Source organism: Streptomyces sp. NPDC127092 (assembly GCF_042722475.1).
In the GTDB taxonomy this organism is placed as follows: Bacteria; Actinomycetota; Actinomycetes; order Streptomycetales; family Streptomycetaceae; genus Streptomyces.
In genome coordinates this window covers 56176-111071 of the sequence record NZ_JBHXFE010000016.1, presented here as the reverse complement: position 1 = coordinate 111071, position 54896 = coordinate 56176, and the positions used below count along the sequence as shown (strand labels likewise).

At 72.3% G+C, this 54896-nt stretch carries 55 protein-coding genes, 1 tRNA gene and 2 pseudogenes (2 of these 58 only partly in view); 34 read left to right on the top strand and 24 right to left on the bottom strand.

Annotated elements, in window-relative coordinates:
• Positions 1-492: the 3' portion of a PadR family transcriptional regulator gene (locus tag ACFWJO_RS16085; RefSeq protein ID WP_386865467.1), read on the top strand. 51 nt of this gene lie to the left of the window's left edge; the window shows 492 of its 543 coding nt (coding positions 52-543); its start codon lies off the left edge, out of view; its stop codon occupies positions 490-492.
• A gap of 117 nt (positions 493-609) precedes the next feature.
• Here ACFWJO_RS16085 and ACFWJO_RS16080 read toward each other — a convergent pair whose 3' ends face one another.
• Entirely contained in the window at positions 610-2199 is a 1590-nt protein-coding gene (locus ACFWJO_RS16080) for a hypothetical protein (protein WP_386865465.1), read from the bottom strand.
• Positions 2200-2484: 285 nt separating this feature from the next.
• Between ACFWJO_RS16080 and ACFWJO_RS16075 the strand changes: the two genes are divergently transcribed.
• The 3 genes from ACFWJO_RS16075 (at position 2485) to ACFWJO_RS16065 (ending at position 5440) form a co-directional block, all read left to right on the top strand.
• Entirely contained in the window at positions 2485-3342 is an 858-nt protein-coding gene (locus tag ACFWJO_RS16075) for an N-acetylmuramoyl-L-alanine amidase (RefSeq protein WP_386865463.1), read from the top strand.
• Between the two features lie 103 nt (positions 3343-3445).
• The gene (locus tag ACFWJO_RS16070) at positions 3446-4309 is read left to right on the top strand and encodes a DUF5336 domain-containing protein (protein ID WP_386865461.1); all 864 of its coding nucleotides are present in this window, start codon (positions 3446-3448) and stop codon (positions 4307-4309) included.
• Between the two features lie 120 nt (positions 4310-4429).
• Complete coding sequence (locus ACFWJO_RS16065; RefSeq protein ID WP_386865459.1) at positions 4430-5440, top strand: LLM class F420-dependent oxidoreductase; 1011 nt, start codon at positions 4430-4432, stop codon at positions 5438-5440.
• Between the two features lie 15 nt (positions 5441-5455).
• On the opposite strand, the gene ACFWJO_RS16060 is transcribed toward ACFWJO_RS16065, so the two are convergent.
• From ACFWJO_RS16060 to ACFWJO_RS16045, 4 genes are all read right to left on the bottom strand, one after another.
• Positions 5456-6022 carry a hypothetical protein gene (locus tag ACFWJO_RS16060; protein ID WP_386865457.1) on the bottom strand — a complete coding sequence of 189 codons (567 nt, stop codon included), beginning with the start codon at positions 6020-6022 and terminating at the stop codon, positions 5456-5458.
• 86 nt (positions 6023-6108) lie between these two features.
• Positions 6109-7167, bottom strand: coding sequence for a prenyltransferase (locus ACFWJO_RS16055; RefSeq protein WP_386865526.1), 1059 nt, complete (start codon positions 7165-7167; stop codon positions 6109-6111).
• A 14-nt stretch (positions 7168-7181) separates the two neighbouring features.
• Positions 7182-7967, bottom strand: coding sequence for a class I SAM-dependent methyltransferase (locus tag ACFWJO_RS16050; protein WP_386865455.1), 786 nt, complete (start codon positions 7965-7967; stop codon positions 7182-7184).
• 61 nt (positions 7968-8028) lie between these two features.
• Positions 8029-9354 (bottom strand): glycosyltransferase family 4 protein, encoded by a 1326-nt coding sequence (locus tag ACFWJO_RS16045; protein ID WP_386865453.1) that lies wholly within the window; start codon positions 9352-9354, stop codon positions 8029-8031.
• A gap of 207 nt (positions 9355-9561) precedes the next feature.
• Between ACFWJO_RS16045 and ACFWJO_RS16040 the strand changes: the two genes are divergently transcribed.
• Positions 9562-10188 carry a TetR family transcriptional regulator gene (locus ACFWJO_RS16040; RefSeq protein ID WP_386865451.1) on the top strand — a complete coding sequence of 209 codons (627 nt, stop codon included), beginning with the start codon at positions 9562-9564 and terminating at the stop codon, positions 10186-10188.
• A 35-nt stretch (positions 10189-10223) separates the two neighbouring features.
• Here ACFWJO_RS16040 and ACFWJO_RS16035 read toward each other — a convergent pair whose 3' ends face one another.
• From ACFWJO_RS16035 to ACFWJO_RS16020, 4 genes are read right to left on the bottom strand one after another with little or no spacing between them, the layout of a single operon-like run.
• Positions 10224-10763 carry a hypothetical protein gene (locus ACFWJO_RS16035; protein WP_386865449.1) on the bottom strand — a complete coding sequence of 180 codons (540 nt, stop codon included), beginning with the start codon at positions 10761-10763 and terminating at the stop codon, positions 10224-10226.
• Between the two features lie 44 nt (positions 10764-10807).
• Complete coding sequence (locus ACFWJO_RS16030) at positions 10808-11308, bottom strand: hypothetical protein (RefSeq protein ID WP_386865447.1); 501 nt, start codon at positions 11306-11308, stop codon at positions 10808-10810.
• A gap of 51 nt (positions 11309-11359) precedes the next feature.
• Positions 11360-11593, bottom strand: coding sequence for a ferredoxin (locus ACFWJO_RS16025; protein ID WP_386865446.1), 234 nt, complete (start codon positions 11591-11593; stop codon positions 11360-11362).
• Positions 11593-13119 (bottom strand): aldehyde dehydrogenase, encoded by a 1527-nt coding sequence (locus tag ACFWJO_RS16020; RefSeq protein ID WP_386865444.1) that lies wholly within the window; start codon positions 13117-13119, stop codon positions 11593-11595. Before ACFWJO_RS16020 ends, ACFWJO_RS16025 begins: the two co-directional genes overlap by 1 nt.
• A 239-nt stretch (positions 13120-13358) precedes the next feature.
• Here ACFWJO_RS16020 and ACFWJO_RS16015 point away from each other — a divergent pair, with 239 nt between their 5' ends.
• From ACFWJO_RS16015 to ACFWJO_RS15980, 8 genes are all read left to right on the top strand, one after another.
• A complete protein-coding gene (locus tag ACFWJO_RS16015) occupies positions 13359-13829 on the top strand; it encodes a hypothetical protein (protein ID WP_386865442.1) in 471 nt (156 codons plus the stop codon).
• Between the two features lie 92 nt (positions 13830-13921).
• A complete protein-coding gene (locus ACFWJO_RS16010; protein ID WP_386865440.1) occupies positions 13922-14974 on the top strand; it encodes an MBL fold metallo-hydrolase in 1053 nt (350 codons plus the stop codon).
• A 297-nt stretch (positions 14975-15271) separates the two neighbouring features.
• A complete protein-coding gene (locus ACFWJO_RS16005) occupies positions 15272-16567 on the top strand; it encodes a prenyltransferase/squalene oxidase repeat-containing protein (RefSeq protein WP_386865438.1) in 1296 nt (431 codons plus the stop codon).
• Positions 16564-17325, top strand: coding sequence for an SCO2322 family protein (locus tag ACFWJO_RS16000; RefSeq protein ID WP_386865436.1), 762 nt, complete (start codon positions 16564-16566; stop codon positions 17323-17325). The genes ACFWJO_RS16005 and ACFWJO_RS16000 overlap by 4 nt, the downstream gene beginning before the upstream one ends.
• Positions 17322-18545: an energy-coupling factor transporter transmembrane component T gene (locus ACFWJO_RS15995; protein ID WP_386865434.1), complete on the top strand. Its 1224-nt coding sequence runs from the start codon at positions 17322-17324 to the stop codon at positions 18543-18545. Before ACFWJO_RS16000 ends, ACFWJO_RS15995 begins: the two co-directional genes overlap by 4 nt.
• On the top strand, positions 18542-20374 hold the full coding sequence (locus ACFWJO_RS15990) for an ABC transporter ATP-binding protein (RefSeq protein ID WP_386865432.1): 1833 nt from the start codon (positions 18542-18544) through the stop codon (positions 20372-20374). Before ACFWJO_RS15995 ends, ACFWJO_RS15990 begins: the two co-directional genes overlap by 4 nt.
• Positions 20371-21267 (top strand): ECF transporter S component, encoded by an 897-nt coding sequence (locus ACFWJO_RS15985; protein ID WP_386865430.1) that lies wholly within the window; start codon positions 20371-20373, stop codon positions 21265-21267. Before ACFWJO_RS15990 ends, ACFWJO_RS15985 begins: the two co-directional genes overlap by 4 nt.
• Before the next feature lie 306 nt (positions 21268-21573).
• Positions 21574-21975 (top strand): transglycosylase SLT domain-containing protein, encoded by a 402-nt coding sequence (locus ACFWJO_RS15980; RefSeq protein ID WP_384418528.1) that lies wholly within the window; start codon positions 21574-21576, stop codon positions 21973-21975.
• A 193-nt stretch (positions 21976-22168) separates the two neighbouring features.
• Here the strand turns inward: ACFWJO_RS15980 and ACFWJO_RS15975 are convergent, their stop codons facing one another.
• Positions 22169-22765: a TetR/AcrR family transcriptional regulator gene (locus ACFWJO_RS15975; protein ID WP_386865428.1), complete on the bottom strand. Its 597-nt coding sequence runs from the start codon at positions 22763-22765 to the stop codon at positions 22169-22171.
• A 106-nt stretch (positions 22766-22871) separates the two neighbouring features.
• Here ACFWJO_RS15975 and ACFWJO_RS15970 point away from each other — a divergent pair, with 106 nt between their 5' ends.
• A complete protein-coding gene (locus ACFWJO_RS15970; RefSeq protein WP_386865426.1) occupies positions 22872-23993 on the top strand; it encodes an NAD(P)H-dependent flavin oxidoreductase in 1122 nt (373 codons plus the stop codon).
• A gap of 49 nt (positions 23994-24042) precedes the next feature.
• Here ACFWJO_RS15970 and ACFWJO_RS15965 read toward each other — a convergent pair whose 3' ends face one another.
• Positions 24043-25221, bottom strand: coding sequence for a steroid 3-ketoacyl-CoA thiolase (locus tag ACFWJO_RS15965; protein WP_386865424.1), 1179 nt, complete (start codon positions 25219-25221; stop codon positions 24043-24045).
• Between the two features lie 242 nt (positions 25222-25463).
• Between ACFWJO_RS15965 and ACFWJO_RS15960 the strand changes: the two genes are divergently transcribed.
• The 5 genes from ACFWJO_RS15960 to ACFWJO_RS15940 all read left to right on the top strand — a co-directional run bounded on the left by ACFWJO_RS15960 (position 25464) and on the right by ACFWJO_RS15940 (position 29663).
• Positions 25464-26708, top strand: coding sequence for a cytochrome P450 (locus ACFWJO_RS15960; RefSeq protein ID WP_386865422.1), 1245 nt, complete (start codon positions 25464-25466; stop codon positions 26706-26708).
• A gap of 299 nt (positions 26709-27007) precedes the next feature.
• Positions 27008-28099 carry a DUF2330 domain-containing protein gene (locus tag ACFWJO_RS15955; RefSeq protein ID WP_386865421.1) on the top strand — a complete coding sequence of 364 codons (1092 nt, stop codon included), beginning with the start codon at positions 27008-27010 and terminating at the stop codon, positions 28097-28099.
• The gene (locus tag ACFWJO_RS15950; RefSeq protein WP_386865419.1) at positions 28096-28776 is read left to right on the top strand and encodes an O-methyltransferase; all 681 of its coding nucleotides are present in this window, start codon (positions 28096-28098) and stop codon (positions 28774-28776) included. Before ACFWJO_RS15955 ends, ACFWJO_RS15950 begins: the two co-directional genes overlap by 4 nt.
• A gap of 28 nt (positions 28777-28804) precedes the next feature.
• Positions 28805-29149, top strand: a complete 345-nt coding sequence (locus tag ACFWJO_RS15945) for an antibiotic biosynthesis monooxygenase family protein (RefSeq protein ID WP_386865417.1) — start codon at positions 28805-28807, stop codon at positions 29147-29149.
• Between the two features lie 37 nt (positions 29150-29186).
• The gene (locus tag ACFWJO_RS15940; protein ID WP_386865416.1) at positions 29187-29663 is read left to right on the top strand and encodes a GNAT family N-acetyltransferase; all 477 of its coding nucleotides are present in this window, start codon (positions 29187-29189) and stop codon (positions 29661-29663) included.
• 118 nt (positions 29664-29781) lie between these two features.
• Here the strand turns inward: ACFWJO_RS15940 and ACFWJO_RS15935 are convergent, their stop codons facing one another.
• Positions 29782-31836: a DHA2 family efflux MFS transporter permease subunit gene (locus ACFWJO_RS15935; RefSeq protein WP_386865414.1), complete on the bottom strand. Its 2055-nt coding sequence runs from the start codon at positions 31834-31836 to the stop codon at positions 29782-29784.
• Positions 31837-31995: 159 nt separating this feature from the next.
• On the opposite strand from ACFWJO_RS15935, the gene ACFWJO_RS15930 reads away from it, so the two are divergent.
• The 5 genes from ACFWJO_RS15930 to ACFWJO_RS15910 all read left to right on the top strand — a co-directional run bounded on the left by ACFWJO_RS15930 (position 31996) and on the right by ACFWJO_RS15910 (position 37149).
• Positions 31996-33423, top strand: a complete 1428-nt coding sequence (locus ACFWJO_RS15930) for a peptidoglycan-binding protein (RefSeq protein WP_386865412.1) — start codon at positions 31996-31998, stop codon at positions 33421-33423.
• Between the two features lie 182 nt (positions 33424-33605).
• The gene (locus ACFWJO_RS15925) at positions 33606-34271 is read left to right on the top strand and encodes an HAD-IA family hydrolase (RefSeq protein ID WP_386865410.1); all 666 of its coding nucleotides are present in this window, start codon (positions 33606-33608) and stop codon (positions 34269-34271) included.
• 500 nt (positions 34272-34771) lie between these two features.
• Positions 34772-35422: an HNH endonuclease family protein gene (locus ACFWJO_RS15920; protein ID WP_386865408.1), complete on the top strand. Its 651-nt coding sequence runs from the start codon at positions 34772-34774 to the stop codon at positions 35420-35422.
• Positions 35423-35572: 150 nt separating this feature from the next.
• A complete protein-coding gene (locus tag ACFWJO_RS15915; protein WP_386865406.1) occupies positions 35573-36037 on the top strand; it encodes a DoxX family protein in 465 nt (154 codons plus the stop codon).
• A 461-nt stretch (positions 36038-36498) separates the two neighbouring features.
• Entirely contained in the window at positions 36499-37149 is a 651-nt protein-coding gene (locus ACFWJO_RS15910; protein ID WP_386865404.1) for a DedA family protein, read from the top strand.
• On the opposite strand, the gene ACFWJO_RS15905 is transcribed toward ACFWJO_RS15910, so the two are convergent.
• Together ACFWJO_RS15905 and ACFWJO_RS15900 are read right to left on the bottom strand one after the other, a co-directional pair.
• Complete coding sequence (locus ACFWJO_RS15905) at positions 37109-37366, bottom strand: DUF2277 domain-containing protein (RefSeq protein WP_384417264.1); 258 nt, start codon at positions 37364-37366, stop codon at positions 37109-37111. The two genes, ACFWJO_RS15910 and ACFWJO_RS15905, sit on opposite strands and share 41 nt — an antisense overlap.
• Positions 37367-37519: 153 nt before the next feature.
• Complete coding sequence (locus ACFWJO_RS15900; RefSeq protein ID WP_386865401.1) at positions 37520-37744, bottom strand: hypothetical protein; 225 nt, start codon at positions 37742-37744, stop codon at positions 37520-37522.
• A 262-nt stretch (positions 37745-38006) separates the two neighbouring features.
• On the opposite strand from ACFWJO_RS15900, the gene ACFWJO_RS15895 reads away from it, so the two are divergent.
• Positions 38007-38774 carry a GntR family transcriptional regulator gene (locus tag ACFWJO_RS15895; RefSeq protein WP_385692292.1) on the top strand — a complete coding sequence of 256 codons (768 nt, stop codon included), beginning with the start codon at positions 38007-38009 and terminating at the stop codon, positions 38772-38774.
• Between the two features lie 90 nt (positions 38775-38864).
• Here ACFWJO_RS15895 and ACFWJO_RS15890 read toward each other — a convergent pair whose 3' ends face one another.
• From ACFWJO_RS15890 to ACFWJO_RS15880, 3 genes are all read right to left on the bottom strand, one after another.
• Positions 38865-39359 (bottom strand): DUF4231 domain-containing protein, encoded by a 495-nt coding sequence (locus ACFWJO_RS15890; RefSeq protein WP_386865399.1) that lies wholly within the window; start codon positions 39357-39359, stop codon positions 38865-38867.
• A gap of 131 nt (positions 39360-39490) precedes the next feature.
• Positions 39491-39817 carry a hypothetical protein gene (locus ACFWJO_RS15885; RefSeq protein WP_386865398.1) on the bottom strand — a complete coding sequence of 109 codons (327 nt, stop codon included), beginning with the start codon at positions 39815-39817 and terminating at the stop codon, positions 39491-39493.
• Positions 39814-40875: an HNH endonuclease gene (locus ACFWJO_RS15880; RefSeq protein ID WP_386865396.1), complete on the bottom strand. Its 1062-nt coding sequence runs from the start codon at positions 40873-40875 to the stop codon at positions 39814-39816. Before ACFWJO_RS15880 ends, ACFWJO_RS15885 begins: the two co-directional genes overlap by 4 nt.
• Positions 40876-41170: 295 nt before the next feature.
• Here ACFWJO_RS15880 and ACFWJO_RS15875 point away from each other — a divergent pair, with 295 nt between their 5' ends.
• The gene (locus ACFWJO_RS15875; RefSeq protein ID WP_386865394.1) at positions 41171-41644 is read left to right on the top strand and encodes a hypothetical protein; all 474 of its coding nucleotides are present in this window, start codon (positions 41171-41173) and stop codon (positions 41642-41644) included.
• Between the two features lie 347 nt (positions 41645-41991).
• Here the strand turns inward: ACFWJO_RS15875 and ACFWJO_RS15870 are convergent, their stop codons facing one another.
• Complete coding sequence (locus ACFWJO_RS15870) at positions 41992-42582, bottom strand: hypothetical protein (protein ID WP_386865392.1); 591 nt, start codon at positions 42580-42582, stop codon at positions 41992-41994.
• Positions 42583-43305: 723 nt separating this feature from the next.
• Here ACFWJO_RS15870 and ACFWJO_RS15865 point away from each other — a divergent pair.
• Both ACFWJO_RS15865 and ACFWJO_RS15860 read left to right on the top strand, forming a co-directional pair.
• Entirely contained in the window at positions 43306-43497 is a 192-nt protein-coding gene (locus ACFWJO_RS15865; protein ID WP_386865390.1) for a hypothetical protein, read from the top strand.
• An 800-nt stretch (positions 43498-44297) separates the two neighbouring features.
• Entirely contained in the window at positions 44298-44474 is a 177-nt protein-coding gene (locus ACFWJO_RS15860; protein ID WP_386865388.1) for a hypothetical protein, read from the top strand.
• A 65-nt stretch (positions 44475-44539) separates the two neighbouring features.
• On the opposite strand, the pseudogene ACFWJO_RS15855 reads toward ACFWJO_RS15860, so the two are convergent.
• A pseudogene (locus ACFWJO_RS15855) lies at positions 44540-44671 on the bottom strand (GntR family transcriptional regulator); the annotation flags it as partial.
• A gap of 48 nt (positions 44672-44719) precedes the next feature.
• On the opposite strand from ACFWJO_RS15855, the gene ACFWJO_RS15850 reads away from it, so the two are divergent.
• From ACFWJO_RS15850 to ACFWJO_RS15840, 3 genes and pseudogenes are all read left to right on the top strand, one after another.
• On the top strand, positions 44720-45931 hold the full coding sequence (locus ACFWJO_RS15850; RefSeq protein ID WP_386865387.1) for a Shedu anti-phage system protein SduA domain-containing protein: 1212 nt from the start codon (positions 44720-44722) through the stop codon (positions 45929-45931).
• Complete coding sequence (locus ACFWJO_RS15845) at positions 45928-46251, top strand: hypothetical protein (RefSeq protein ID WP_386865385.1); 324 nt, start codon at positions 45928-45930, stop codon at positions 46249-46251. Before ACFWJO_RS15850 ends, ACFWJO_RS15845 begins: the two co-directional genes overlap by 4 nt.
• A gap of 538 nt (positions 46252-46789) precedes the next feature.
• Positions 46790-47025, top strand: a pseudogene (locus ACFWJO_RS15840) (tyrosine-type recombinase/integrase); the annotation flags it as partial.
• Positions 47026-47097: 72 nt separating this feature from the next.
• On the opposite strand, the gene ACFWJO_RS15835 reads toward ACFWJO_RS15840, so the two are convergent.
• Positions 47098-47172, bottom strand: a tRNA-Val gene (locus tag ACFWJO_RS15835).
• Positions 47173-47372: 200 nt separating this feature from the next.
• Here ACFWJO_RS15835 and ACFWJO_RS15830 point away from each other — a divergent pair.
• On the top strand, positions 47373-48695 hold the full coding sequence (locus tag ACFWJO_RS15830; RefSeq protein ID WP_386865524.1) for a hypothetical protein: 1323 nt from the start codon (positions 47373-47375) through the stop codon (positions 48693-48695).
• 23 nt (positions 48696-48718) lie between these two features.
• Positions 48719-48934 (top strand): zinc ribbon domain-containing protein, encoded by a 216-nt coding sequence (locus ACFWJO_RS15825; RefSeq protein ID WP_386865383.1) that lies wholly within the window; start codon positions 48719-48721, stop codon positions 48932-48934.
• A 166-nt stretch (positions 48935-49100) separates the two neighbouring features.
• Here the strand turns inward: ACFWJO_RS15825 and ACFWJO_RS15820 are convergent, their stop codons facing one another.
• Positions 49101-49757, bottom strand: a complete 657-nt coding sequence (locus tag ACFWJO_RS15820; RefSeq protein ID WP_386865381.1) for a LuxR C-terminal-related transcriptional regulator — start codon at positions 49755-49757, stop codon at positions 49101-49103.
• Positions 49748-50962, bottom strand: coding sequence for a sensor histidine kinase (locus ACFWJO_RS15815; protein ID WP_386865379.1), 1215 nt, complete (start codon positions 50960-50962; stop codon positions 49748-49750). The genes ACFWJO_RS15820 and ACFWJO_RS15815 overlap by 10 nt, the downstream gene beginning before the upstream one ends.
• Positions 50963-51143: 181 nt before the next feature.
• Between ACFWJO_RS15815 and ACFWJO_RS15810 the strand changes: the two genes are divergently transcribed.
• Positions 51144-51776 carry a DedA family protein gene (locus ACFWJO_RS15810; RefSeq protein WP_386865377.1) on the top strand — a complete coding sequence of 211 codons (633 nt, stop codon included), beginning with the start codon at positions 51144-51146 and terminating at the stop codon, positions 51774-51776.
• On the opposite strand, the gene ACFWJO_RS15805 is transcribed toward ACFWJO_RS15810, so the two are convergent.
• Together ACFWJO_RS15805 and ACFWJO_RS15800 are read right to left on the bottom strand one after the other, a co-directional pair.
• A complete protein-coding gene (locus tag ACFWJO_RS15805; RefSeq protein WP_386865375.1) occupies positions 51733-52692 on the bottom strand; it encodes an HAD family hydrolase in 960 nt (319 codons plus the stop codon). The two genes, ACFWJO_RS15810 and ACFWJO_RS15805, sit on opposite strands and share 44 nt — an antisense overlap.
• Positions 52689-54896, bottom strand: the 3' portion of a protein-coding gene (locus ACFWJO_RS15800) for a phosphoribosyltransferase (RefSeq protein WP_386865373.1). The gene runs 282 nt beyond the window's last position; only the last 2208 of its 2490 coding nucleotides appear in the window; its start codon lies off the right edge, out of view; its stop codon occupies positions 52689-52691. The genes ACFWJO_RS15805 and ACFWJO_RS15800 overlap by 4 nt, the downstream gene beginning before the upstream one ends.

The window sequence follows — 54896 nt, the reverse complement described above, 5'->3', positions numbered from 1 at the left end:
TACGAGCTGCGCAAGCGCATCACCGCGCTCACCGGGCACGTCCGCCCGGTCGGCGAGTCCACGCTGTATCCGGCGATCAAGCGCCTGGAGAAGGCCGGGCTCCTGGCCCGCGAGACCCAGCAGGGCCCCGCCGCCGCACCGCGGCACGTCCTCAGCCTCACCGCCGACGGCAGGCGGGAGCTGCGCCGCCGGCTCGCGGAGGCCGAGGGCACCGAGATCACGGACGAGAACCGCTGGTTCACGCTGCTGGCGTTCCTGCGCCACCTGGACGACCCGGCCGCACAGGCGGCCGTCCTGCGGCGCAGGCTGGCGTTCCTCGAGGAGCCCGCGAGCTTCTTCTACGAGGGCGAACGGCCGCTGGCCGCAGAGGAGTTGGATGACCCGTTCCGACGGGGCGTGCTGACCGTGGCCCGGGCCACCAGCACGGCGGAGCTGGCCTGGCTGCGGGCCACGGTCGCCGACCTGGAGGCCCTGGAGGCCGCGCGGCCCTAGGGCGAGAGAGCCCCCAGGGGCCCGTCCGGCACCGGGCGAGCGTGCCGCCGTCCACTATCAGCGGGTCCGGCGGCCCGCGCAAACGCGGGGCGCCGGACCCGTTGCACCGTCGACCTGTCAGCCGAACAGGGAGGTCACGTAGAGGCAGTTGGTGTAGCTGTAGCCCGACTCGATCTTCGCCGTGCTGCCCTTCTTCACCTCCGCCGACGTGCTCGTGCCGTCGCGCTTCTGGAGCATCTGGTAGTTGCCCGGCGGAAGGGTCAGCGTCCGCTTCGGGTACTTCGACGACGGGCCCGAGCAGGCCTTGACCTTGCCGCCCACCGGCAGGATCCCCGGGTACGCCTTGCAGCTGCCGCAGGCCGGGAGGGTGATGCGGCCGGTGACCGGGCCGGTGTAGAGGAGTTCGACCTCGCCCGGGCCGTCGTTGCTCACGACCATGACCATGCCGGAGCCGTCCGACGTGGCGCCCGAGGGGACCTTGTTGCCGGCGGCCGGGGTCTCCTCGGCGATCTCGGCGGCGATCGCGACGTTGCGGGCCTGGGCGGTCTGCGGGCTGTCCGGGTAGGCCTTGACGTAGTCGTTCATCGTCGAGATGGCCTCGGCGTAGTCCTTCTTCTTGAACTGGTCGATGCCGCACGCGAAGTCGCCGCGCTGGATCGACCGGCCGACGTCCCTGCCGAGCGAGGCGAAGGCCGCGCTCGGCAGCGCGTCGACCGTCGTGTCGAAGCGGCGCAGGTCCTCGGTCGCGGCGCAGGGTGCGACGCCGACGGACTTGTCACGGGTGCGCAGGGCCTCGCGGAGGGCCGGCTCGACCTTCTGGGCGAAGGGCGACTGCGGGAAGGTCGTGAGCAGCGCGTTGAGGTGCTCGGCCGAGCTGGTCTCCTGCCCGGCGTTGCCGGCCGTGCCGGTGCCGCACTGGAACCACGACTCCGCCAGCGGCTCGTCGGCCCGGCCGACGACGGTGCCGAGCAGGCCGCGGTCGACCGTCCGCGGCAGGTCGCGCAGGTGCTTGAGGGCCGGGACGGCCTTGCAGTAGTCCTTCTGGCCGTACGGGGCCGAGACCGACGCGTAGTAGGTCTGGAGGCGGTCGGGTACGAGCTTCCCGGCCCGGGACCCGGAGTGCTTCGTGCCGATCCGCTGGTAGGTGTCGAGGGCCGAGCGGTAGCCGGCCTCGGCGCTGGTGAACGCCTGTCCCTCGCCGTCCTTCACCAGCTTGTCGGCCGCGGCGAGCTGCTCCAGGAGCCGCTGCTCCTTCGCCTCGTCGCGGGCCGCGCCGTAGGCGAGGCCGCCGCCGACGGGCACCGCGAACAGCACGAGCGCGAGCGGCACGACCAGGCCCTGGCGGGCCGACGCCCAGGAGGCGAGCGGGGTGCGGCGGGCCCGGCGGGCCGCGTCCAGGGCCGCCAGGATCAGGAAGACGCCGTACGCGACGAGCACGCCGGCCGGGACGCCGTCGGGGTCGGCGGGCAGGGCCGCGACGAGCAGCGCGACCGTGGCCGCCCAGCAGACCACCGCGCCGATCCACTGGCGGAGCAGGACGTATCCGAGGCCGAGACAGGACAGGTTGAGCAGACCCGCGGCCACCGCGCTGGGCCAGGGCTGCGGCGGGAGCGGCGGCGCCGCGGGAGGCACGGCACCGGGCACGGGTCCGGGCATGGCGCCGAGCGCCATCGTCGGCGTGCCGGGCGGCGGCACCGCGTCGTACACCGGCGGGTGCGCGGGCGGCGGTGGCGGGAGCTGGGGCGCCTCAGGCGGCTGAGGTGCCTGGGGCTGCTGAGACGGCTGTGCCGGCTGAGGTGCCTGGCCGCCCGTCCACTCCCAAGGTGATGGGTTTCTTCCGGTGGTGCCGTGGTCGTGATCGTCCCCCGCCACAGGTCCCCCCTAGTGGTCGTCATGGTTTTCCCCACTTACCCTTCACCCACCCCTCACACACGTGAGGGCCGTTCGGTTCCGCTACGGGCATTCCGGCTCCGGACCGCCTACAGTCGCGGGGTGCCGTACGACCACCGGAAGCTCCTCGCGCTCGTCCTGCCCCTCGCCCTGCCGCTCGCCCTGACCGCCTGCGGCGGTGCCGCCGGGCCGGCCGCGCCCCAGCAGTCCCGCAGCGCCGACGCCAAGCCCGGGACCAGCGCCGATGCCAGGCCGTCCGCGAGCGCCACCGCCGGCTCCCCCGCGCTTCCGCTCGCCGGGCGGACCGTCGTCATCGACCCCGGGCACAATCCGGGAAACTTCCGGCATTCCACCGAAATCAACAAGAAGGTGGACATCGGTACCACTCGTAAGGAGTGCGACACCACCGGCACCTCCACGAACGCCGGCTACACCGAGGCCGCCTTCACCCTCGATGTTTCACACCGCCTTCGCGACCTCCTCGAGAAGCAGGGCGCCGAGGTGGTCCTCGTCCACGACGCCGAGCGCCCCTACGGGCCCTGCATCGACGAGCGCGCCCGGATCGGCAACGCCGCCGGGGCCGACGCCGTCGTGTCCGTGCACGCGGACGGCTCGGCCACCGGCAACCGGGGCTTCCATGTGATCCTGCCCGCACGGGTGAGCGGCGGTTCGGCCGATACCGCGAAGATCGTGGGCCCGTCCCGTACCCTCGGCGAGGAACTCGTCACGCACTTCGCCCGCGCCACCGGCTCCTCGCCCGCCAACTACATCGGATCCGGTACCGGGTTGGACGTCCGTGACGATCTCGGGGGCCTCAATCTCTCGACCGTTCCCAAGGTCTTCCTCGAATGCGGCAATATGCGTGATCCGAAGGACGCCGCGCTGCTGACCGACGCCGCGTGGCGTCAGAAGGCGGCGCAGGGGATCGCGAACGGCATCGGCGCCTACCTCGAGGGGTAGGACCGGAGGGCGATCGGGCGAACGATAGATTCGCTCCGTACGATGGGGCGCCCCCCGTGCTTCCGCGCCACCCGACGAGACGAACCGACGAAGGACTTCTTACGTGAATATCCGCTCCCTCACCCGAGGCGATGGCGTGTTGATCGGTGCAGCGGTGGTGCTGTTCATCGCCTCGTTCCTCGACGTCTCCGGCTGTGACGCGCCGGACAACATCTGCTCCCAGGTCGAGTCGGCGTTCTCCTGGGAGATGTCGCCGCTCGGCTGGGGCTCCTTCTTCCTCGGCATCGCCGGCGCCGCGCTCGTGGTCCTCTCGCGTGCGCTGCCGCAGCCGCGCAAGGTGGCGGGTCTGGAGCTGGGCCAGGTGGGCGTCGCGTTCGCGATCGCCTCCGCCTGGACGATGCTGATGTGGGTCTTCGAGTCCTCCAACGCCGGCGCCGGCCTGATCCTCGGTGTCATCGCCGCGCTGGTGCTGGCCGCCGCCGCGGTCGCCGGCCCGCTGGTGCCGGCGCTGCAGGGCCCGCTGCTCGGCGCGCCGAGGCCGCAGACCCCGCAGCCGTACGGCATGCAGCCCGGCCAGGGCGGCGTTCCCGGCGGCTACGGCTACCCGGGCGCCCCACAGCAGCCGTACGGTGCCCAGCCCGACCCGTCGCTCGGCGGCCAGCCCTACGGCGCGCAGCCGCAGGCGCACCAGCCGCAGCCGGTCCCGGGTCCGCAGGACGCCGCCGCCCAGCAGCACCAGCAGCCGCAGGCCGCGGCCGCCCCGGCCGGGGACTTCGCCGCGTTCTGGTTCGCGGTCCCGGCCGCCCGTCCGCTGTACGCGGAGGACGGCTCGGCCGCGCCGATCGCCGAGCTCGCTCCCGGCACCTGGTACCTGGCGGTCGAGCAGCGCGGCCAGGCGCTGGTCGCGCAGACGCAGGACGGCCGCCGCGGTGTCCTCCAGGACACCACCGGCATCCAGCGCGGCTGATCGCGGACACGCGCTCCGCACCGACGGCCCCCCGCCCGGATCCCTTCCGGGCGGGGGGCCGTTGCCGTACAGTCCGAGCCTGCGCAGCGACCTGACGTACCGTCAGAAAGGTTCCGTGGCATGCGACTCGGACTCGCCCTCGGCTACTGGGGCCGCGGCCCCTCCCCCGCCCACCTCGCCCTCGCCCGCGAGGCCGAGGAGCTCGGCTACGACTCGGTGTGGACCGCCGAGGCCTGGGGCTCCGACGCCTTCACCGCGCTCACCTGGATCGCCGCCCACACCTCGCGGATCCGGCTCGGCACCGCCGTCGCGCAGATGGCCGCGCGCACGCCGACCGCCACCGCGATGCACGCGCTCACCCTCGACCACCTCTCCGGCGGGCGGATGATGCTCGGCCTGGGGCTGTCCGGGCCGCAGGTCGTGGAGGGCTGGTACGGGCGGCCCTTCCCGCGCTCGCCGCTCACCGCGACCCGCGAGTACGTGGACGTGGTGCGCCAGGTGCTGCGCCGCGAGGCGCCGGTCACGCTCGACGGGCGCTACCACTCCCACCCGTACACCGGTGAGGACGGCACCGGGCTCGGCAGGCCGCTCAGACCGATCACCCACCCGCTGCGCGCCGACCTGCCGGTCCTGCTGGGCGCCGAGGGCCCCAAGAACGTCGCGCAGACGCTGCGCATCGCCGACGGCTGGCTGCCGCTGTACTGGTCCCCGGGCCGCTGGGCCGAGGTCTACGCCCTGCCGGACGCCCTTTCCGGCGCCTTCATGGTGGCGCCGATGGTGCGGGCCCAGGTCTGCGACGACCTCGCCACCGGACTGCTGCCGGTGAAGTACATGCTCGGCTTCTACATCGGCGGCATGGGCCACACGAGCCGCAACTTCCACGCCGACCTGATGGCCCGCATGGGCTACGAGGCCGAGGCCCGGCAGATCCAGGAGCTGTTCGCGTCCGGCCGGCGCGAGGAGGCGGTACGGGCCGTGCCGGACGCCTTCGCCGACGAGATCTCCCTCGTCGGACCGCGCGGGCGGATCGCCGAACGCCTCGCGGAATGGCGCAAGGGCCCGGTGACCGACCTCCTGGTCACGGCACCGGACCCCGTCACGCTGCGGACGCTCGCCGAACTGGTCCTCTGAGGGGCCGCCCGGGCTTCAGCCGCCGCTCAGCTGGGACGCGCTCGGCACCTTGTCGACGACCTCGGCGCCCGCGCTCTTCCCCGCGTCCTTCACGCTGTTGATGATGTTCTCGAAGGAACCGATGTCGCCCTCGGTGGCCTCGCCCTTGCGCAGCTTCGTCCCGAGGTCCTTCAGGGACTCGATCCCGGCGCTCAGCGGCGCCACCGCCTTCGACAGCAGGGCGTCGCCCTTGGCGTTGTTCACGGCCGCCTTGAGGCGGTTGTACGTGAAGGCGCCCGCGAGGCCCGCCTTGACCAGCGCGAAGGTCCGGCCGTCCGCGCCCTTCTTGAACTTGCCCGCGCGGTACGGCTTGACGATCCACTGGTACGTGGCGCCCGCCGCCAGGCCCGCGTTGGCCACGAACCGGGTCTTCGCCAGCTTCTGCTGCTCGAAGCTCGCCGAGGCCGAGGCCGTCGGCGTGGAGTCGGCGCTCGTCGACATGCTCTGCGTGCTGTCGCCGCCGCACGCGGCGGTCGTGGCGAGGAGCGCGCCGGACAGGAAGAGCGCGACGAGGGCGCGGCGCGCGCGTATGAGGCTGGGCACGGTGGAACCTCCCTGGGGTCACTGTGGCGCCAGCCTCGCCCGGGCGCGCGGGGCACGCACCCGGGGTCCGCCAGGGGAGTGAACGGTCAGCCGCAGCAGTCGGGCTCCAGGCCGTGCGGCAGCCGTTCGCCGCCGAAGACCGCGACCGTCGCCTCGTCGCCGCCGAGCGCCGCCACCGCGAGCAGCAGCGAGCCGGCGGTCCAGGTGGTCTGCTCCTCCGGCCAGACGGCCTTGTTGCCCTCGAAGACGTAACCCGTCCAGTAGTTGCCGTTCTCGGCCCGCAGGTGGCCGATGTAGGTGAGGACGTCCAGGGCCCGGTCCGACTCGCCCATCGCCCACAGGGTGAGGGCGAGCTCGCAGCTCTCGCCGCCGGTCACCCACGGGTTGGGCAGCACGCAGCGCACGCCGAGTCCGGGCACGACGAAGTCGTCCCACTTCTCGTCGATCCGGGCCTTCGCCGCGGCGCCGGTGACGGCGCCGCCGAGGACCGGGTAGTACCAGTCCATCGAGTAGCGGGACTTGTCCAGGAAGCGCTCGGGGTGGCTGCGGATCGCGTGGCCGAGCGCGCCGGCCGCCAGCTCCCAGTCCGGCTGCGGCTCCTCGCGCTCCTCGGCGATGGCGAGGGCGCAGCGCAGCGCCTGGTGGATGGAGGAGCTGCCGGTGAGCAGGGCGTCGGTCACGGGCGTGCCGTCGGCCTCGCGCTTCCAGCCGATCTCGCCGCCGGGGCGCTGGAGCCCGAGGACGAACTCGACGGCCGCGTAGACGACGGGCCACATCCGGTCGAGGAAGGCGTCGTCGCCGGTCGACAGGTAGTGGTGCCAGACGCCGACGGCTATGTACGCGACGAAGTTGGACTCGCGGCCGCGGTCGGTGACGTCCTCGGGGTCGCCGTCGTGGTAGGCCGCGTACCAGGAGCCGTCGGCGTTCTGGTGCCGGGCCAGCCACTCGTAGGCGCGGCGCGCCGCCTCGTGCTCGCCCGCGGTGTCCAGGGCCATGGCGGCCTCGGTGTGGTCCCACGGGTCGAGGTGGTGGCCGCGGAACCACGGTATGGCGCCGTCCTCGCGCTGGACGGCGAGGATGCCGGCGACGGTCGTGGCGGCCTGCTCGGCGGTGAGGACCCCGGGCAGGACGAGGTGCTCCGCCATCCGCTCGGGAAGGGTCACCGGGCGTCGGCCTTCGCGGCGTCGGCGGCCACGGCGTCGGCCTGCGCGGGCTCGGCGTCGGCCTTCGGCAGGTGGGGCTTGGTCGCGTAGGCCACGAAGCTCTTGCCGACGACCGGGTTGAGCAGCTGCTCGGCGACCCGGGTCAGGGCGGGCTTCTTCATGATGTCCCAGACCAGGAGCTTGTGGTACGCGCGGACCGGCAGCGCCTTGTCGTTGTCGACGCCGAAGGCGCACTTGAGCCACCAGTACGGCGCGTGCAGCGCGTGGGCGTGGTGGGTGCCGTACGGCCGGAGGCCGGCCTGGCGCATCTTGGCCAGCAGTTCGTCGGCCTTGTAGATGCGGATGTGGCCGCCCTCGACCTCGTGGTACTCGTCGGAGAGCGCCCAGCAGATCTTCTCCGGGCCGTAGCGCGGGACGGTGACGGCGATCCGGCCGCCGGGCCTGAGGACCCGGACCATCTCGGCGAGCACGCCCTTGTCGTCCGGGATGTGCTCCATGACCTCGGAGATGATGACGACGTCGAAGGACTCGTCGGGGAAGGGCAGGTTGAGCGCGTCGCCCTCCATGGCGGTGGCGCTGGCGCCGGCCGGGGCCTCACCGGCCTCCTTCATCGCGGCGAACCACTTCGCGACCTCGCGGATCTCCTCGCCGTTCTGGTCGAGGGCGACGACCTGGGCGCCGCGCCGGTAGCACTCGAAGGCGTGCCGGCCCCCGCCGCAGCCCAGGTCGAGCACGCGGTCGCCGGGGGCGAGCGGGAAGCGGGTGAAGTCGACGGTCAGCACGGAGTCTGCCTTTCAGTGGCGTCGCGGGTCGCGGAGGTGAGGCGGCCGCGGTGTCGTGGGCTCAGTGACGGGGTGCCGCGGCGCGGCCCTGGCGGGCGAGGGCCTCGCGGTAGAGGTCGGCGGTGCCCTGGGCGGCGCGGGCCCAGGTGAAGTTGGCGAGGACCCGGTCGCGGCCGGCCCGGCCGAGGCGGGCGCGCAGTTCCGCGTCGCCGAGCAGCCGCCCGAGCCCCGCGGCGAGCGCGCCCGCGTCGCCCGTGGGCACGGCGAGACAGGTCTCGCCGTCGGCTCCGGCGACCTCGGGGATGGCGCCGCCGGTGGTGGCGACCAGCGGGGTGCCGGTGGCCATGCCTTCGGCGGCGGGCAGCGAGAAGCCCTCGTAGAGGGAGGGGACGCAGGCGACCTGGGCGGAGCGGTAGAGGTCGACGAGCTCGGCGTCGGTGACGCCCTTGACGAACCGGACGGCTCCGTCGAGCCCGTACCGCTCGATGGCCTGGGCGACCGGCCCGTCCTCGGCGCGCTTGCCGACGACGACGAGGTGGGCGTCGGGGTGCTCGGTGCGGAGCTTGGCGAGGGCCTCGATCAGGTAGACCAGGCCCTTGAGCGGCACGTCGGCGCTGGAGGTGGTGACGATCCGGCCGGGCACCTCGGCGACGGACGGGTCCGGGGACCACAGGTCGGTGTCGGCGCCGATGTGGACGACCTTGATGCGGTCCTCGCGGACGCCGAGGTGGTCGACGATCTCCTGGCGGGAGGTGCCGGAGACGGTGAGGACGGACGGCAGCCTGCGGGCGACCCGCTTCTGCATGCGGGTGAAGGCGTACCAGCGGCGGACGGAGGCGCGGCGCTTCCAGTCCGTGGCGGCGTCGAGTTCGAGCTGCCGGTCGACGGTGATGGGGTGGTGGATCGTGGTGACCAGGGGGGCGCCGATCGCGCGCGGGCCGCCGAGGAGTCCGTAGCCGAGGGTCTGGTTGTCGTGGACGACGTCGAAGTCGCCGCGGCGGGCGGCGAGCGTGCGCCGGGCGCGGAGCGAGAAGGTGAGCGGCTCGGGGAAGCCGCCGGTCCACATGGTGGCGACCTCGAGGGCGTCGATCCAGTCCCGGTACTCCTCGCGCTTCGGCGTGCGGAAGGGGTCGGGCTGGCGGTAGAGGTCGAGGCTGGCGATCTCGGTGAGCGGGACGCCCTCGTCGAGCGTGGGGTACGGCTGGGAGCCGATGACCTCGACGCTGTGGCCGAGGCGGGCGAGCTCGCGCGAGAGGTGGCGGACGTAGACGCCCTGACCGCCGCAGAACGGATTCCCCTTGTACGTGAGGAGAGCGATCCGCAACGGACCGTCACCGCCCGGGCCGGCACCCTGTCGGGGGCTTGCCTCTATGGCCTCCGCGGTCAACTGCGACCCCCTTCGAGCGTGCTTTTCGCGGGAGCGTAACCGCCCGCGCTAATCTAGAACAAGTTACAGACTTGATCCTTCGAGGAGCACAGAATCTACCGGCTGGTAGCGCCGTCGGGAGATCCGGAACAGGTGATTCGCACCACGGCACGGCCACCGTCATACTGTCGCTCCGCCACCGCACGGCACCGCACGGAACGGGACCCCATGAACGCGGAAGACAGACCTGCGTCGCCGCCCCTGACAGAGCGCCAGGAGGCACGCCGCCGGCGCATCCTGCACGCCAGTGCGCAGCTGGCCGGACGCGGCGGTTTCGACGCCGTGCAGATGCGGGAGGTCGCCGAGGCGGCCGGGGTGGCGCTCGGCACGCTCTACCGCTACTTCCCGTCCAAGATCCATCTGCTGGTCGCCACCATGCAGGACCAGCTCCAGCACATGCACACGACGCTGCGCAAGCGTCCGCCCGCGGGCGAGGACCCGGCCGAGCGGGTGGCCGAGACGCTGATGCGGGCCTTCCGCGCGCTGCAGCGCGAGCCGCAGCTGGCGGACGCGATGGTGCGGGCGCTGACCTTCGCCGACCGGAGCGTGAGCCCCGAGGTCGACACGGTGTCGCGGCTGACGACGGCGATCATCCTGGACGCGATGGGGGCGGAGCACCCGACGCCGGAGCAGCTGTCCGCGGTGCGGGTGATCGAGCACACCTGGCACTCGGCGCTGATCACCTGGCTGTCGGGACGGGCCTCGATCGCACAGGTGAAGATCGACATCGAGACGGTCTGCCGGCTGATCGACCTGACCGCGCCCGGGTCCGCGAAGGGACCCGGACGCGGCTGAGGCCGCCGGCGCCGGTGACGCCGGAAGTCCGGGACTCAGGACTTCTTGTTCTTCTCCAGGTCGGCCTTGAACAGCGCCTCGCACACGGGCGAGCTGTCGCTGGCGATGAACATCACCATCTTCACCGGGCCCATGCTGTGGTCGCTGGCCTTCAGCTGCCAGGTGCCCTTCGTGAGGGTCTGGACCGTCGAACCGCCCTGGGACAGGGACTGGCCGGGCTTCCAGTCGCCCTTGCCGAGGGCCGCCACCGTGTCCGTGTAGGACTTCTTCGGGTCGGCGGCCTTCTTGGCGTCTGCGGTCCAGGAGACCATGCACTTCTCCAGGCCGGGCGGAATCTGCTCGCCGGAGGCGTCCTGCACGAAGCCCGCACCGGTCGCCGCGGTCTCGATCTCGGTCCGCACGGCGTCCGCCGTCAGCTCCGCGCCGCCACCGGCCTCCGAACCGCCCGTCGTCGAACCGGCCGAGGAGGAACCGCCCGTGGACGAACCGCCCTTGTCCGAGCCGCCGTTGCTTCCGCAGCCCGCGACCAGCAGCACCACACCGGCGGCCGCGGCCGCCACCATCGCCTTGCGCACAACACTCCCAAATCAGCGCGCACAAGGGCCTCTTGCCCCCGTGATCAAGGCAGTAGTTTTGCATATGGGAACCCTGACGCACCGCCACCGCCCGACCGGGCGACGCAGGCGTCCTCGGTGGCCATCAGGCTGATCTGTCCGGTCTCCGGTACGCCCCGGAACTCCGCCACCAGGCTCCAGCCGCTCTTCGTGAAGGTGTGCACGATCTCGCCGTTCTCCGTCCTGCCGGACTGCCGCCAGCCGCGCTCGCGCAGTCCGCTCAGCACCGTCTCGTACCGGCGGCCGTCGACCGGCGCGAGCCGCGTGCCGCGGCCCTTGTACATGACCAGGCACTCCGCCCAGGTGTCGGCCGGGGCGGCCTTCGCCAGGGCCTCCCAGGACGGGTCGTCGGGCGGCGCGCCGGCTTCGGTCGTCGAGGCGGTCAGTTCCTTCCGCACCTGTTCCTTGGTGAGCGGCCCGGACTCCCCCGGCCCCTCCTCCGAGCAGCCCGTGGCCGCGAGCGTCACCACCGCGGCCAGGACCGCCGCCGTCGCCGTTCTCTTCACGTCCGTTCCCCTCCCGACACGGGAGGAGTGTTCCACGCGGAGGTTGCGCCCCTACTCCTCAGGCGGGAACACCGGCTCCCCGCCGTCCGCCAGGGCGATCGAGATCGCCTCCACCGGACAGCCCTCCGCCGCCGCGAGGATCCGCTCGTTCGCGTCGGACTCGGGGTCGCGCGGGTGGGACTGGCGGGCGGCGTCGAGGCGGAAGCCGTCCGGGGCGTGGTTGACGCACATGCCGGAGCCGATGCAGACGCCCCGGTCGACCTCCACGTGCCAGCGGTCGCCCATCACGCCCCACCCGGCCCCTCGTTGCCGGACGGCCCCTCGTTGCCACCCGGCTCCTCGTTTCCGGAGGACGGTGACTCGTATCCCGCCGGCAGGTGGATCATCTTGTGCTCCAGGTACTCGGACAGGCCCTCGGGGCCGAACTCCCGGCCGAGGCCGGAGTTCTTGTAGCCGCCGAACGGCCCGAGCATGTCGAGGCTGAAGGTGTTGACGTTGAAGGTTCCGGTGCGGACCCGGCGGGCGAAGTCGACGCCGTGCTCGACGTCGCCGGTCCAGACGCTGCCGGAGAGCCCGTAGTCGGAGTCGTTCGCGATCCGCAGGGCCTCCTCCTCGTCCTCGTACGGGAGGAGGCAGATGACCGGGCCGAAGATCTCCTCGCGGGCAATCCGCATCGCGTTGTCGACACCGCCGAAGAGGGTCGGCTCGACGTACCAGCCGCGCTCCAGGCCCGCCGGACGGCCGCCGCCGGCGAGGACCTTGGCGCCCTCGGCCTGGCCGATGCCGATGTAGTCGAGGGAGCGCTGCTGCTGGCGGCGGGCCACGAGCGGGCCGACCTGGGTGGCCGGGTCCAGCGGGTCGCCGACCACGAGCGCGCCGGCCGCCGCCGCGAAGGCCTCGGCGAGCTCCTCGTAGCGGGAACGCGGGGCGAGGATGCGGGTCTGGGCGACGCAGGCCTGGCCGTTGTTCATCCACGCGGCGGGCGCGATGCCGGCGACGGCCGCCGCCACGTCGGCGTCGGGCAGGACGACGGCGGCGGACTTGCCGCCGAGTTCGAGGGTGACGCGGGTGAGGTTGCGGGAGGCGACCTCCATCACGCGCTTGCCGGCCGCGACCGAGCCGGTGAAGGAGACCTTGTCGACGCCGGGATGCCCGACCAGGTACTCGCTGACCTCCCGGTCCGCGGGCAGGATCGAGAGGACGCCCTCGGGCAGGCCGGCCTCGGCGGCGATCTCGCCGAGGATGTAGGAGTCGAGCGGCGACTCCGGCGAGGGCTTGAGGACCACCGTGCAGCCGGCGAGCAGCGCGGGCCCGAGCTTGGCGGCGGCGGTGAACTGCGGCACGTTCCAGGGGACCACGGCCGCCACCACGCCGACCGGCTCGCGCCGCACGAGCAGCGGCCCGAGGACTCCGGAGCGCCGCTCCTCGTACGCGAACTGCCTGGCCACGGTGATCGCCGAGTCCCACACCATCATCGCGCCGAGCGCCTGGGCGAGGACGGACCAGGAGTAGGGCGAGCCGTTCTGGGAGCTGATGGAACGGGCGATCTCCTCGTGCCGTACGGCGATGGCGTCCTTGATCCGCCCGACGACCTCGATCCGCTCCTCCAGCGTCGCCCGCGGCCAGGGCCCCTGGTCGAAGGCGCGGCGCGCGGCGGCGACGGCGCGGTCGACATCGGCCTCGGAGGCGTGCGGGACGCGGCCGATGACCTCCTCGGTGTGCGGGGAGACCACCTCGATGACCTCGCTGCCGAGCGGGTCGGTCAACTCGCCGCCGATGAACAGTTTTCCGTGCTCCACAAGCTCGGTCATGACCGACTGCCTCCCGGAACCACGCGTCGATGCCGATATCGCGCTGTCGATATCTGACAGTGTTTCAGAACTGATACCAGTTCTAGTTATGCTTGGCCAGACTCGGGAGGGGCGGGCATGACCGGCAGGCGTGACCGGCGCCCCTGTTCTAGACTTTGAGACGGAGCGGAAGAACCCGCGGCCCGCGCGCATTCCCGGCCGCCGACGTCACCGCTCCTCCCCCGCCCTGAGGAGCTGCCATGCGTACCCTCGCGCGCTCACATCCGCACCGGGCGCGGCGCGTCACGGCCGTCGCGGTGTCGGCCGCCGCCGCTTTCGCCCTCACCGCCCCCACCGCCTCGTCGGCGCCCGCGCAGCCCGCGTCGCCGGCCGCCCAGGCCCGGCCCGAGAGCGCCGCCGCCCCGGCCAGGGCCCACGAGTCCTTCCTCTTCCAGTACACGTTCAACGGGCACCTGAAGATCGGCGGCGGCAACTTCACCGTCGGCGGCCCGGTCACCCTCTACGTCAAGTACAACAACGGAACGGTCGCCTTCCGCCAGACGGTCACCGCGAAGACGCACTCCATCACCCCCGGCGGCGCGATCTACGTGGAGACGAACATCGCCTCGCCGTGCGCGCCCGGCAACAACGGTTACGCCCGCGCGTACGACCGCACGACGGGCATCTGGTCACCGCGCCTCCCCGTGCCGATCTGCCAGCGGATCGACTGAGGCGATGACGACCCAGCGCTTCTGACGCTGCGTCAGTTCTCGTTATAGTGCTGCTGCGACGGCCGTACCCGTACGCAGAGACGAGGACGCTCATGACGCAGGTGACCGACGCGGTGACCGAGCACGGCGGGGGCGTCTGGTCCTTGCGGGTGCCCATTCCGGACAACCCGCTCGGGCACACCCTGGTGCACGTCCTCGACACCGACCGCGGGCCCGTGCTCGTCGACACCGGCTGGGACGACCCCGAGTCCTGGGCCGAACTCACTGCCGGGCTGGGGGCCTTGGGCCTCTCCCCGGCCGATGTCCACGGCGTCGTCGTCACCCACCACCATCCCGACCATCACGGCCTGTCCGGCAGGGTGCGCGAGGAGTCCGGCGCCTGGATCGCCATGCACGCCGCCGACATCGCCGTCGTCCGCCGCACCCGCGACGCCGAGCCGGGGACCTGGCTCGACTACCTGGCCCGCAAGCTCGCCGCGGTCGGCGCGCCCGACGAGCACACCGCCCCGCTGCTCGCCGCCCGCTCCGCCGGCGGCCGGATGCGGACGCTCCCCGGGCTGCGCTCCGCCCTGCCCGACCGCGAGATCGTGCCCGGCGAGCTCCTCGACCTGGCCGGCCGCCGGCTGCGCGCCGTGTGGACGCCCGGCCACACGCCCGGCCACGTCTGCCTCCACCTGGAGGAGGCCCACCCGGCCGGTCTCCCCGGCCACGGCCGGCTGTTCTCCGGCGACCACCTGCTGCCCGGGATCAGCCCGCACATCGGCCTGTACGAGGACCCGGACGATGCCACGGTGACCGACCCCCTCGGCGACTACCTCGACTCGCTGGAGCGGATCGGCCGGCTCGGCGTCGCCGAGGTGCTCCCGGCCCACCAGTACGCCTTCGCCGACGCCGCCGGCCGGGTCCGCGAGCTCCTCGCCCACCACCAGGACCGCCTCACCGGTCTCCTCGCCCTGCTCGCCGTGCCGCTCACGCCCTGGCAGCTCGCCGAACGCATGGAGTGGAACCGCCCCTGGGACCGCATCCCGTACGGCTCCCGCAACATCGCCGTCAGCGAGGCCGAGGCCCACGTCCGCCGCCTGGTGAAGCTGGGCCGCGCCGAGCCGGTGCCGGGCACGGACCCGGTGACGTACGTGGCCGTGTGACGTCGTGACGTACGGGGCCGTGTGACGTACGGCTCCGGGAGCGGCCGGGGCCCGGCCGGTACAGTGGGCGGTCGTCGTCATGCCCGTACTGGGGGAAGCCGGTGGGAATCCGGCACCGACCCTTCCCCAAGCTCTCGGCTTCGCTCGAGCAGGGGACACCCCGATCCGTGACATGCCACCCCAGGCATGGAGTCGGAATGCCCGGTACGGGACGTGAGCGCCGGCACCGTCGAGGAATACGGCGCCGGAGGCCGGCCCCCCGGGGTGCCGGTGTCCGGTGCCCGCAGAGAGGGACCCATGATCAGCGTTCGCCGCGCCGCCGCCGCACTCGCGGCCGGTGCCGTGCTCAGCACCACCGCCGCCGGAGTGGCCGCCGCCGCACCCTCGCCGACCCCCTCGCCCGTCAGGATCCCGGCCGGGCTCTACGGCAAGACCGACCCGACCTACGACGGCGTCTGGCGGCAGTCGCTCGCCTTCCTCGCCCAGCGCACCTCCGGCATCCAGCCCGCCGACCAGGCCGTGGACTGGCTGCTCGGCCAGCAGTGCGCCAACGGCGGCTTCGCCGCGTACCGACCCGACCCGGCGAAGGCCTGCGACGCCAAGACCATGCTGGACAGCAACTCCACCGCCGTCGCCGTCCAGGCGCTCGGCGCGGTGAAGCGCCAGTCCGCTGACCCGGCGAAGACCGACAAGGCCGTCAAGGCGGGCGTCGCGTGGCTCAAGAGCGTCCAGAACAAGGACGGCGGCTGGAGCTACCTGCCCGGCGGCCCGAGCGACGCCAACTCCACCTCGATCGTCATCGGCTCCCTCGCCGCGTCGAGCGTCCGGCCCGGCGTCGTGAAGTCGGCCGACGGCAAGACCCCGTACGACGCGCTCCTCACCTTCGCCCTGCCCTGCACGGGCGCGGCCGCCAAGGGCGCCGGCGGTGAAGCGGCCAAGGGCGCGGCCGGCGGCGCCGGTGCCTTCGCCTACCAGCCCGACAAGAACGGCAAGCTCCTCGCCAACGCCGACGCCACCGCCGCCGCCACCCTGGCCGGCCTCGGCAAGGGCATCACCGCCCGCGGCGCGCAGCCCGAGCAGAAGCCGGTCTGCACCGACCAGCCGGCCAGGCCGACCCCGGAGCGGGCCGCCCTCAACGGCGCCTCCTACCTCGCCGCGCAGCTCGCGGAGACCGGCCACCTCACCGCGCCCCCGATGCCCGGCGCCACCGAGCCCGCCGCACTGCCCGACTACGGCAACACCGCCGACGCCGTCGTGGCGCTCGCCGCCTCCGGCGCCAAGAAGGAAGCCACCGGCGCACTGGCCTGGCTGGAGAAGAACTCCGCGAACTGGGCCGAGACCAGCGGCCCGGCCGCCTACGCCCAGCTCGTCTTCGCCGCGCACGCCATGGACACCGACCCGCGCAGCTTCGGCACCGTCGACCTCCTGGAGAAGCTGAACGCCACCGGCCCCGCGCCCAAGGCCCCCGACAACTCGCAGGCGTCCGCGGGCGCCGACGAGGACGAGGGCGGCTTCGACGTGTGGTGGATCATCGGCATCGGCACGGTCGTCGGCGTCGGCATCGGCTTCCTCCTGAGCGGCCGCAAGAAGTGAGGACCCGGCTCGCCGCGGGCTTCGGCGCCGCGGTCCTGACGCTCGCCGTCGCGGCGCCCGCCGGGGCCGAGTCCGGCTACCGCTACTGGTCCTTCTGGGAGAACCAGGGCGCGGGCGCGGGCGCGAAGTGGGGCTACGCCTCACAGGGCCCGGCGACCGCCCGGCCCGCCGACGGCGACGTCGTCGGCTTCCGCTTCGCCGTCAGCCGGGACGCCGCCGACGCGACGCAGCCCTCCGCCCTCCCCGACTTCACCCGGATCTGCTCGGGCGTCGAGAAGGAGGCCGGCACGAAGCGGGTCGCCGTGGTCGTCGACTTCGGCGGCACCGAGGACGCGCCGCCCGGCGAGACCCCGCCGAAGCCGGCGGTGCGGACGGACTGCCCGCGGGTACGGGAGGACGCCACCGCCGCGGAGGCGCTGGCGGCGGTCGCCAAGCCGCTGCGGTACGACAGCAACGCGCTGCTGTGCGGGATCTCCGGCTACCCGCGGCAGGGCTGCGGCGAGCAGGTCACCCTGCCGGACACCGACTCCGGGACGAAGCCGTCGCGGACCCCCGCGGACGCGCCCTCGGCCTCGACGGGCTCGACGGGCTCGGCGAGCTCTTCGGCCTCGTCACCCTCGTCGGCGTCGTCGGCAGCGTCGGCCTCGTCGTCCTCGTCGGACACCGGCGGTCCGTCCCTCGGTCTCGTCGCGGGCGGAGCCGCCGTGCTCCTCCTCGGCGCCGCGGGCGTCTGGCAGGCCCGCCGCCGCGGTCGATGACCGCGAGGCGGACCCCGGGACCGGCGGCCCGTCTGCGGGCGCCGGAGGCGACGCGCTCCAACGCCCTGCATCCCGGCGCCTGGTGGCTCTGGGCGCTCGGGCTCGCCGTGGCCGCCTCGCGGACCACCAATCCGCTCCTCCTCGGGCTGGTCGTCGGCGTCGCCGGCTACGTCGTGGCCGCCCGCCGTACCGACGCGCCCTGGGCCCGCTCGTACGGCGCGTTCGTGAAGCTCGGCCTCTTCGTCGTCGGGCTCCGCGTCCTCTTCTCGCTGCTCCTCGGCTCGCCGATCCCGGGCACGCACCTGCTGTTCACGCTGCCCGAAGTGCCGCTGCCCGACTGGGCGCAGGGCATCCGGGTCGGCGGCCGGGTCACGGCCGAGCAGCTGGTGTTCGCGCTGTACGACGGACTGAAGCTGGCCACCCTGCTGATCTGCGTGGGCGCGGCGAACGCGCTCGCCAATCCCTCGCGGCTGCTGAAGTCGCTGCCGGGGGCGCTGTACGAGGCCGGGGTCGCCGTCGTCGTGGCGATGACGTTCGCGCCGAACCTGGTCGCGGACGTCGTGCGGCTGCGCACCGCCCGCCGGCTGCGCGGCCGCCCGACGGGCGGCGTGCGGGCGCTGCTCCAGATCGGACTGCCGGTGCTGGAGGGCGCGCTGGAGCGTTCGGTGGCGGTGGCCGCGTCGATGGACGCGCGCGGGTACGGCCGTACGGCGCAGGTCCCGCCCGCCGTCCGGCGCACGACGAACGTGCTGACGCTCGGCGGGCTGCTGGGCGTGTGCGCCGGCTCGTACGGACTGCTGGCCGCGCAGGGCGCCGGGTACGGGCTGCCGCTGTTCGTGGCCGGGCTCGTCGCGGCGGTCGCCGGGCTGCGGCTCGGCGGGCGGAGGACCGTGCGCACCCGGTACCGGCCGGACCGCTGGGGGGTGCGGGCGTGGCTGGTCGCGGGTTCCGGCATGGCGGTGGCGGTCCTGGTGATCCGTACCGGCGCGGCCGTGCCGGAGGCGCTGCACCCCGGCGTCGTACCGCTGGAGGCGCCCGGGCTGCCGGTGTGGCCGGCGGTTTCGGTGCTGGTCGGCCTGCTGCCGGCGTTCGTGGCGCCCGTCGCGCCCGTCGCACCCGGGGCAGGCGGGGTACGAGACGCACATGAAGTACGCGACGTACATGAGGTACACGACGTACACGACGTACATGACGTACGCAAGGAGAGTCAGCGCCCGTGATCCGCTTCGAGAACGTGTCGGTCACGTACGACGGCGAGGCAGGACCCACCCTCAGGAACGTCGACCTGACCGTGCCCGAGGGCGAGCTCGTGCTGCTCGTCGGCCCGTCGGGCGTCGGCAAGTCGACCCTGCTCGGTGCCGTCTCGGGCCTGGTCCCCCACTTCACGGGCGGCACGCTCACCGGCCGGGTCACGGTCGACGGGCGGGACACGCGGACGCATCCGCCGCGCGAGCTCGCGGATCTGGTGGGCACGGTCGGGCAGGACCCCCTCGCGCACTTCGTCACCGACACGGTCGAGGACGAGCTGGCGTACGGCATGGAGTCGCTCGGGCTCCCGCCCTCGGTGATGCGGCGGCGCGTCGAGGAGACGCTCGACCTGCTCGGCCTCGCCGAGCTGCGCGACCGTCCGATCGCCACGCTCTCGGGCGGACAGCAGCAGCGGGTCGCGATCGGCTCGGTGCTGACGCCGCACCCTAAGGTCCTCGTGCTCGACGAGCCGACCTCGGCGCTCGACCCGTCGGCCGCGGAGGACGTCCTGGCCGTCCTCCAGCGCCTGGTCCACGACCTGGGCACGACGGTCCTCATGGCGGAGCACCGCCTGGAGCGGGTGGTGCAGTACGCGGACCGCGTGCTGCTACTGCCCGAGGCCGTCATGGGCCCGCCCGCCGACATGATGGCGGTCTCCGCCATCCACCCGCCGGTGGTCGCCCTCGGCCGTACGGCAGGCTGGTCCCCGCTCCCGCTGACGGTCCGGGACGCGAGGCGGGCGGCGGGCCCGCTGAAGGCTGCGCTGGCGGGCCGGACGCCTGCGGCGGGCCTTGTCCCCTACCCCGCCCCTTCCCGAAACCGGGGCTCCGCCCCGGACCCCGAACGGCCTGCGGCCGTGTCCTCAAGCGCCGGACGGGCTGAAAATCCAGCCCCGCCGGCGTTTGAGGCGCGGGGGTCCAGGGGCAGCGCCCCCTCACGCGGCGGAGCCGCACATGTCACAGCCGGGAAGGGGCGGGGTGGGGGAATCTCCCTGTTCAGGCGGCGCCGCACCCGCCCCGCGGCCGCCACCCCCACCGGCCCCGCCGCCCCCCTCGTCGCCGTCGACCGTCTCGCCGTTCGCCGGGGGCGCGTCGAGGCGCTGCGGCAGGTGACGGTGCACGTCGCGGCCGGGGAGACGGTCGCGCTCATGGGGCGGAACGGGGCCGGGAAGTCCACGCTGCTCGGGGCGCTCGTCGGCATGGTCGCGCCCACGGGCGGCCGGGTCCGGGTCGCGGGGCTCGCCCCGCACACCACCGATCCGCGTGAGCTGATCAAGCAGGTGGGACTGGTGCCGCAGGAACCGCGGGACCTGTTGTACGCCGACACCGTCGCGGCGGAGTGCGCCGCGGCCGACGCCGACGCGGGCGCCGCGCCCGGCAGCTGCCGACAGCTGGTGTCGGAGCTGCTGCCGGGCGTCGCCGACGGCACCCACCCGCGGGACCTGTCCGAGGGCCAGCGGCTCGCGCTCGCGCTCGCCGTCGTCCTGACCGCCCGCCCGCCGCTCCTCCTGCTCGACGAGCCGACCCGCGGTCTGGACTACGCGGCGAAGGCGCGCCTGGTGACCCACCTGCGGGCGCTCGCCGCCGCGGGGCACGCCATCGTGCTCGCCACGCACGACGTGGAGCTGGCGGCGGAGCTCGCGCACCGTGTCGTGGTCCTCGCGGGCGGTGAGGTGGTCGCCGACGGCCCGACCGCCGAGGTCGTCGTCTCCTCCCCGGCCTTCTCGCCGCAGGTCGCGAAGATCCTCGCGCCGGAGCCGTGGCTCACGGTCGACCAGGTGGAGGAGGCGCTCCGCCCGTGAACGGCTCCCCCGCCACCCGCGCCGCACGGCCCGTCCGGCTCGGCCCCCGCTCCGTGGCCGCGCTCGCGCTCGTCTCCTTCGTCGGTCTCACCGGCATCTGCTGGCCGCTGTTCGCCGACGCGGACTCCGCCGTCACCGACCACGCCGCCGACGCCCCCTGGCTCTTCGCCCTCGTCCTGCCGCTGCTCATCGCGGTCGTCGTGGCGACCATCGCCGACTGCGGCATGGACGCGAAGGCGGTGGCGATGCTGGGGGTGCTCGCCGCCGTGGGGGCGGCACTGCGGCCGATCGGCGCCGGGACGGCCGGCCTGGAGCCCATGTTCTTCCTGATGGTGCTGAGCGGCCGGGTCCTCGGCCCGGGCTTCGGCTTCGTCCTGGGCGCGGTGACGATGTTCGCCTCCGCGCTGCTCACGGGCGGCGTGGGGCCGTGGATGCCGACGCAGATGCTGGCCATGGGCTGGTTCGCGATGGGCGCGGGCCTGCTGCCGGGCCCGGCGGGCCTGCGGGGCCGGCGTGAGCTCCTGATGCTCTCCGCGTACGGCTTCGTGGCGGCGTTCGCGTACGGGACGGTCACCAATCTCTACGGATGGGTGACCGTCAGCGGCGGGCAGGACCGGGAAGCGTGCGGGGTCTGCTTCGTCCCGGGTGCCCCGCCCGCCGAGAACCTGGTGCGCTTCCTCGCGTACGTCCTCGCCACCTCCCTCGGCTGGGACCTCGGCCGCGCCCTGCTGACCGTGGTCCTCACCCTGACCGTCGGCGGCCCGCTCCTGCGAGCTCTCCGGCGGGCGACGCGGCGCGCCAACTTCGAGGCCCAGGTCACATTCGAGGGCCCTGAGAGGGCCCCTCGGGGTGAGGCCCCTCATAGGACCCAGGTCACGTACGAATCGGAATAGTAGCCGGGACGAGCCGCCCAAATCGCCCCATACGTGCACGTGACCTGCGGAAACGGGACGGGACCCACGCCTCCGTCCCGCCCGGGACCCCCCGTCCGGGTCCGAATCCTCCTCGTACAGGGGGTCGTTGCGTCGCCGCCACGGGCCTGTTTCTCTGGTGGACGTCGCCAGGCAGCCGGTGCTCAGCGAGGTTCGCGAAGCACCACGGCAGGCCGGTTCCCCACCAGCTCCCGGACCCCCGGGCTCTGGTTCCGGCATGCCGAAAACGCCCGGCGCGACCATGTCCCCGACGTTAGGTATGACGCTTTGTTCCGCTCGATCGCCACTCGCGCCGTCTCCCGCAAGAAGACCTTCGCCGTCTCCGCCGCCGTCCTCATCGGCGCCTCGGGCGCGGTGCTCGGCAACACGGGTACGGCCTCCGCCGCCACCCCGCAGGAGATCGCCCGACAGATCGTGCCGCCGTCGCAGTTCGCGTCCTTCAGCAAGATCGTCGAGCACGAGTCCGGCTGGAACCACACCGCCACCAACTCCTCCAGCGGCGCCTACGGCCTGGTCCAGGCCCTCCCCGGCTCCAAGATGGCCTCCGCCGGCTCCGACTGGAAGACGAACCCCGCCACCCAGATCAAGTGGGGTCTGGAGTACATGAACGAGCGCTACGGCTCCCCGAACGGCGCCTGGAACTTCTGGCAGACCCACGGCTGGTACTAAGAGTCACCACGCCGCGGCGCGCACCCACCCGCAAGGCCCCGCCCTCCACTCGGAGGGGCGGGGCCTGCGGCGTTTTTCGGAGGAGCGGGCCTGCGGCGTTTCGGCGTTTCGGAGGGGCGGGGCCTGCGGCGTTTCGCGGTGAGGTGGCGGCCTTCCGTGCGGCGACGGCCTGCCGTCACCAGGCGTGCCGCCGTCAGCCCGCCGACAGCAGCAGCCGCACCTGCGGCCACAGCTCGTCCAGGACCGCCGGGTCGTTCTTGAGCTTGGCCAGCAGCACCAGGCCCTCCAGCTGGGCGACGACCGCCCGCGCGACCTCCGGCCCGGACCGGTCGGCCGGGACGGCACCCTCCTCGGCGGCCTCGGTGAGGACCGCGGCGACCATCGCGATCTGCTCGTCGAAGATCCGGTCGAGACGGGCCCGGACGTCCGGCTCCTGGGTGCTGAGCTCCAGGGCGAGGTTGCCGAGGAGGCAGCCGTCGACGCTGCCGGTGGCCTCCCTGACCCGCCGCTGGAGCTCGGCGGGGCCGGCGAGCAGCCGCCGCAGCCGGTCGAGGGCGGGCCCCGGGCCGGTCACGGCCTCGGTCCAGCAGGCCCGCTCGGCGGCCCAGTAGGCGTCGACGACCTCGACGGTCAGGGCCTGCTTCGACTCGAAGAAGTGATAGAAGCTGCCCTTCTTGACCTCGGCCTTCGCGCAGATCTCCGCGACGCCGACGGCAGCGTAGCCGCGGGCCCGCATGAGCTCTCCGGTGGCGTCGAGAAGCCGTTCGCGTGCCGTACTGGTGCGTCCCATGACCGTGACTATAGAGGATTCCGGCGATTTAGTTGACCGGTCGTCTAGGTCGTCTACTCTTCTCGACGGCGGCGGGCGCGAGGCCCGCCACGACCGAGGAGGCTGTATGCGGCCGGGCCGTCTTGGAGAGCTGCTCTCCCTCGAACTTCCCGTCGTCCAGGGCCCGTTCGGCGGAGGACTGTCCTCCGTGGAGCTGACCGTCGCGGTCTCGGAGGGCGGTGGTCTCGGCTCGTACGGGGCGCACCACCTCGCTCCGGACGCCATCACCGCCCTGGTGGCCCGGCTGAGGACGGCCACGGACCGGCCCTTCGCCGTGAACCTGTGGGTGCCGCAGGACGGCGAGCCCCGCCCCGACGGCCTCCCGGACCTCACCGCCCACGTCGAACGGCTCCGCCCGTACTACGACGAGCTCGGCGTCGCCGCCCCGACCGCCGCCGACCTCGCGGACCGGCCGGACTTCGACGAGCAGCTCGACGCGTTGCTCGCCGCCGCCCCGCCGGTGATCAGCCTGGTCATGGGCCTGCCGCCGCGGCGCCTCGTGACGGAGGCGCGCAGGCGCGGCATCGCGTTGATCGGCACGGCGACCACGGTCGCGGAGGCCGTGGCCCTGGAGGCCTCCGGCGTGGACGCGGTGGTCGCCTCGGGCAGCGACGCGGGCGGCCACCGGGGCGCCTTCCTGCGGCCGGTACGGGAGTCCCTGGTCGGCACGTTCTCGCTGGTGCCGCAGGTGGCGGACGCGGTCACGGTGCCGGTGGTCGCGGCGGGCGGCATCGCCGACGGGCGCGGGGTCGCGGCCGCGCTGGCGCTCGGCGCGGACGGGGTGCAGATCGGCACCGCCTTCCTCGCGGCCCGCGAGTCCGGCGCGAGCCCGGTCCACCGCCGGGCGCTGGGCGGCCCGGAGGCCCGTACGACGGTGCTGACCCGACTGTTCTCGGGCCGCACGGCCCGCGGCATCCCCAACCGTTTCGTGCGGGAGATGGCCGCCCACGAGGAGCTCGTACCGCCGTATCCGCTGCAGAACGCGCTGATGCTGCCGATCAGACGGGCCGCGGCGGAGCGGGGGCGCGCCGACCGCGTGAACCTGTGGGCCGGCCAGGCCGCCGGACTCAGCCGCCCGGACGTACGGGCGGCCGACCTCCTGGCGGCACTGGTCGCGGAAGCGGACTCGGTCACGGCCGCGGTCGACGGGCGCCGGGCGAGCGCGCCGCAGGGGCCGCAGGGGCAGTAGGAACCGCGGCCGCCGCGGGGACCTCGGTCGCCGCGGGAACCTCGGGTTCCTACAGTCGCTGGATGATCGTGCCGGTCGCCAGCGCCCCGCCCGCGCACATCGTGATCAGCGCGAACTCCTTGTCCGTCCGCTCCAGTTCGTGCAGTGCCGTGGTGATGAGCCGCGCTCCCGTGGCGCCCACCGGGTGGCCGAGGGCGATGGCACCGCCGTTCACGTTGACCTTCTCGAGTCCGTCCAGGTCCCGGTCGAATTCCTGCGCCCAGCTCAGCACCACCGACGCGAAGGCCTCGTTGATCTCGACCAGGTCGATGTCCTTGAGCGACATCCCGGCCTTGCCGAGCACGGCCCTCGTCGCGTCGATCGGCCCGTCGAGGTGGAAGTGCGGGTCGGCGCCGACCAGGGCCTGGGCGACGATCCGGGCGCGCGGGCGGAGTTTGAGGGCGCGGGCCATGCGCTTGGAGGCCCACATGATCGCGGCGGCGCCGTCGGAGATCTGGGAGGAGTTGCCGGCCGTGTGGATCGCGGTCGGCATGACCGGCTTGAGCCGGGCCAGCGCCTCCATGCTGGTGTCCCGCAGGCCCTCGTCGCGGTCGACGAGCCGCCACATGCCCTGCCCGGCGGCCTGTTCCTCCTCGGTCGTCGGGACCTGGACGGCGAAGGTCTCGCGCTTGAAGCGTTCCTCCGCCCAGGCGGCCGCCGCGCGCTCCTGGGAGAGCAGCCCGAGGGAGTCGACGCGTTCGCGGGTGAGGCCGCGCCTGCGGGCGATGCGCTCGGCGGCCTCGAACTGGTTGGGCAGGTCGACGTTCCACTCGTCGGGCCAGGGCTTGCCGGGGCCGTGCTTGGAGCCGGAGCCGAGCGGGACCCTGGACATCGCCTCGACGCCGCAGCTGATGCCGATGTCGATGACGCCCGCCGCGACCATGTTGGCCACCATGTGGCTGGCCTGCTGGGAGGAGCCGCACTGGCAGTCGACGGTGGTGGCGGCGGTCTCGTACGGGAGGCCCATGGTGAGCCAGGCGGTGCGGGCGGGGTTCATGGACTGCTCGCCGGCGTGGGTGACGGTGCCGCCGACGATCTGCTCGACGCAGTCGGCGTGGATGCCGGTGCGGCCGAGGAGTTCGCGGTAGGTCTCGCCGAGGAGGTAGGCGGGATGGAGGTTGGCGAGCGCGCCTCCGCGCCTGCCGACGGGCGTGCGTACGGCTTCGACGATGACGGGTTCCGCGGCCATGAGCTGGTCCTCTCCTCGCCCGGCGGGGGTGTCCCGGCACCCTTGCCGGTCGACGTCACGTGGAACAGGAACTCGGAACTAGTACGCGTTCTAGTTCTTACTGCAGTCTTATGACTGCTACCGCCGGTACGCAAGGGTCCGGGGCGCAACAGTTCCCACCCCTTCTCTTGCCTCTTGTAGAACTCGTTACTACCTTTCCCGGCAACTCCTGATGGGCCATCAGATAATGGAGTGTGTTGCCGATGCCCTGTCCCCGTCTCTCCGAAGGGTTCGACGCCACCGACCCCGATCTGCTCCAGAGCCGCGTCCCCCACCCCGAGTTCGCGGAGCTCCGGCAGACCGCTCCCGTCTGGTGGTGCGCCCAGCCCCCCGGCATCACCGGCTTCGCCGACGAGGGCTACTGGGCCGTGACCCGGCACGCCGACGTCAAGTACGTCTCCACGCACCCCGAGCTGTTCTCCTCCAACGAGAACACCGCCGTCATCCGCTTCAACGAGCACATCAACCGCGACCAGATCGAGGTCCAGAAGCTGATCATGCTCAACATGGACCCGCCCGAGCACACCCGGGTCCGCCAGATCGTCCAGCGCGGCTTCACCCCCCGCGCCATCCGCAGCCTCGAGACCGCGCTGCGCGACCGCGCCCGCGCCATCGTCACCGAGGCCAGGGCCGGGGCGGGACCCGACGGCGCCTTCGACTTCGTCACCAGGGTCGCCGTCGAACTGCCGCTCCAGGCCATCGCCGAACTCATCGGCGTACCCCAGGAGGACCGGGCCCGGATCTTCGAGTGGTCGAACAAGATGGTCGCGTACGACGATCCCGAGTACGCGATCACCGAGGAGATCGGCGCCGAGGCCGCCATGGAACTCATCGGCTACTCCATGAACCTCGCCGCCGCCCGCAAGGAGTGCCCCGCCCGGGACATCGTGTCCCAGCTCGTCGCCGCCGAGGGCCAGGGCAACCTCTCCTCCGACGAGTTCGGCTTCTTCGTCCTGCTGCTCGCCGTCGCGGGCAACGAGACCACCCGCAACGCCATCAGCCACGGCATGCACGCCTTCCTCACCCACCCCGACCAGTGGGAGCTCTACAAGCGGGAGCGGCCGGCGACCGCCGCCGAGGAGATCGTCCGCTGGGCGACGCCCGTCGTCTCCTTCCAGCGGACCGCCACGCAGGACACCGAACTCGGCGGCCAGAAGATCCGCCGCGGCGACCGCGTCGGCCTCTTCTACTCCTCCGCCAACAACGACCCCGAGGTCTTCGAGAACCCCGAGGTCTTCGACATCACCCGCGACCCGAACCCGCACCTCGGCTTCGGCGGCGGCGGACCGCACTTCTGCCTCGGCAAGTCCCTCGCCGTCAAGGAGATCGAGCTGATCTTCGAGGCGCTCGCCGACGAACTGCCCGACCTCAGCCTCGCGGGCGACCCGCGCCGGCTGCGGGCGGCCTGGCTCAACGGCATCAAGGAGCTCCAGGTCAGGGTGGGCTAGGGGGCCAGGGGCCTGGGGGCCAGGGGCCAGGGGGCCAGGGGTCGGCGCGACACCCCCAGGGGCCCGCAGGTCAGGCTTTTCGGCGCATCCTCGTACGCCCGGGAGGCGGGGCGCCACCTCCACGCCCACGCCCCACCTCCCGCACACACCCGGGCGCGCACGCGCGTCCGTACACACGTACATACGCGCTTACGCAGGCACCCGGCGCCGACCAGGAGTGGAACCGGAAGATCCGTTCCTGCGTCGCAGCAGGCATGCGGGGGACACACCGAACACCACGAACACGACGCCTTCTCACCATGCTGGTCGCGCTGCTCGCGCTCCAGCTCGGCTCGCTCGTCGCGCCCGCCTATGCCTGCGGCTGCGGCGCCATGGTCACCAACCGGATGGACCGGATCGGCGTCGACCGGGAGACCTCGGCCGTGCACTGGGACGAGCGCACCGGCACCGAGCGGATCGTCATGCGCTTCACCGTGCACGGCGACGCCGAGAAGGCCGCCTGGATCATGCCGGTGCCGCACCGCGCCGAGGTCACGCTCGGCGACCCGGCGCTCTTCGACGAACTCGACCGGCTGACCGCGCCCGAGCACCGCGACCGGGACTACTTCTGGCCGCGCGGCGGCGACTGGCCCTTCTCCTGGGGCGAGGTGGACGGCGCGAGCGCCGCACCGCCCGGCAAGGCCGGCGGCACCGGCGTCGGCGTCGTCGGCCGCGAACGCCTCGGCCCCTTCGACGTGGCCCGGCTCACCGCCACCGACCCGGCCGCGCTCGGCGACTGGCTGCACCGCAACGGCTTCGAGCTCTCCGACCGGCTGGAGGAGGGACTGCGCCCGTACGTCGAGCGGAAGTGGGAGTACGTCGCCGTCCGCCTCGCCCCGGACAAGCCCGGCGAGACGCTCTACGGCGAACTCGACCCGCTCCGCATCACGTTCACGAACGACCGGCCCGTCTACCCGATGCGGCTCTCCCGGCTCGCCACGAGCCCGCAGTCCCTCGGCCTGTACGTGCTCGCCGGCCACCGCACGGAGCCGAAAGACGCCATCGGCGGCGACCGCCCCGAGGTGCTCTTCGCGGGGGAGGTCGACGAGCCGAGGGGCGCCGTCGCCGAACTCACCGGTCCGGGCCGGGTGTTCCTCACCGCCGTCGACCAGTTCTTCCCCGAGCCAGCCCGCATCGACGGCGACCACGAACTCGTCCGCGCGCCCGCCGACACCCCGTACCGCGAGGTGATCTGGGACGACCGGCTGTGGAGGGTCGGCGGCGGCATCCCGGTCTGGCTGCTCACCGTGGGCGGCACGCTGCTGCTGCTCGTGGCGGGCGGGTTCGCGGCGGCGCGGGCGCGAAACGCACGGCCCGCGGCGGGCTCCGGCGGTGTACGTTCGGCTGCATGAGCAATGACCAGGCCCAATGGACCACTGTCGACCACTACTTCACGGACCTGCTGGCCCCGGCCGACGAGGCGCTGACCGCCGCGCTCGCCGACTCCACGGCCGCCGGTCTGCCCGAGATCGCCGTCGCCGCCAACCAGGGAAAGCTGCTCCACCTGCTCGTGGCCACGCAGGGCGCGAAGAACGTCCTCGAGATCGGCACCCTCGGCGGCTACAGCACCATCTGGCTGGCCCGCGCCCTGCCCGCCGACGGCCGGCTCGTCACCCTCGAGTACGACCCGAAGCACGCCGACGTGGCCCGCGGCAACCTCGCCCGGGCCGGCCTCGACAAGACCGTCGAGGTGCGGGTCGGCCCGGCCCTGGACACCCTGCCGCTCCTGGAGCAGGAGGGCGCGGGCCCGTTCGACTTCGTGTTCATCGACGCCGACAAGGTCAACAACCCGCACTACGTCTCCTGGGCGCTGAAGCTGTCGCGGCCGGGCACGCTGATCGTCGTCGACAACGTCGTGCGCGGCGGCAAGGTCGCCACCGAGCACCCGGACGACCCGTCGGTCACCGGCACCCGCGAGATGTTCGACCTGGTCGCGGCCGAGCCGCGGCTGGACGCCACGGCCGTCCAGACGGTGGGCACGAAGGGCTACGACGGTCTGCTGATCGCCCGGGTGGTGGACCCCGCGTAGCCGCCGGGCGCCGCCTATCCTGCCCTTCATGAGCATCGTGAAGATCAACGTCCTGACCGTGCCCGCCGAGCAGCGCGAGCTGCTGGAGAAGCGCTTCGCCTCGCGCGCCGGCGCCGTCGAGGGCTCGGACGGCTTCGAGTGGTTCGAGCTGCTGCGCCCGCTGGAGGGCACCGACCAGTACCTGGTGTACACCCGCTGGCGCAGCGAGGAGGACTTCCAGAACTGGATGGAGGGTTCCATGAAGGCCGCGCACCAGGGCACTTCGGCCGGTGCCGGTGAGGGCGGGGCGGAGGGCGAGCGGCCCAGGCCGGCCGCGACCGGGTCGACCCTGTGGTCGTTCGAGGTCGTCCAGCAGGCGTCGCCCAAGGATTGAGCTGCGTCCCAGGTCATGCGCGCCGACAATGACGCGCATGACCTGGACCTTCTCTCCTGAGCGCGTCGACACCCCCGACGCCACCGCCCTGCGCCGCGACTACTTCGGCGATGTCGCGGGCCGCTACTACCAGCGCGTCCTGACCGAGGACGAGTACGACCAGGAGATGATCGACGAGGGGCTCGACCTGCTCGCCCCGCCCACCGGCGCCTTCCTCGTCGGCCGCTACGGCGGCGAGCCGGCCGCCTGCGGCGGCCTCGTCCTGCTCGACGCCGAACGCGCCGAACTGACCCGGGTGTTCATCCGCCCCTCCTTCCGCGGCACCGGCGGCGCGAACCTCCTCCTGCGCGGCCTGGAGGACGCGGCGCGCGAGCTCGGCGCCCGCCGGACCGTGCTGAACACCCGCCTCGACCTGGTGGAGGCGCGGGCGCTGTACACGCGCAACGGCTACGCGGAGATCCCGGCGTACTGCACCGGCCCGTACATGGAGATCTGGTACGGCAAGGAGCTCTAGGAAGTGTCTCGTCGATCATGCCGGATCAGGGGGCGGTGCCCGGCGTCGCGAGCCCGGCATGATCGGCGAGACACCCCCTGGGCCGTCCCTTCCGGATCCTGGCCGGGTCCGCGGCGCCTCACGCGTGGTGGTCGCGGGGCGGCTCCGGCGAGCGGGGCCGTTCCGCGTCCGAGCCGCCCAGCTCGGCCGTCAGCTCCTCGACCAGCTTCACCAGGTCGGTGGGCCGGTCCGGGCCCCACCAGTCGCCGAGCAGCTCGGACAGCGAGTCCTCACGCGCCTTGGCGAGCACCACCGCCGTCTGGGCCCCCTCCTCGGTGAGCACCAGCTGGAGCCCTTCCCTGGCCACCAGCCGCCGCTCCTCCAGCTGCCGGGCGGCCTCGGTGATCGCCCGCAGCGGTACGGGGGTGGCGTCGGCGAGCCGCGCGGGTTCGACGGTGCCGTGGCGGCGGACCCGCAGCAGCAGCCAGCTCGACGCGGGCAGCAGGTCGAGCCCGGCGCGGGCGGTGATCTTCTCGTAGACGGCCTTGCGGCCCTCCCGCGACCCGAGCACCGACAGCGCGCGGGCGCACTCCTCGTACGAGGAGCGCTCGACCGGGTTGGAGGCGAGGGTCTGGCTCGTGTCGGGCGCGGTGACGGAGGCGCGCAGCCGGTCCTCCTTGAGGAACCAGGCGACGACGAAGGCGACGAGGACGACCGGCGCCGCGTACAGGAACACGTCGGTGATGGACGTGGCGTAGGCGTGGAGGACGGCCGGCTGCAGCTCGGGCGGGAGTCCGGCGAGGGCGCGCGGGTCGGCGGCGAGCTGTTCGGGGCCGGGGCCGGGCGGGATGTCCTGGCCGGCGAGGGCGTCCTCCAGTTTGCCGGTGAGCCGGTTGGTGAAGATCGTGCCGAAGATCGCGACGCCGAAGGACGCGCCGATGGAGCGGAAGAAGGTGGCTCCGGAGGTGGCGACGCCGAGGTCCTCGTAGGAGACGGCGTTCTGCACGACGAGCACCAGGACCTGCATGACGAGACCGAGTCCGGCGCCGAAGACGAAGAAGCAGACGCTCATCTGCCAGGTGGAGCTGGTCTCCGTCAGCCGGTGGAGGAGCAGCAGACCGAGCGCGGTGACGGCGGTCCCGGCGATCGGGAACACCTTCCAGCGGCCGGTGCGGGACACGATCTGCCCCGAGGCGGTCGAGGTGAGGAGCATGCCGACGACCATGGGCAGCATGTGCACGCCGGACATGGTGGGGCTGACGCCCTGCACGACCTGGAGGAAGGTCGGCAGATACGTCATCGCGCCGAACATGGCGAAGCCGACGACGAAGCTGATGACGGAGACCAGGGCGAAGGTGCGGATCCGGAACAGCCTGAGCGGGAGGACCGGTTCGGCGGCGCGCCGCTCGACGCGCACGAACCAGACGAGGAGGACGGCTCCGAGGACGGCGAGGCCGATGATCTGCGGCGAGTCCCAGTCCCAGGTGGTGCCGCCGAGCGAGGCGACCAGGACGAGACATGTGGCGACCGAGGCGATGAGGAAGGTGCCGAGGTAGTCGATGCGGTGGCGCGTGGCGCGGACCGGGATGTGCAGGACGGCGGCGATGACGAACAGGGCGACGATCCCGATCGGCAGGTTGACGTAGAAGACCCAGCGCCAGGAGAGGTGTTCGGTGAACAGGCCGCCGAGCAGCGGGCCGAGGACGCTGGTGGCGCCGAAGACGGCGCCGAAGAGGCCCTGGTAGCGGCCGCGTTCGCGGGGTGAGACGAGGTCGCCGACGATCGCCATGGACAGGACCATGAGTCCGCCGCCGCCGAGGCCCTGGATCGCGCGGAAGCCGATCAGCTGCGGCATGTTCTGGGCGACGCCGCAGAGCGCCGAGCCGACGAGGAAGATGACGATGGCGCCCTGGAAGAGCTTCTTGCGCCCGTACTGGTCGCCGAGCTTGCCCCAGAGGGGCGTGGCGGCGGTCGAGGCGAGCATGTAGGCGGTGACGACCCAGGACAGGTGCTCCATGCCGCCGAGCTCGCTGACGATGGTCGGCAGCGCGGTGGAGACGATGGTCTGGTCGAGCGCGGCGAGGAGCATGCCGAGCAGCAGCGCGCCGATCGCGACGACGACGGTGCGGCGGCTCTGCCCCTCCCCCGGCACGGGACCGCCACCGGCGTGCGGCGCGCGTACTTCCTGGGCCATGGGCGTCTCCTCCGGTCCGGGCGAGGCCGTGGGGGCTGCGACACCTCCCCATCCTGGGGTGTTTGCCCCGTTCTGGCCTGCGGAGGGGCACAGCTGTTCACCCTGCGGCAGTGACCGGCCTGCATAATCGCTCGGAGTTGACCGGGAGGGGACCCATCGATGTCCGCACACGTCTGTCCCGAATGCGGTGTACACAGACCTGGCTGCGCCTGCGAACGCGCGCAGGCGCAGGCCGCCGAGCTGGCCGCGGCGGAGGACTTCGACCCGCTGCGCATCCGGCCGTACGTGACGCTGAACGCCACGGAGGAGGGGACGGCCGTACTGCCGAGGGCGGACGGGGCCGCGCCGGGCGGGCCGCTGCCTGCCGAGGCGCTGCCTGCCGAGGCGGCGGCGCGGGTGGTGCCGGGGGCGGGGGGCGGGCCGCTGCCGGCTGCGGGGCTGATGCCTGCGGGGGCGGAGGCGGTGCAGGCGCAGGCGCGGGCGGTACCGGAGGCGCCGGAGGTGCCGGAGGAGCCGGCCGGGGGGCCGGAGACCATGGAACTCCTGCTGCCCGAGGCGGCCGGGATGGCACCGTCCGGGATGGCGCCGACCGGCGTGACCAAGGTGACCGGGGCGGCCGGGGCTGCCGGGGTGGCCGGGGCGGCGCAGACCGCGGCGTACGAGAACCCGTACGGCGGGCACCAGGTCGGCCACGCGGGTGAGCACGCCGGTGACCGTCCGGGCGCCTACGCGGGTGAGCACGCGGGTGACCGTCCGGGCGCCTACGCGGGCGGCTACCCGGAGGCTCCTCCGGTCGGCCACCCGGACGGGTTCTCTTACCCTCACCCGGACGGGCTCCCCGACACCCACCCCGACGGGTTCTCCCACCCTCACCCGGACGGGCTCCCTCACACCCACCCCGACGGGTTCTCCCACCCCCACCCGGACGGGTTCCGCCACGGCCATCCGGACGACGACGGTCCCGCGTTGACCCTCGCGTACGCCCCGGACGGGCCCGGGGCCGGGCGGCGCCGTGGGCGGGGTGCCGTGATCGCGGGCATGGTCGCGGCTGCGGTCGTGGGTACGGCCGCCCTGGCCGCCGCCCTGATCGGCGGCGACGACGGCACGGACGACCGGGCCGGCGTCCCGGAGGTCACCACCAGCGCGTCCGAGAACGTGGCCGTGTCCGAGGCGCCGACCACCACTCCCTCCAGCTCGGCGTCCACCTCTGCCGACCCGTCCCCGACGTCCGCCTCCGCGTCCGCGTCGCCGTCCCCGACGGCCACCCGGTCCGGGGGCCCGGGCACCGGTCAGGCCGCTCCGTCCAGGACCACGGCGGCGCCGACACGCCCGAGCGCGACCTCGCCCACCGGCGGAGCCACCGACGCCCCGACGCTCAGCCTCGGCTCCTCGGGCGCGGAGGTGTCGGAGCTCCAGCGCCGGCTGAGGGAGCTGTGGCTCTACGACGGCCCGATCAACGGCTCGTACAACCGGAAGGTCGAACGCGCGGTCGAGCGCTACCAGTCGTACAAGTACATCAAGGAGGACCCGCAGGGCGTCTACGGCCCGTACACCAGGAAGGCCCTGGAGGCGGAGACGGACGGCTGACCGGCGACCCCGACCCGACCCGGGACCAGGGCGGATCCCGCGATGCGGACGGGGTTGGCGCGGCGCGGAGCCGTTTTGTATCGTGGAGGAACAAAGTGGCCCCGCTCGCACTCCCTGACCGGCGGGCGGGACCGCTTCGTACCGTCACGCCTCATCTCCGACCACCCTCCTGGAGATCCTTGATGACCGCCAGCACCCCGGCGTCCCTCACCGCACGTGCCCTCCTGCTCGACATGGACGGCACGCTCGTCAACTCCGACGCCGTCGTGGAGCGCTGCTGGCGGCGCTGGGCGGAGCGGCAGGGTCTGGACCCGGCGGAGGTCCTGAAGGTGGTGCACGGCCGCCAGGGCTACGCCACGATGGCCGTGCTGCTCCCGGACCGCCCGATGGAGGAGAACCACGCCGACAACCGGGTGATGCTCGCCGAGGAGACCGCCGACCTCGACGGGGTCGTGCCGGTGCCGGGCGCACCGGCGTTCATGGCCGCGCTCGCGGAAGCGCCGCACGCCCTGGTGACCTCGGCCGACGAGACGCTGGCCCGCGCCCGGATGGGTGCGGCGGGCCTGCCGATGCCGGAGACCCGGGTCACCGCGGAGAGCGTCGGCGCGAGCAAGCCGGACCCGGAGGGCTTCCTGAAGGGCGCGGCAGCGCTGGGCTTCGAGCCGGCCGACTGCGTGGTCTTCGAGGACTCCGAGGCGGGCATCCAGGCGGGCCGCGCGGCGGGCATGCGCGTGGTCGGCGTCGGGCCGCGGGCCGCGGCCTTCGCAGCCGACGTCCACGTCTCCGACCTCACGGGCGTACGGATCGAGCCGACGGCGGACGGCACGCTGACCCTGACGTTCGCGTAAGCGCGCGCCGCGCCGCGGGCTGCGAGCCCGCGCGAGCCAGCCCTACGGGCGGCCCCGACCACCGACTCCGCACGTCACACTCACCCTGACGTCCGCGTGAGCGCGCACGCCGCTGACCGACCGACTGCCGACTGACTGACTTACGGGCCGACTGACTGACTGGCCGACTGACTGACTGACGTCGGCACGAGCCCAGAACTGCGGCCGCCCGCCCAACCGACTCCGCGGCGACGCGTCCATCGTGACGTGCCGCCGCGGAGCCGTTCGCGCACCCGCGCACACCACTCGCCCCGCACGCGCGCCCCCTCGACGTACCCAACTCCCGCACGTCCGAGGCACGTCACACCCCTTGATGTGACGTGTGCATGTCGCCACTCTGTTACCTGGCGCACCCCTCACGGAAACCAGGCGCCGCCACGATGACCGGGCCACCCGGCGCCCGGGGCCCGGCCCCGGCGGGCCGGAACCGGCCAAGGTCCCCCCACCACAAGGGAGTTCGCATGCCCGCCGCCCATGTCTACGCGCGTCGCATAGCAGTCCTCGCCGCCTCCGCCGCCCTGACCGTCACCGGCCTGCTCGCCACCGCCCCGGCGGCCCAGGCCTCTCCGCCCACTCCTGTCAGCGCCTCCACCGCCCGCACCTACCTCGCCTCCCTCACGGTGAAGGCGGAAGGTTCCTCCACGGGATACAGCCGGGACCTCTTCCCCCACTGGATCACCCAGTCCGGCACCTGCAACACCCGCGAGGTGGTCCTCAAGCGCGACGGCGTCAACGTCGTCCAGGACTCCAGCTGTGCGGCGGTCAGCGGCAGTTGGTTCTCGGAGTACGACGGCGCCACCTGGACCGTCGCCTCCGACCTGGACATCGACCACGTGGTCCCGCTCGCCGAGGCCTGGCGCTCGGGCGCCAACTCCTGGACGACCAGCAAGCGTCAGGGCTTCGCCAACGACCTGACCCGCCCGCAGCTGATCGCGGTCACGGACAACGTGAACCAGTCGAAGGGCGACCAGGACCCGGGCGAGTGGATGCCGCCGCGCACGTCGTACCACTGCATGTACGCCCGGATGTGGGTGCAGGTGAAGTACTACTACGGCCTCAGCGTCGACTCGGCCGAGAAGAGCGCACTGCAGTCGGTCCTCAACGGCTGCTGAAAAGCAGCGGCGGCAAAGGCCGTCGGTCCGACTCCATAGGTTGTTGAACTTGCAAGCAATAGTGAGGGGTGCCTAACCTAAGGACCTCGGTTCCCGTCCCCCACGGCCCGTGCCTTCTGGCATGGGCCAGACCGAAGGAGTCCTTCCCCCATGAACTCGCTTGCGAGCCGCCTGAACCAGGCCCAGCCCTACGCGCTCGGCCTCTTCCGGATCGTCGTCGGCCTGCTCTTCGCCTGCCACGGCGTCGCCTCCCTCTTCGGATGGATCGGCGGCGCCGCCGGCAGCGGCGGCACCATCCCGAGCGGCACCTGGCCGGGCTGGTACGCGGCGGTCATCCAGCTCGTCGCGGGCGGCCTGGTCCTGCTGGGCCTGGGAACGCGCGGTGCGGCGTTCATCGCCTCCGGCTCGATGGCGTACGCGTACTTCGACGTCCACCAGTCCCAGGCCCTGTTCCCGCTCCAGAACGGCGGCGAGTCCGCGGCGCTGTTCGCCTGGGCGTTCCTGCTGCTCGTCTTCACGGGGCCGGGCGCCCTGGCCCTCGGCGGCCTCTTCGGGGCGCGCGGCACCGCTGGGGAGGGCTCGGAGGAGAAGCGGGCGACGACGGTCGCCGCGTAAGAGCACGGGGCCGGCCGGAAGCCGGACCGACGCCAGGCACCGGGGGCTGAGGCCGGAAGCCGGGCCGAAGCCGGGCACCGTGGCCGGCGCCTGAGCCAGGCCGAGCCCGAAGCCAGCCCGAAGCCAGGCCGAAGCCGGGCACCCTGGGCTGAGGCCGGAGGCCGGACCGAAGCCAGGCACCGTGGCTGAGGCCGGAGGCCAGACCGAAGCCCCAGGCACCGAGGCCGGCGCCTGAGCCAGGCCGGGGCCAGAAGCCAAATGGAAGCCGGGCCGAGCCCGAAGCCAGGCAGAAGTCAGGCCGAAGCCAGACCGGAGCCCGCACCGGCGGCCGGCCGAAGCCAGCCCCACCGGCCGCCCGATGCCCGCCGAAGCCCGTGTACCGACCGGGGCCGGGGACCGCGTAGGCGGTTTCCGGCCCCGGTCGGCGTCCGGGCACGGGCCGCCGCGTAGGCTCTGGCCCCGTGAACGTGCTCGACGGCACGGGGTGGTCACTGCAGTCGCTGACCGCGGGCCCGTGGATCTACGCGGCGGTGACGACGTCGATCCTCCTCGACGTCTTCCTGCCGGTGCTGCCGAGCGGCATCCTCGTGGTCACGGCCGCCACCGCCGCCTCGGCGACGGCGGCCGGCGCGGAAGCTGCCGCGTACGCCCCGTACGCCCCCGCCCTGCTCCCGCTGCTGCTCTGCGCGGCCACCGCCTCGATGCTCGGCGACCTCGCCGCGTACCACCTGGCCCGGCGCGGCGGGACCCGGTTCGGGCACGCGGTGGCCCGCTCGCGCCGCCTGACCGCGGCGCAGGAACGTCTCGGCGAGACACTGGCGCGCGGCGGCGGACTGCTCGTCGTCCTCGCCCGCTTCGCGCCGGCCGGCCGCTCCGTGGTCTCCCTCGGCGCGGGCGCGACCGGGCGCCGGCTGCGCGACTTCCTGCCGTGGTCGGCGCTGGCGGCCGCGGTGTGGGCGACGTACGGGGTGGGCCTCGGCTGGCTCAGCGGCCGCTGGCTGGGCGCGACCTGGCTCGGCGCCTGCGTGCCGGTCCTGGCGCTCTTCCTGGCGGGCTCGCTCGCGGCCTACGTCATACGGCGTCCGGCTGGGGCTCCGGCTCCGGCGTCCTGACCGGGTGCGCCCCGCGGATCTCCAGGTCGGCGAGAAGGCGCGCGGTGGCTTCGGCCACCTCCTCCACGGCCCGGTCGAACACCTCGCGGTTGTGGGCGGCGGGTGCGCGGAAACCGGAGACCTTGCGCACGAACTGCAACGCGGCGGCGTGGATGTCGTCGCCGGTGGCCTCGTGGGGCAGGGCGGGCGGGCGAAGGGTCTTGATGCTGCGGCACATGCCTCCAGTGTGACGCGCCCCACTGACAACAGACGGCACCAACAACAGGCCGCACCAACCACAGACCGCACCAACAACAGCCCGCACCGACAACAGGCCGCGGCCGACCGGATCGATCCCCGGGGCAGGCCCCTGAACCGCCCCGGAACCCGCTCAGGTACCCAGACCCCTGCGGCTGCGCGCGTTGATCTCGGCGGCGCGGGCGCGGAGCTCCCGCATGGGCGTGGCGAGCTGGACGTCGGCGGGGTCGGCCTCCCACTCGCCGCCGCCGTTGACGCATCTGATGAGGAACCGCCCGGCGACGCTGGCGACGTAGAAGCCGACCTGTCCGGTGGCGGTGTCGCGGACGAGGTCACCTTTCTCGGGCACTGACTGCACGCATCCCTCCGTCCATCAGTCCGTCCATTAGTCCGTCCGTCCTCCAGTCCGTCCGTCCTCTCCGTCCCCACCTTCCGTGCGAGGGAGAGGACGGAGACCAGATAGATACACCCAGCGAAGCCGCGGGATCGCCCTCTGTCAACGCGTCTCTAGAGATGTCCCCCGAAGGATGGATCACCCGCGCGGGGCGGCCCACCGATGGTCTTCGCCTCCGAGAGGCGCGCCGTAGGGTGTCCCGCAGACGGAAGGGAGTGGTCCATTCATGACTGACCCGGAAAGCGGTCGTCGGCCCAAGTACCAGCGGATCGCCGACGAGTTGAGAACCGCGATCCAGGCGGGCACCTTCGCGCCGGGCGACCGGCTCCCGGGCGAGAACGACCTGATGTCCACCTACGACGTGGCCCGGATGACCGCCCGCCAGGCCCTGTCGGTCCTGCGCAACGAAGGCCTCGCCGAGGCCCGCAAGGGCGCGGGGGTCTTCGTCCGCTCCTTCCGCCCGTTGCGCCGCCGGGGCATCCCCCGGCTCGCCCACGGCCACTGGGGCAGCGGGCGCTCGGTCTGGTCGGCGGACATCGCGGAGGACCGCGCGCTGGTGGTCGACCAGATCGAGGTGACCGCGGCCGCCCCGGCGGGCGCGCGGGTGGCCCGGGTCCTCGGCCTGTCCTCCCCGGACGAGCCGGTGTGCGTCCGCAGCCGGCGCTTCGTGCTGGACGACCGGCCGGTGCTGCTCTCCGTCTCGTACCTGCCGGCCGCGCTCGCCGAGGGCACCGCCATCACGGAACCGGACACGGGCCCCGGCGGCACGTACGCACGCCTCGCCGAACTGGGCCACCGGCCCGTGCACTTCCGGGAGGAGATCCGCTGCCGCATGCCGACGTCCGAGGAAACCGCCCGGCTCTCGCTGGAGTTCGGCACGCCGGTCATCCTCATCGGCCGGACGGCGCTGACGGAGGAGGGAGTCGCGGTCGAACTCAACGAGATGACGCTGGACTCGGCGTCGTACGTCCTGGAGTACGACTTCGACGCCTGACGACGCACCCCCGCCCGGCCCGCACGCACGCAGCCAGGCACCGGCCGCCCCGCCGAACGCCAAGGCCCTCGGCCCCGACGGGGCCCCGGCTCACTTGGCGCCGGCCTCCGCCTCCTCCTGGCGCTGGGCGGGGATCCCGTACTGCTGCAGCTCGGCGTTGACCTGCCCGCCGAGGGTCATGACGTTGAGGGTCGCCGAGTTCTCGCTGGCGATCGCCTTCTCCACGCGCGCGACGAGCGTCGTGAACGCGTCCCGGTCGGACTGCCCGTGGTACGGCCCGACGCGCGCGGCGAAGTACACCCGCTCGTGGCCGAGGAGTTGCTCGGTGGACCGGTAGTTCTTCCACTGCTCGCGATAGCGGTACACGCTCTCCAACGACACCGAGGCCACCACGACCAGACTGAGCACGGTCGCGGTCACCCGCGCGAACCCCAGATCCAGGTTCACGAGCACGGGCACGAGCGCTCCCCCGACCACCGAGACGGTCCGCATCCGCAGATGCATCGCCTTCATCCGGGTCGCCTTGCGGTCGTACCACTCCTGATACTGCGCGAGCCGCTCATCGATGTACGTCTGCGCGCTCATCCGCCCACTGGGCGCCTGCACGTCAGGCGCGTCCCCCACGTCTTCCATCCGCGGAGTACACCGCCCTGTGCGCGAACACGTCAAGCCGTCAAGATCCGCCCCTGGAGACACGGCGTGCGCCCCCGACTCCCTCACTCCCCGCCTTCGTCGTCTTCGCTGCCGCCCATGGCCTCCAGCAAACGCTGCCTCGCCTGTTCCAGGCGGTCGGCGTAGTCGGGCATGAATATCTCGGGCAGAGTCGTCTCGAGGGTCCCGGAGATCGCGTAGATGCCCGACCAGACCGCCCTGTCCGGGACGATGGCATCCAGCTTGTCCGACTGCATCATGACGTCGTAGAGCCAGTCGGACAGGACGAATGCCTGATCACGTGTGAGTTGGATGATCACTGGTTCTTCGTCCACGCGGTCACCGTACAGCGCAGTGACTTCGCGGCCGGACTCGCCGGGGATGTGCGTCACGGTTTCGGCATCTGCTCGTCAGCCGCCCTACGGGGTCGGGCAATGGCTTCCGCAGCACGCCTGTCAGCTGCATGCTTTTGCTCGATGGAGGCTCGCAGCTCTCCAGGGGTCGGCCATGGCGCACGCCGGTGGATCATTCGATGACAGTTGGCACATATGAGGGCGAGATCGCTGAGCTTGGTCCGCCCCTCGCCCGCTTCGTGCAGCGGCACAACATGGTGGCACTCGATGTATCCGGCACCGCGGTCGCCGTAGATCTGCTCGAAGTCGAAGCCACACGCTTCGCACGCCAACGGACCGCCTCGTTGCAGCACCGAAGCGATCTTCTTCTTCCGCAGCCCCTTGTTCCGCTCGCGGGCCTGGTGCCGCCGCATGAGGAGCCGTCCCTCCGGAGCGCTGTAGTCGTCGAACTCCTCGTCCTCAGTCGGCGCAAGGCTCTGCAGCTCGCCGGCCGCGATGCCCTGCCGAATGAGCCGGGCGACCTCGGTCATGTCATCAGGCCGGGCAAGGAATTCCATCAGCACCGCAACGTCCAGGGCGCCGCCGTTGGTGGGCTTGCCCTGGTACTCCGGATGCCGGGTAGCAATGTCGAACGTCTTGCGCGCCACTCCGTTCGGGTTGCGGAACTTCTCGTTGCGCTCCGTCTCGGCGTGGAGGGGGAGCAGCTGGAGCAGGCCTGACAGCTCGACCACCCTGGCGTCCTGCGCGTCCAGCCCCTTCCAGCCGTTCTCCTTCACGAGCTGGCAGGCAAGGATGATCTCGTCCCGGGCCCAGTCAGGATTCTTGACGGTCTTGACCTCGAAGCCTGCCCGCTTCAGCCACGCCGCAGCCTGCTGCTTGCCTCCGCTGAATTCATCAGGCCTGAGAGCTCGCCCCTGATCCCACTGGTGCGCCACGCCGGCGATGGCCTTGGAGTCGTACTCCCGCCCCTCGTGCACCACAACATACGAGCGGGCTTCTGCGAAGCCGTACTTCGCCAGGAACGCGTCCCGTCCCAACTCGTCGTACTCCGCAATGGCCTTGAGCACGGACTCCCGTGTGATTGCTCCTCTGCGCATGGCGGCAGCGTACGGCCCACCGCTGACGGGCACCTGCCATGTGACACGCCAACGCTAGGTACCGTGCGCCCGGTCATGCAACGCATGCCCTCTTGCACGGCTCACACCCAGACTGCACGGTTTTGTTGAATGCTGCTCGGCACGCTGGTGCCACAAGGGGGAAGGGCGGTAGGCCGTGGGGACCGTGACATCGTGGGCGGAAAGGGCCTTTGGTAGCGCCGCTGGCCAGCTGGCCGACCTGATCCCCGCCAGCCTGGTACGAGCGCATGACCGGGCCCGCAGCGCGCACGAAGGGGTGCAGACCCAGACTCTGGAGGCGTACGGACACGGCCTGTACGCCGCCCAGTACGAGGAACTGGAAGTCAGCCTCTCCTCGCTCCCGGGTGCGGGCCCGGTGCGCTTACAGGGCCGCACGTTCATGGTCCTCGGCAACCACATGATCTACCCGTTCCGCTACGCCAAGAAGGACGTCCCCGTCACTGCGGCACGACTACGACGCGCCACCGGCCTGCGTGCCGATCTGATACGTCGGCATGGCCCCGAGCCCATGCAGCAGGCCTTCGACCTGGGCCTCGACGAACCCGACGAGCCAGACCCGCACCCCGATCTCGCCTTGCTGTCGCAGGACGTGAAGCTGGTCCTCGTCGCCTACGCCTGCTCCATGACACAGGGCGTGATGCGCATCGAATGGGGCTCTGCCGAGCTGCGCCGCGAGGACCGCTACCTCATCTGGCACCACCATGAGCCACTTCGCCTGCCGGCGCGGTAAGAGGCAGCCGTCCCGACCGCCCTCGCAGCCGACCTGTCACTGCTAGTCGCCGTCGGTCACCCCGAGAAGGAGATGCCGAAGGCCCCTCGGCTGGAGGCTTCGTCCCGGTCGGCACGGACGGTTTCGAACCGCCGACATCTGCTTTGTAAGCCTGGCACCCGCAGCTGACCCGTCATCGCAGCTCACACCCTCTATGCGCTACGACGGCCGACACAAGCCGTGGACGCCGTAGCGGTCCTCCAGTGACCGTGGTTGACCGTTCGATCTGGCACGCTTCTAGCACGTCCGCTCAGATCTTCCTGACCACCTGTCGGGCAGTCCCCTTTATGAAAGCGCGAGGCTACGCCTTACTCGGAGCGGGCGAGACTGGCCCGGAAGAACGTCAACAATGGGGGTGGCATCACGGCGGGGGATTCGAGCAGCTCCCACTGGCAGCCGGGCACCTTGTCGTCGAGATCACGGAGCGCCTGCCGCACCAGCAACAGGCCTACGGACGTCGATGCTTGGTCCGTCGGTGACCAGTAGCGATTACTCACATCTATGGTCATCAGCAGCATCCCCGGCGCGAGGGTTCGGCCCATCACCCATTCGTAGGCCGCGTCATCCAACAAGTCGGCCTCAATCTCAGCCTCGACCCGTGCGTACAGGTCCAAAGCCCAGTCTCTGGTCGCCCGGCTCGCCTGCCAGGCGTCCCGCAGATCGTCCAGGTCCGCTGTATCCACCAGACGCAGCAGGGTATCGAGAACGGGGCGGTCGGGGAGCGTGCTCATACCGCCATCAGGGAGAAACACCTCCTGAGCGAGATCCGGGACGTCCTGGATTGTGTATTCAGCCATTGACGCCCATGGGTTGTACCACCCCGCAGGCTGCATGGCCCGCAGCACATCACCGATTCCCTGCGGCGTGATCGCGGCACCCCCGCGCAGCACCGTGGTCACTGCAACAGCCGTAACCTCCCCGTCTGACAGATTCGGAGGCTCTGGGTTCCGGTCCAGTTCGGCCAGCTCCGGTGGAGGCCACACAACGCCTCGGTTACGCATGCACCTGATGATCCCCTCATCGATCCGGCGGGCCCGAGCGGGAACCAGCCGGACCCGCTGCCCGGAGGCAACCACCTCGTCGGCGACCCGCTCCGCCCACTCCTCCTCGTCCTCCCGGGCTCTCGGACCCCCCTCCCCGAGATTGGTACTTAGTCCCCGGACGGCTTGCCTGAAGGCTCCCCGCACGGCATCCTCCGGCACCGGATGCCCCTCGCCGAACAAGGCCAGTGCCAGGTGAAACGGCCGAGCACCACGCCGGGCCAACCGGGCGAGCGCCACGACCAAGCCGAATGCCTCGGCAACCGGAACCGATGCACTCCCGCGTCCTCGGCCCAGCGCCCGCACTGTGTGCCCTGGCAACAAGCCCGCCCGCCGCCAGGACGCGAGCTGCTTCACCGACACCGCATAGCCATGCCGACGCGCATGGTCGATGAGCTGCTGATCAGCGGATACCGGACCACCCGTAGAAGACATGGCGCGAACCTACCCACTCTCACCACAAGAGGACGTGGCTTTGGGAAACATAGAGACCTCCCACCTTCACCAAGGGCAGGTGTGCCGCACCTGGTGCTCTTGAGGAACCGCCGGCCCATACGGCCCGGCAACGAACCAGGAGAACCCATGCTGATCACCTCTACCAGTCTCCTCCCGACGACCGTCCCGCTCCCCGGGGTACTGTTCACGGCCCTGTTCATCTGGATCACCGTGTACGTCGTCATCGTCGGCATCGCCCTGCTCCACCCCCGCCGCTCCCGCCGGAAGGAAGCCCGCAGGATCCTGGACTGCCACCTCCTCGTACCCTGGGCCCTGTGACCTTCCCGCAGAAGTGACTAGTCTCGATCTTTCACGAGGGTCCACCGACAGAGTCGGTGGACCCTCGTGCTTTCCGGAGCTGATGCTGGGCAGGCCGGCGGAGTCATGGCTCCATGCGGAGGCATGGGCCCTGCTACGCCCAGAGGCGATCAGCCGAGCAGCCCGAATCGCTCGCGCGCTCGATCGTCCGACTTACCCTCCTCCAGGTCGCTGAGTGCTGCTGCGTACCCGGCCAAGGCAGCCTCCTGCGTCGTGCGCGGCGCGATAGTGATCACCGCTGACGCCCTCGCCGAGATGGCGGACTAGGTCGCGAATGTCGTTCTTCGGGTCATCAGCCACGACGAGCCGTCTGCCCTTCAGTCGGAGCCAACAACCGCGCTGCGGGCCCATAGGCGAGGCACCAGCTGGTCTGACTGCATCTATACCTGCATTAGGAGTTCGGTGGGGGGCGCTGGGCGGGGAAGGGGCGCTGCCGACGCCTGCTGCGGCTGGCCGGGCGCGACTGTGGCATCCACCATCATTGATGCCAGCCGTGGTTGTCAGACGGTCCTGACATCCTGCGCCCGTGAGAATGACATGGGCCGACTTCTGGGCACTGATAGCCCCCTGAACGGTGAAGTAAATGAAGAAAGCTGCCATCGCCTTGCCGAGGAGCTGAGCCGTCGCCCCGTCGCCGACATCGTTGGTTTTGCCGAGCGGCACGCTGAGGCGCTCTACCGCCTGGACCAGGAGAAGTTCGGCACCCTGCCCGTGGTCGACCTTACGGACGGTTTGGCAGCCCGTTCCTGCAGTCGTCCGACGTGTTCCTGTATGCGCGCTGCGCTGTGGTGGCCGCGGGGCAGGCTGTGTGGGAGAGCGTCTTCTTCGACGCCGACAAGTTCGCGCCGTACACCTCAAGCGAGTGCGCGGTGAATGGCTGCTGTACATGCCGGACAAGGCGTACGAGCTGGCCACCGGCAAGGGGTGGGACCGCTTGACCCGGTACTGCTTCGAAAGCCACTCCAACAGGGATGGCTGGCCAAACCTGCGGGACTGAGTCCAGCTACCTCTTGATCGGGATCTCGTAGACGATCTCGCAGTGGGCGACGGGCACGATGACGTCGGCAGTCTCTACGGGCCGCCCCTGGTCGCTGTAGTAGGTCCGCCGGATGTGAATGACGAGGGCGGTCTTCTTGCGACTGCCGCCAAGCGGGGTGTCAGCGGCCGGCCCTAGGGTGCCCACGTGACCACATTTCGATCCGGCTTCACGCTCTGGCAGATGGTCCGGACGGCACGCGAGCTCACTGCGGATGAGCGCGTCCGGGAGCGCGTCGACGCGGTGCTGCACATCATGGGCGGCCTTGGTGGGACGTACGGCAAGGGCCGGTCCCTGGTGGATGCCTTGGAGGATGTGGCCCGAGAGGCGATCCTTCACGGGGACTTCGCGCTTGCTCAGCGCTTTCAGCGCTTCGCGGCCTATGCCAGGGGCGACCTATTTCTTGAAATCCTGGAGAACTACTACGACGACGAAGCCCGGCAGCGTAGCGAGGAACACATGCGGAGGATGACTGCCATGGGTGCGGACAGGGCGGTCGCCGCCCTGGACGTTCTGTGCCGCGACCGACCAAATGCGACCGCAGCAGACGCTCGTGACCTCTTCCGCGGCATTGCCCAGTCCGCCGACTACCTGAGCCTTGGGGACGGCGAAGGCGGGATCCGGCTTTCAACCCGGGAGGTGAGGCGACTTCAACAGTACGGGCACATGGAGATAATCCTCCGCAACCTGCCTCGGCCCGCCTCCGCCGAGTCTGCACGGATGATGAACGACGTCCTAGCCGATGTCGACGCTGGCATGGTGGCACAGTTGCTCGAACTGAGGGCCAGACAGGCCGGCCTGGCGGACCTACGTACCGTGGTGGAGGACCCGGACAGTTCTGAGAGCGACCTCCATGCCTGTCTGAAGAACCAGGAATGGATCTTCGGCGGGGCTTACGTGGCCGAGCTAGCACGTCGTCAGTACACCCCGGAAACCATCCTCGACATCCCGCTCCTGCGAGGCGACGGCTCTCTGCACGTGGTGGAGCTCAAGCGCGCCAACATCAAGGACTTGGTCATACGGCGCTCCGGTCACCTCATGCTGGGTGCCGCGGCGCATCGCGCGGTCTCCCAAGCGCAGAACTACCTCCGGGCCATGGACGAGAACCGTCCGAGCATCCTGGCCGAGCACGGGGTCGACACTCGCCGGGCCTCAGCGACCGTCGTGATCGGACACCCGCAGTACGTGACTGGGGACGTGTCCTCTCGGGACATCGCGGAGACGCTGCGCACCTACAACACGCACCAAACACGCATAGAAGTGATCACTTACGAGGCCTTGCTGAATTCAGCCTCCCGCATGCTTGCCCTGTCATCGGCACGACAGGACGCTGACCCGGACGGGGAGCCCGCCGCATGACCGACGCGCCGACCGCGATCGAACCGCTCCTGGCCCGCCTGTGCGGTGGTGAGATCACCGACAAGGACTACGTCGGATACTTCATGAATGAGTACGGAGAGCAACTCGTTTTCGCCCAGCGCCGAGGTCAGAAGACCGCCCGGCTCTGGCACGGCGACGCAGACTGGGAGATGTTTCTTGTCGATGACCGCTCGATTCGGCTCGACGGCCCGATGGACGGGGTGATCACTGTCGCCGGCCTGATCATCAACCGCGAGGAAGCGACATGGTTGTCCTCCTGTCTTGCCGCCTCCCGCCACCTGCGGCAGGGGCACGCGTAACCACCTCCTCTTGCCCAACGGCCATCGACGCGACGGCAGCATTTACTGGAGCATCACAGAAACCCTCCTGCGGTTGATCGCGCTGCTATGGTGCGAGAGACCCCAGACCTTTGACCTGGGGTCTCTCGTAGAGCAGGTGACAATAATTGGACTCGCGCACTTAGCTTGGGAAGCTGAGGTCTGGTTGCCGCGGGTGCGACACGACCTCTTCGTCCCGAAGCAACTTGGAAGCGATCTCCGCCTTGGGTCGGTGGTACTTCGCCGCTGCATTGCTGGCCGCTAGGACGACGGTCAGGAAGGCACCCGCGTCCGCATAGGCACGGACAATCTGGCCCACGTCGGTGAGATGTGAACCCCATTCCAGATCCAACGGCGGGAGACCTCATGCCCGAGAGCACCCAGGCCCCGCGTATTTCCGCGACTGCGACGGCTTCGCCACCCCGACCATCACCACCGGCCTCCAGGCCGCCGACGGCACCCGCGACACCATCGCCGTCCACTGCCGCACCTGCCGGGGCCTCGCCACACCGTCCCCGCCGCCCTCACCCGCGTCGCGAAGAACCCCGGTCTCCGCGTCGTCCGGCTGCACGACGCCCGCCACGGAACGCCGACCCTGCTGACCGCCGCCAGCGTTCCGCCCAGGGTCGTGATGGAGATCCTCGGGCACAGCCAGATCGCCGTGACCTGAACGTCTACACGCACGTCGTCCAGGACAGGCAGCGCGAGGCCGTGAGTCACGTGGACCGGCTGCTCAGGAGCCGTCCCCGGTCGTGATCGAACGTCCCCGTTGATGTCAGATGTGGATGTCAAAGGCCCCCAGCCATGATCGGCTGGGGGCCTTTTTCCTGGTGGGCGCGGACGGTTTCGAACCGCCGACATCTGCTTTGTAAGAGCAGCGCTCTACCCCTGAGCTACGCACCCGTGGAAGGAAGCAACAGCGTACATGGCCGACGGGTGGGGACCGCAAACCGATAGGGCGGGGGGGGCGGGGCGGTGAACCGGTGGAGGCGTGTCTTCGTCTGTAGCGGGTGGGAGAATGGACCGACCGGGCAGGCGGCGGAGACAGCACGGGGAGAGGGATCGTGGCGGCGAGCGACGGCAGGGGCAGGGCGACGTCCGGGATCACCAGCACGCTCCGGGTCTTCCTCGCGCTCCCGCTCCTGGTCGCCGCGCTGCTGCCGCAGGCCTTCGCCGGCGGCGGGGGTGGCGGGCGGCGGTGGTTCGGCGGGCGGGACGAGAGCCGGCGGGCGGAGGCGCAGGCGGCCAAGGACGCCGCCGCGGCCGCCTTCTACGAGCTCGACACCGCCCAGCGCGGGCTGAAGATCTCCATCGAGACGATCACGGCCGTGGACGACTCCGCGGACGCCCGCCGCGCCGTCGAGGGGTTCGCCGCGCTCGGGCGGCGCATCGACGAGGTCAGCCACGCCTACATCACCGCCGTCGACGCCCACGACCTGGATCGCGTCGAGCTCGACGCCGCCACCGCCGGCCGGGCCCGCACCGACCTCGAGCGGGCCAAGGCCGAGCTCGTACGGGTCAAGGAGGAGCTGGACCGGTTCGAGCAGGGGCTCGCGCCGCTGCTCGGCCGGGCCGAGACCCAGCTCGCCCGGCTCGCGCCCGCCGTCGAGCGGGCCCGACAGGCGCTCCGCGCCGCGAGCACCGCCCTCGACGCCACCCGCGACGCCGGCTTCCGCGCCGACGACCTCGCCGGCCGGCTCGCCGCGCTCGGCCCCGAGCTGACCAGGCTCAACGAAGGGGCCGGGCGTCACGGCGTGAGCGAGACGCTGCAGCGCGCCGACACGGTGCTCCGCGAAGCCGAGGGCGTGCGGACCGAGGCCGAGCGCCTCCCCGAGCGGGCCGCCGAGATCGACAAGCGGCTCGTCTCCCTGCGGACCCGCGCACAGGCCCTCGCCACCCGCGCCGCCGGCGTCGAGCCGGTCCTCTCCGAACTCCGGCGGCGCTTCGCCGCCGCCTGCTGGCAGGACCTCCGGCACGTGCCCGAGCAGGCCGACACCGCCGCCCGCCAGGCCGAGGAACGGCTCGCCGAGGCCGCCAAGGCCCGCGCCGAGCAGCGCTGGCCCGACGCCACCGCCCTCCTCTCCACCGTCCGCGCCCTCCTCAACACCGCCGACGAGGGCGTCGCCGCAGCCGGAGACCGGCTGCGCCGCCTCAACGCCGTCGCCAAGGACCCCCAGGCCGAGATCGACCGCACCCGCTTCACCGTGCGGGACGCCCAGCGGCTCGCGATGGCCGGGCGGAACACGCCCGAGCCCCGCCACGCACAGCCCCTCGACGAGGCCGTCGCCCGGCTCGACCGGGCCGTCGGCTCGCTCGACAGCGGCCGGCACCCCGACTACTGGGCCTTCCTCACCGAGCTCGAGGCCATCCGCGCGACCGCCGGCCAGGTCGTCGAGCGGATCCGCGAGGAGCGCGGCAGGCCGTGAGCGGCACGCCGTAACCTGGGGCCATGCCTCGTTACGAGTACCGCTGCCGCACCTGCGGAGACACCTTCGAGCTCAGCCGTCCGATGGCCGAGTCCTCCGCCCCCGCCGCCTGCCCCGCCGGGCACGACGACACCGTCAAGCTGCTCTCCGCCGTCGCCGTGGGCGGGACCAAGGCCGCCCCCGCCGCCCCCGCCGCTTCTGGTGGCGGCGGGTGCTGCGGTGGCGGCTGCTGCGGTTGAGACGGCTGAGACGGCTGAGGCTGAGCCGCCTGCGGGGGCGGTGCGGCTGAGCGCCGACTGCGGGCGGTGCCGCCGAGGCTGCTGCCGCTGGCGCTGCTGCTTGCGCTGCGGTTGAGGCTGCCCCCTCCCTGTGGCTGCTGCCGCTGACGCTGTGCCGGAGACGCCCCTAGCTGTCCAGGTATCTCAGGACCGCCAGGACCCTCTTGCTGTAGCCCTCGCTCCTCCCCGTCAGCTCCAGCTTGTCGAAGATCGCGTTGATGTGTTTCTCCACCGCGCTCTGCGACACGTGCAGCCGCGCCGCCACCGACGCGTTCGTGTGGCCCTGTGCCATCGCCGCCAGGACCTCGCCCTCCCTCGGCGTCAGCCGCGCCAGCGGGTCGGTGTGGGAGGAGCGGGCCAGGAGGCGGCGCACGACCTCCGGGTCGAAGGCCGTGCGGCCCTGGCCCACCCGGTCCAGTGCGTCCAGGAAGTCGTCGACCTGCGCCACCCGGTCCTTCAGCAGGTAGCCGACCCCGCCGCCGGTCCCGTCCGTCAGGGTCAGCAGCTCGGTCGCGTACCGCTTCTCCACGTACTGCGAGAGCACCAGCACGCCCACCGCCGGGAGGCGTTCCCGGATCTCCAGGGCCGCCCGCAGGCCCTCGTCGGTGTGGGTCGGCGGCATGCGGACGTCGGCGACGACCACGTCGGGCGGGTCCGCCCGCACCGCCGCGAGGAGTTCGACGGCCGTCCCGACCGCGGCCCGCACCTCGTGCCCCTCCTCGGCGAGGAGCCGTACGAGCCCCTCGCGCAGCAGCGTCGAGTCCTCCGCCAGCATCAGGCGCACGGCAGCACCGCCGCGATCTCCGTCGGTCCGCCCGCCGGGCTGTCGACCGTGAAGCGTCCGTCGAGCGCCGTCACGCGGCTCGCCAGCCCCGCCAGTCCGCTGCCGCCGCCTCCGGAGCCTCCTCGGCCGCTCCCCCGGGCCTGCCCACCGTCCGCGCCGCCCGGCCCGTCGTCCCGTACCCGTACGTCCAACACCCCGTCCTCCCACTTCACCTGTACGTCCACGGCGCTCGCGCTCCCGCCCGCGTGCTTCACCACGTTCGTCACCGCCTCCGAGACGACGAAGTACGCAGCGGTCTCCACCGCCTTCGGCAGCGGCGGCGACAACGGCTCCGGTACGTCGTAGGCCAGCCGCACCGGCAGCGGGCTGCGTTCCGCGACCGCTTCGAGGGCCGGGCGCAGGCCGGCCTGGTCCAGTATCGCGGGGTGCACCCGCCAGGCCACCTCGCGGAGTTCGGCGAGCGCCCGGTGGGTCTCCTCGTGCGCCTGCCGCAGCAGTTCGGCCGCCCGCTCCGGGTCCTGTCCGCGGCGGGCCCGGCCGATCAGCATGCCGAGGGCGACGAGCCGTTGCTGGACGCCGTCGTGGAGGTCGCGTTCGATGCGGCGGCGTTCGTCGTGGACGACGTCCATGATCTCGGCGCGGCTCGCGGCGAGTTCGGCGATCCTGGCTTCGAGCGCGTCGGCCTGGCTGGGCCCGAGCATCCGCAGCGCCAGGTCTCCCTCCGTACGGACGACCTGGCGCAGTCCCTGGACGGAGAGGAAGAACAGGAGCAGTCCGCCGAGGCCGCCGAGGACCACCATGACCGGCTGGTCGAGGTCGACGAACAGCCAGCCGAGGAGCGCGAAACCGAGGTACGCGAGGCCGGTCGCCGCGCAGCCGAGAACCACTCCGCCGAGCACCCCGACCGGCCAGCGCGCGGCCAGGTACGGCAGGTTGCGCGGCTGTCCGTACGGCGGAACGCGCACGCCGAGCAGTCGGTCGAGCCGCCACCGCTCCACGCGTACGATCCGGTCGGCGGCCCGCGCCGCCACCCGCCGGCCGCCCGGCCGTACCGCGAGCGGCAGGAGGAGGATGAGGACGAGTCCGGAGACCGCCTCTAGGAGCGCGAAGACGGCGCCGAGGGCGAGCGCGAGCGCCGTGCGGGCCGTATGAGCCGCACCGGCCGTGCGGGCCGCATGGGCCGCTCGCGTTGTACTACGCGCCACCCCCGTCGCACCACGAGCCGCTCCCATCGCACGACGGGCCGTTCTCGGCGCGCGGCCGACTGAGTTCTTCATGATCGTCCACGCTAGCGCGCACCGCCGTCCCGGACCCTGCGGAAAACCGCACGGATCCCTGCGGCCCGCTGCAGTCCGCCACGACCTGCGCGTTTCTAGCGTCGAAGGCATGGAGACCTGGATCAACGACCTGATGGACACCCTCGGCGCGCCCGGTGCGGGCCTCGCCGTCGCCCTGGAAAACCTCTTCCCGCCCATCCCCAGCGAGGTGATCCTGCCGCTCGCCGGCTTCGCCGCCTCCTCGGGGCGGATGAACCTGATCGCCGCGCTGCTCTGGACGACCGCGGGTTCGGTGATCGGCGCGCTCGCGCTGTACGGCGTGGGCGCGCTGTTCGGCCGGGAGCGGGTGATCGCGATCGCCGCCCGGCTGCCCCTCGTCAAGGTCGCGGACATCGAGCGGACGGAGGCCTGGTTCGCCCGGCACGGCACCAAGGCGGTGCTGTTCGGGCGGATGGTTCCGATCTTCCGCAGCCTGATCTCGGTGCCGGCCGGCGTCGAGCGGATGCGGCTGCCGGTGTTCCTCGCGCTCACCGCCCTCGGCAGCGCGGTGTGGAACACCGCCTTCGTCCTAGCCGGTTACGTGCTCGGCGAGAACTGGGAGCAGGTCACCGCATACGTCTCGGTCTACTCGAAGGCGGTGCTGGTCACGGCGTTCGCGGCCGCCCTGGGCTTCGTCGTCGTACGGGTCGTACGGGCGGTCAGGCCGGGTCCGGGAGCGCGTCGGGCGCGGGCGCGCCGCTGAGCGACGGCGACGGCGACGGCGACGGCGACGGCGACGGCGACGGCGACGGCGAGGCGTGCCCTCGCGCCGCCGCGCGGAACCTGCGGACGATCTCCTCGCCCGCCGCCACTCCCCGGTCGGGCAGCGCCGTCACGTGGGGCGCCGTCCAGCCGGAGTCGGCGAGTTCGCCGTGGCCCGGCCGCCAGGCCAGGTCGGCGGCGAGCAGCAGGTCGGCGTCGAGGAGCGAGTCGCCGGCCGCCAGCGTGAGGGTGGCGCCGGTGCGGCGGGCGACCTCGCGCATGGCCGCGCTCTTCGTGAGCGGCTTCGGCACCGCGTAGACCTTGCGGCCCTGCAGCGAGACGGTCCAGCCGCGCTCGCCCGCCCACTCGGTGAAGCGGTCGAGCCAGTCCTGCGGCAGTCGTTCCCGCTCGACGACGAGGTAGGCGAACAGGTCCTCGGCGACGCGGTGCTTGCGCACCCAGGAGAGGTCGGTGGTGGCGGTGAGGTACGCGCGGATCTCGGCGAGCGGCGCGCACGCGTCGCCGACCCTGCGGAGCACCCCGGCGTGCCAGTCCGGGTCGGAGACGCCGTCGACGAGGATGTGGCCGCCGTTGGCGCAGATCGCGAACGTCGGTGCCGGTGCGGGTGCCGTGCCCCCGGCGCCGCCGAGCAGCCGGATGCGCTGGTACTGCTTGCGGGTGCGGGTGGTGGTCGGCACGAAGACCGTCTCGGCGGCGAGCGCGCGCAGTTCGTCGGCGGCGCGCTCGGTCACGTAGGAGAGCGGCTTGGCCTCGTGGACCTCCACGCACAGCAGCCGGGGCGCCTGCGGGTCGGGCATGCCGAGGGCGAGGGCGCCGCTGGAGTAGATGAGGGTGCGGTCGAGGTCGCTGGCGACGAGGACGGTCGCGGCGGTGGCGGACGCGGACGGGGTCTTCACTGGGACACCACCGCCTTGCCGTCGGCGCCGGTCGCCCCGCGCGTGTACTGGGGGTGGATCAGGCCCACGCAGCTGTACGGGAGTTCGTCGACCTCCTCGACCGGTACGCCGCGCTGTTCGGCGAGCAGCCGTACGTGCGCGAGGTCGGCGGCGCCCGCGCTCCGCTTGGCCAGGATCTTCCAGGGCACGCGGCGCAGGAGCACCCGGGTGGTCTCGCCGACGCCCGGCTTGACCAGGTTGACGTCGTGGATGCCGTACTCCTCGCTGATCCGCTCGACGGCCGCCCAGCCCTCCCAGGTGGGGGTCCGGTCGGCGGCGAGGAGTTCCTTGACGTCGGCGTCGACGGTGGCGGCGACCTCGTCGAAGCGGGCGGCGACGGCGTCGAGGAACGCGCCGGAGACGTCGGCGCCGGCGAGCTCGCGGTAGAACTTGGCGCCGTGGAAGTCGTGCGGTCCGACCAGGTCGGAGCGCAGGACGGTGCGCGATATCAGGCCGGAGACCGTGGAGTTGAGGCACGCGGAGGGGATGAGGAAGTCCTCGCGGGTGCCGTACGTGCGGACGCAGGAGCCGGGGTCGGCGAGGACCGCGATCTCCGGCGAGAAGCCGGGGAAGTCGTGGAGGGCGTCGGCGAGTTCGCGGGTGATGGCGCCCTTGCCGGTCCAGCCGTCGACGAACACCACGTCGGCCGGGTCGTGGTGCTCGGCGAGCCAGCGCAGGGCGTTGGCGTCGATGCCCCGGCCGCGCACGATGGAGACGGCGTAGTGGGGCAGGTCGAGGCCGTGGCGGGCCTGCGCCCAGCGGCGCATCAGGACGCCGACGGGCGTGCCGGCGCGGGCCAGCGAGACGAGGACCGGGCGCGGGGAACGCTCGGCGAGCACGGTCTCGGTGACGGTGCCGACGGCGCGGGCGACGCGGTCGGCGGAGGCGTCCAGGGCTGCGTGGAACAGTTCCTGGTAGCGCGCGCTCGGCTGGTACTCGACGGGCAGCGACTCGGCGTAGTGCGCGCCGCCGCTCTGGATGGCCTCCTCGCGTTCCTCGGTCGGGGCCTCCAGCCGTACGTCCGAGAGGTCCTGGAGCAGCCAGCCGACCTCCTCCGGAGCGTACGAGGAGAAGGCGGGGCCGCGGAGGGGCTCGGGCAGCATGGAGCTCCTTTCGGGAGCTTCGAGGACATCGGGAGCTTCGAGGACATCGGGAGCTTCGAGGGCGTCGGGAGCTTCGAGGACGTCGGGAGCTTGCGTCGTCCCCGGCGTGTAGGACGGGACCACCGCCAGCACGACGTGAGGGACGTGCGCGGCGAGCTGGGCCAGGAGGCCGTCCGGTGCGTGGAGCTCCGGGGTGTCGGCGACGGAGTCGACGACGGCGACGACCGCGTCGAAGCCGCCGCCCGCGACGTTGTAGGCGTAGCGCTCGCCGGGCCCGTCGGCGGGCTCGTCGTGCGCGGGGAACACCAGCCGGGTCCGTATCGCGTAGCCCGGGTCGTCGACGGCGAGGACGGGCGAGCGGGTGGTGGTCGAGTAGCGCACGTCGCTCCCGGCCCGCTCGAGCGCGAGCGCGAGCCGCAGCGGCGCGTACATGAGTTCCTCGAAGCCGAGGACGAGCACGCGCCGGGCTCCGCCGAGGGCGCCGGTCAGCCGCTCGGTCATGGCGGGCAGCGCGTCGTTCAGCGCCGCCGCGTGGGCGGTGGTGAAGCCGTGCCGGCCGCCGTCGGGTACGGCGGCGGGCCAGCCGAGCTCGACGCGTACGGGTGCGTTCCCCGGTGTCCGCTGCGACGGGACCGTGGGGTGGGCGCTCTGGTGGGCGGTGACGAGCGCCTGGCCCTTCGCCAGGACCTCGTCGGGCAGCCGTACGGTGCCGGTCGCACCGGCCACCATGTCGATGCGGGCGCCGATCTCCCGGGCGAAGGCGTCGAGGCGGTCCCGGTCGGCCGCCGAGCGCATGTCGACCAGGGCGACGATCACGTACCGCTCGCGGGGGTGCCGCCCGTGCAGGTCGCGGATGGTGTTGAGGACCGTGTTCCCGGTGGAGAACTCGTCGTCGACGAGGACCAGCGGGCCGTCGCCCGCGAGCAGCTTCGGGTCCTCGGGGAGGAGCAGGTGGGAGGTGGCGTGGGAGTGGGACTCCTCGAAGCCGCCGGCGGTGGCGACTCCGGCGACCGGACGGCGGGTGGAGTGGAGGTACGGGGCGAGGGCGAGGCCGTCGGCGAC

What these genes read in the sequence shown, in the direction of transcription:
- ACFWJO_RS15825 (WP_386865383.1), top strand. Translation starts at nt 48,719, where the DNA reads ATGCCTCGTTACGAGTACCGCTGCCGCACCTGCGGAGACACCTTCGAG.
- ACFWJO_RS15890 (WP_386865399.1), bottom strand. Translation starts at nt 39,359, where the DNA reads ATGAGCGCGCAGACGTACATCGATGAGCGGCTCGCGCAGTATCAGGAG.
- ACFWJO_RS15865 (WP_386865390.1), top strand. Translation starts at nt 43,306, where the DNA reads ATGCTGATCACCTCTACCAGTCTCCTCCCGACGACCGTCCCGCTCCCC.
- ACFWJO_RS15905 (WP_384417264.1), bottom strand. Translation starts at nt 37,366, where the DNA reads ATGTGCCGCAGCATCAAGACCCTTCGCCCGCCCGCCCTGCCCCACGAG.
- ACFWJO_RS15970 (WP_386865426.1), top strand. Translation starts at nt 22,872, where the DNA reads ATGCGGCCGGGCCGTCTTGGAGAGCTGCTCTCCCTCGAACTTCCCGTC.
- ACFWJO_RS16065 (WP_386865459.1), top strand. Translation starts at nt 4,430, where the DNA reads ATGCGACTCGGACTCGCCCTCGGCTACTGGGGCCGCGGCCCCTCCCCC.
- ACFWJO_RS15920 (WP_386865408.1), top strand. Translation starts at nt 34,772, where the DNA reads ATGCCCGCCGCCCATGTCTACGCGCGTCGCATAGCAGTCCTCGCCGCC.
- ACFWJO_RS16005 (WP_386865438.1), top strand. Translation starts at nt 15,272, where the DNA reads ATGATCAGCGTTCGCCGCGCCGCCGCCGCACTCGCGGCCGGTGCCGTG.
- ACFWJO_RS15880 (WP_386865396.1), bottom strand. Translation starts at nt 40,875, where the DNA reads ATGCGCAGAGGAGCAATCACACGGGAGTCCGTGCTCAAGGCCATTGCG.
- ACFWJO_RS15965 (WP_386865424.1), bottom strand. Translation starts at nt 25,221, where the DNA reads ATGGCCGCGGAACCCGTCATCGTCGAAGCCGTACGCACGCCCGTCGGC.
- ACFWJO_RS15955 (WP_386865421.1), top strand. Translation starts at nt 27,008, where the DNA reads ATGCTGGTCGCGCTGCTCGCGCTCCAGCTCGGCTCGCTCGTCGCGCCC.
- ACFWJO_RS15945 (WP_386865417.1), top strand. Translation starts at nt 28,805, where the DNA reads ATGAGCATCGTGAAGATCAACGTCCTGACCGTGCCCGCCGAGCAGCGC.
- ACFWJO_RS15975 (WP_386865428.1), bottom strand. Translation starts at nt 22,765, where the DNA reads ATGGGACGCACCAGTACGGCACGCGAACGGCTTCTCGACGCCACCGGA.
- ACFWJO_RS15960 (WP_386865422.1), top strand. Translation starts at nt 25,464, where the DNA reads ATGCCCTGTCCCCGTCTCTCCGAAGGGTTCGACGCCACCGACCCCGAT.
- ACFWJO_RS15940 (WP_386865416.1), top strand. Translation starts at nt 29,187, where the DNA reads ATGACCTGGACCTTCTCTCCTGAGCGCGTCGACACCCCCGACGCCACC.
- ACFWJO_RS15930 (WP_386865412.1), top strand. Translation starts at nt 31,996, where the DNA reads ATGTCCGCACACGTCTGTCCCGAATGCGGTGTACACAGACCTGGCTGC.
- ACFWJO_RS15935 (WP_386865414.1), bottom strand. Translation starts at nt 31,836, where the DNA reads ATGGCCCAGGAAGTACGCGCGCCGCACGCCGGTGGCGGTCCCGTGCCG.
- ACFWJO_RS15950 (WP_386865419.1), top strand. Translation starts at nt 28,096, where the DNA reads ATGAGCAATGACCAGGCCCAATGGACCACTGTCGACCACTACTTCACG.
- ACFWJO_RS16010 (WP_386865440.1), top strand. Translation starts at nt 13,922, where the DNA reads ATGACGCAGGTGACCGACGCGGTGACCGAGCACGGCGGGGGCGTCTGG.
- ACFWJO_RS15810 (WP_386865377.1), top strand. Translation starts at nt 51,144, where the DNA reads ATGGAGACCTGGATCAACGACCTGATGGACACCCTCGGCGCGCCCGGT.
- ACFWJO_RS16025 (WP_386865446.1), bottom strand. Translation starts at nt 11,593, where the DNA reads ATGGGCGACCGCTGGCACGTGGAGGTCGACCGGGGCGTCTGCATCGGC.
- ACFWJO_RS16020 (WP_386865444.1), bottom strand. Translation starts at nt 13,119, where the DNA reads ATGACCGAGCTTGTGGAGCACGGAAAACTGTTCATCGGCGGCGAGTTG.
- ACFWJO_RS15995 (WP_386865434.1), top strand. Translation starts at nt 17,322, where the DNA reads ATGACCGCGAGGCGGACCCCGGGACCGGCGGCCCGTCTGCGGGCGCCG.
- ACFWJO_RS15925 (WP_386865410.1), top strand. Translation starts at nt 33,606, where the DNA reads ATGACCGCCAGCACCCCGGCGTCCCTCACCGCACGTGCCCTCCTGCTC.
- ACFWJO_RS16015 (WP_386865442.1), top strand. Translation starts at nt 13,359, where the DNA reads ATGCGTACCCTCGCGCGCTCACATCCGCACCGGGCGCGGCGCGTCACG.
- ACFWJO_RS16055 (WP_386865526.1), bottom strand. Translation starts at nt 7,167, where the DNA reads ATGGCGGAGCACCTCGTCCTGCCCGGGGTCCTCACCGCCGAGCAGGCC.
- ACFWJO_RS15895 (WP_385692292.1), top strand. Translation starts at nt 38,007, where the DNA reads ATGACTGACCCGGAAAGCGGTCGTCGGCCCAAGTACCAGCGGATCGCC.
- ACFWJO_RS16040 (WP_386865451.1), top strand. Translation starts at nt 9,562, where the DNA reads ATGAACGCGGAAGACAGACCTGCGTCGCCGCCCCTGACAGAGCGCCAG.
- ACFWJO_RS15845 (WP_386865385.1), top strand. Translation starts at nt 45,928, where the DNA reads ATGACCGACGCGCCGACCGCGATCGAACCGCTCCTGGCCCGCCTGTGC.
- ACFWJO_RS15915 (WP_386865406.1), top strand. Translation starts at nt 35,573, where the DNA reads ATGAACTCGCTTGCGAGCCGCCTGAACCAGGCCCAGCCCTACGCGCTC.